This is a genomic window from Nitrosospira sp. Nsp11, from assembly GCF_900142705.1.
Classification (GTDB): Bacteria; Pseudomonadota; Gammaproteobacteria; order Burkholderiales; family Nitrosomonadaceae; genus Nitrosospira.
The window spans coordinates 1-57,671 of the sequence record NZ_FRBV01000001.1; the positions used below are offsets into that span (position 1 = coordinate 1).

The 57,671-nt window shown below is 52.2% G+C and carries 51 protein-coding genes; 12 read left to right on the forward strand and 39 right to left on the reverse strand.

Features of this window, described 5'->3' with window-relative positions; all coding sequences use genetic code 11:
* The 6 genes from BUA28_RS15385 to rimP all read right to left on the reverse strand — a co-directional run.
* Window positions 1-627 (reverse strand): transposase (locus BUA28_RS15385; RefSeq protein ID WP_143148395.1); only part of this gene is annotated, 627 nt, incomplete at its 3' end.
* Window positions 628-927: 300 nt separating this feature from the next.
* Window positions 928-1,878, reverse strand: coding sequence for a tRNA pseudouridine(55) synthase TruB (gene truB, locus BUA28_RS00015; RefSeq protein ID WP_256598178.1), 951 nt, complete (start codon window positions 1,876-1,878; stop codon window positions 928-930).
* Window positions 1,879-1,909: 31 nt separating this feature from the next.
* Window positions 1,910-2,290 (reverse strand): 30S ribosome-binding factor RbfA, encoded by a 381-nt coding sequence (gene rbfA / locus BUA28_RS00020; RefSeq protein WP_072766119.1) that lies wholly within the window; start codon window positions 2,288-2,290, stop codon window positions 1,910-1,912.
* A 23-nt stretch (window positions 2,291-2,313) separates the two neighbouring features.
* Complete coding sequence (infB, locus tag BUA28_RS00025) at window positions 2,314-4,929, reverse strand: translation initiation factor IF-2 (protein ID WP_072766120.1); 2,616 nt, start codon at window positions 4,927-4,929, stop codon at window positions 2,314-2,316.
* A gap of 17 nt (window positions 4,930-4,946) precedes the next feature.
* Window positions 4,947-6,434 carry a transcription termination factor NusA gene (gene nusA / locus BUA28_RS00030; protein WP_072766121.1) on the reverse strand — a complete coding sequence of 496 codons (1,488 nt, stop codon included), beginning with the start codon at window positions 6,432-6,434 and terminating at the stop codon, window positions 4,947-4,949.
* Window positions 6,435-6,463: 29 nt separating this feature from the next.
* Window positions 6,464-6,892, reverse strand: coding sequence for a ribosome maturation factor RimP (gene rimP, locus BUA28_RS00035; protein ID WP_072766122.1), 429 nt, complete (start codon window positions 6,890-6,892; stop codon window positions 6,464-6,466).
* Between the two features lie 222 nt (window positions 6,893-7,114).
* Between rimP and acs the strand changes: the two genes are divergently transcribed.
* Both acs and BUA28_RS00045 read left to right on the forward strand, forming a co-directional pair.
* Entirely contained in the window at window positions 7,115-9,079 is a 1,965-nt protein-coding gene (gene acs, locus BUA28_RS00040; RefSeq protein ID WP_072766123.1) for an acetate--CoA ligase, read from the forward strand.
* Window positions 9,080-9,184: 105 nt separating this feature from the next.
* Window positions 9,185-10,132, forward strand: coding sequence for an MBL fold metallo-hydrolase (locus BUA28_RS00045; RefSeq protein WP_256598180.1), 948 nt, complete (start codon window positions 9,185-9,187; stop codon window positions 10,130-10,132).
* A 75-nt stretch (window positions 10,133-10,207) separates the two neighbouring features.
* On the opposite strand, the gene BUA28_RS00050 is transcribed toward BUA28_RS00045, so the two are convergent.
* Both BUA28_RS00050 and greB read right to left on the reverse strand, forming a co-directional pair.
* A complete protein-coding gene (locus tag BUA28_RS00050; RefSeq protein ID WP_072766124.1) occupies window positions 10,208-11,038 on the reverse strand; it encodes a TrmH family RNA methyltransferase in 831 nt (276 codons plus the stop codon).
* 18 nt (window positions 11,039-11,056) lie between these two features.
* The gene (gene greB, locus BUA28_RS00055; protein ID WP_072766633.1) at window positions 11,057-11,686 is read right to left on the reverse strand and encodes a transcription elongation factor GreB; all 630 of its coding nucleotides are present in this window, start codon (window positions 11,684-11,686) and stop codon (window positions 11,057-11,059) included.
* A 151-nt stretch (window positions 11,687-11,837) separates the two neighbouring features.
* Between greB and BUA28_RS00060 the strand changes: the two genes are divergently transcribed.
* Entirely contained in the window at window positions 11,838-13,082 is a 1,245-nt protein-coding gene (locus tag BUA28_RS00060) for an NnrS family protein (RefSeq protein WP_072766125.1), read from the forward strand.
* A gap of 56 nt (window positions 13,083-13,138) precedes the next feature.
* On the opposite strand, the gene glk is transcribed toward BUA28_RS00060, so the two are convergent.
* From glk to cysS, 13 genes are all read right to left on the reverse strand, one after another.
* Window positions 13,139-14,143 (reverse strand): glucokinase, encoded by a 1,005-nt coding sequence (gene glk / locus BUA28_RS00065; protein ID WP_072766126.1) that lies wholly within the window; start codon window positions 14,141-14,143, stop codon window positions 13,139-13,141.
* A complete protein-coding gene (locus tag BUA28_RS00070; protein WP_072766127.1) occupies window positions 14,140-14,913 on the reverse strand; it encodes a M90 family metallopeptidase in 774 nt (257 codons plus the stop codon). The genes glk and BUA28_RS00070 overlap by 4 nt, the downstream gene beginning before the upstream one ends.
* Before the next feature lie 12 nt (window positions 14,914-14,925).
* Window positions 14,926-16,050 carry a DNA recombination protein RmuC gene (locus BUA28_RS00075; protein ID WP_072766634.1) on the reverse strand — a complete coding sequence of 375 codons (1,125 nt, stop codon included), beginning with the start codon at window positions 16,048-16,050 and terminating at the stop codon, window positions 14,926-14,928.
* Between the two features lie 174 nt (window positions 16,051-16,224).
* Window positions 16,225-17,337 carry a lysine-epsilon-oxidase maturase LodB gene (gene lodB / locus BUA28_RS00080; RefSeq protein WP_072766635.1) on the reverse strand — a complete coding sequence of 371 codons (1,113 nt, stop codon included), beginning with the start codon at window positions 17,335-17,337 and terminating at the stop codon, window positions 16,225-16,227.
* Window positions 17,338-17,343: 6 nt separating this feature from the next.
* Window positions 17,344-19,383, reverse strand: coding sequence for a CTQ-dependent lysine 6-oxidase LodA (gene lodA, locus BUA28_RS00085; RefSeq protein WP_072766128.1), 2,040 nt, complete (start codon window positions 19,381-19,383; stop codon window positions 17,344-17,346).
* Window positions 19,384-20,427: 1,044 nt separating this feature from the next.
* Complete coding sequence (locus tag BUA28_RS16360; RefSeq protein WP_143148396.1) at window positions 20,428-20,577, reverse strand: PEP-CTERM sorting domain-containing protein; 150 nt, start codon at window positions 20,575-20,577, stop codon at window positions 20,428-20,430.
* Between the two features lie 31 nt (window positions 20,578-20,608).
* On the reverse strand, window positions 20,609-21,055 hold the full coding sequence (locus BUA28_RS00100; RefSeq protein ID WP_072766131.1) for a hypothetical protein: 447 nt from the start codon (window positions 21,053-21,055) through the stop codon (window positions 20,609-20,611).
* Window positions 21,056-21,126: 71 nt separating this feature from the next.
* The gene (locus BUA28_RS00105) at window positions 21,127-21,702 is read right to left on the reverse strand and encodes a DUF488 domain-containing protein (RefSeq protein WP_072766132.1); all 576 of its coding nucleotides are present in this window, start codon (window positions 21,700-21,702) and stop codon (window positions 21,127-21,129) included.
* Window positions 21,703-21,898: 196 nt separating this feature from the next.
* A complete protein-coding gene (locus BUA28_RS00110) occupies window positions 21,899-23,650 on the reverse strand; it encodes a tetratricopeptide repeat protein (protein ID WP_072766133.1) in 1,752 nt (583 codons plus the stop codon).
* A 194-nt stretch (window positions 23,651-23,844) separates the two neighbouring features.
* Window positions 23,845-24,561 (reverse strand): EI24 domain-containing protein, encoded by a 717-nt coding sequence (locus tag BUA28_RS00115; RefSeq protein WP_072766134.1) that lies wholly within the window; start codon window positions 24,559-24,561, stop codon window positions 23,845-23,847.
* Window positions 24,562-24,784: 223 nt separating this feature from the next.
* On the reverse strand, window positions 24,785-25,333 hold the full coding sequence (locus BUA28_RS00120) for a hypothetical protein (RefSeq protein WP_143148397.1): 549 nt from the start codon (window positions 25,331-25,333) through the stop codon (window positions 24,785-24,787).
* Between the two features lie 180 nt (window positions 25,334-25,513).
* Entirely contained in the window at window positions 25,514-25,906 is a 393-nt protein-coding gene (locus tag BUA28_RS00125; protein ID WP_072766136.1) for a DUF5675 family protein, read from the reverse strand.
* A gap of 108 nt (window positions 25,907-26,014) precedes the next feature.
* Window positions 26,015-27,415: a cysteine--tRNA ligase gene (cysS, locus tag BUA28_RS00130; protein WP_072766137.1), complete on the reverse strand. Its 1,401-nt coding sequence runs from the start codon at window positions 27,413-27,415 to the stop codon at window positions 26,015-26,017.
* Window positions 27,416-27,502: 87 nt separating this feature from the next.
* On the opposite strand from cysS, the gene BUA28_RS00135 reads away from it, so the two are divergent.
* The 5 genes from BUA28_RS00135 to BUA28_RS00155 all read left to right on the forward strand — a co-directional run bounded on the left by BUA28_RS00135 (window position 27,503) and on the right by BUA28_RS00155 (window position 32,135).
* Complete coding sequence (locus tag BUA28_RS00135; RefSeq protein ID WP_256598181.1) at window positions 27,503-28,480, forward strand: tetratricopeptide repeat protein; 978 nt, start codon at window positions 27,503-27,505, stop codon at window positions 28,478-28,480.
* Window positions 28,481-28,549: 69 nt separating this feature from the next.
* Entirely contained in the window at window positions 28,550-29,794 is a 1,245-nt protein-coding gene (locus tag BUA28_RS00140) for a L,D-transpeptidase family protein (protein WP_072766138.1), read from the forward strand.
* Window positions 29,795-29,988: 194 nt separating this feature from the next.
* Window positions 29,989-30,591: a peptidylprolyl isomerase gene (locus BUA28_RS00145; protein ID WP_072766139.1), complete on the forward strand. Its 603-nt coding sequence runs from the start codon at window positions 29,989-29,991 to the stop codon at window positions 30,589-30,591.
* Between the two features lie 8 nt (window positions 30,592-30,599).
* Window positions 30,600-31,100, forward strand: a complete 501-nt coding sequence (locus BUA28_RS00150) for a peptidylprolyl isomerase (RefSeq protein WP_072766140.1) — start codon at window positions 30,600-30,602, stop codon at window positions 31,098-31,100.
* Between the two features lie 219 nt (window positions 31,101-31,319).
* Window positions 31,320-32,135, forward strand: a complete 816-nt coding sequence (locus BUA28_RS00155; RefSeq protein ID WP_072766636.1) for a M48 family metallopeptidase — start codon at window positions 31,320-31,322, stop codon at window positions 32,133-32,135.
* A gap of 30 nt (window positions 32,136-32,165) precedes the next feature.
* On the opposite strand, the gene BUA28_RS00160 is transcribed toward BUA28_RS00155, so the two are convergent.
* The 17 genes from BUA28_RS00160 to BUA28_RS00240 form a co-directional block, all read right to left on the reverse strand.
* Entirely contained in the window at window positions 32,166-33,344 is a 1,179-nt protein-coding gene (locus BUA28_RS00160; RefSeq protein WP_072766141.1) for an O-succinylhomoserine sulfhydrylase, read from the reverse strand.
* Between the two features lie 144 nt (window positions 33,345-33,488).
* Window positions 33,489-35,009, reverse strand: coding sequence for an amidophosphoribosyltransferase (gene purF, locus BUA28_RS00165; RefSeq protein ID WP_072766142.1), 1,521 nt, complete (start codon window positions 35,007-35,009; stop codon window positions 33,489-33,491).
* A 275-nt stretch (window positions 35,010-35,284) separates the two neighbouring features.
* Window positions 35,285-35,794, reverse strand: coding sequence for a CvpA family protein (locus BUA28_RS00170; RefSeq protein WP_072766143.1), 510 nt, complete (start codon window positions 35,792-35,794; stop codon window positions 35,285-35,287).
* 61 nt (window positions 35,795-35,855) lie between these two features.
* Entirely contained in the window at window positions 35,856-36,500 is a 645-nt protein-coding gene (locus BUA28_RS00175; RefSeq protein WP_072766144.1) for an SPOR domain-containing protein, read from the reverse strand.
* A gap of 16 nt (window positions 36,501-36,516) precedes the next feature.
* On the reverse strand, window positions 36,517-37,815 hold the full coding sequence (gene folC, locus BUA28_RS00180) for a bifunctional tetrahydrofolate synthase/dihydrofolate synthase (protein ID WP_072766145.1): 1,299 nt from the start codon (window positions 37,813-37,815) through the stop codon (window positions 36,517-36,519).
* Window positions 37,816-37,873: 58 nt separating this feature from the next.
* Window positions 37,874-38,743, reverse strand: a complete 870-nt coding sequence (gene accD / locus BUA28_RS00185; protein ID WP_072766146.1) for an acetyl-CoA carboxylase, carboxyltransferase subunit beta — start codon at window positions 38,741-38,743, stop codon at window positions 37,874-37,876.
* 8 nt (window positions 38,744-38,751) lie between these two features.
* A complete protein-coding gene (gene trpA, locus BUA28_RS00190) occupies window positions 38,752-39,579 on the reverse strand; it encodes a tryptophan synthase subunit alpha (RefSeq protein ID WP_072766147.1) in 828 nt (275 codons plus the stop codon).
* An 11-nt stretch (window positions 39,580-39,590) separates the two neighbouring features.
* Entirely contained in the window at window positions 39,591-40,787 is a 1,197-nt protein-coding gene (gene trpB / locus BUA28_RS00195; protein ID WP_072766148.1) for a tryptophan synthase subunit beta, read from the reverse strand.
* Window positions 40,774-41,400 (reverse strand): phosphoribosylanthranilate isomerase, encoded by a 627-nt coding sequence (locus BUA28_RS00200; protein WP_072766149.1) that lies wholly within the window; start codon window positions 41,398-41,400, stop codon window positions 40,774-40,776. Before BUA28_RS00200 ends, trpB begins: the two co-directional genes overlap by 14 nt.
* Window positions 41,401-41,471: 71 nt before the next feature.
* The gene (gene truA / locus BUA28_RS00205; protein ID WP_072766150.1) at window positions 41,472-42,278 is read right to left on the reverse strand and encodes a tRNA pseudouridine(38-40) synthase TruA; all 807 of its coding nucleotides are present in this window, start codon (window positions 42,276-42,278) and stop codon (window positions 41,472-41,474) included.
* A 138-nt stretch (window positions 42,279-42,416) separates the two neighbouring features.
* Window positions 42,417-43,490 carry a type IV pilus assembly protein FimV gene (locus BUA28_RS00210; protein ID WP_143148398.1) on the reverse strand — a complete coding sequence of 358 codons (1,074 nt, stop codon included), beginning with the start codon at window positions 43,488-43,490 and terminating at the stop codon, window positions 42,417-42,419.
* A gap of 335 nt (window positions 43,491-43,825) precedes the next feature.
* On the reverse strand, window positions 43,826-44,938 hold the full coding sequence (asd, locus tag BUA28_RS00215) for an aspartate-semialdehyde dehydrogenase (RefSeq protein ID WP_072766152.1): 1,113 nt from the start codon (window positions 44,936-44,938) through the stop codon (window positions 43,826-43,828).
* 49 nt (window positions 44,939-44,987) lie between these two features.
* Window positions 44,988-46,049 carry a 3-isopropylmalate dehydrogenase gene (gene leuB / locus BUA28_RS00220; RefSeq protein WP_072766153.1) on the reverse strand — a complete coding sequence of 354 codons (1,062 nt, stop codon included), beginning with the start codon at window positions 46,047-46,049 and terminating at the stop codon, window positions 44,988-44,990.
* A gap of 30 nt (window positions 46,050-46,079) precedes the next feature.
* The gene (leuD, locus tag BUA28_RS00225) at window positions 46,080-46,718 is read right to left on the reverse strand and encodes a 3-isopropylmalate dehydratase small subunit (protein ID WP_072766154.1); all 639 of its coding nucleotides are present in this window, start codon (window positions 46,716-46,718) and stop codon (window positions 46,080-46,082) included.
* A gap of 25 nt (window positions 46,719-46,743) precedes the next feature.
* On the reverse strand, window positions 46,744-46,869 hold the full coding sequence (locus tag BUA28_RS00230; protein ID WP_072766155.1) for an entericidin A/B family lipoprotein: 126 nt from the start codon (window positions 46,867-46,869) through the stop codon (window positions 46,744-46,746).
* Between the two features lie 55 nt (window positions 46,870-46,924).
* Window positions 46,925-48,334, reverse strand: coding sequence for a 3-isopropylmalate dehydratase large subunit (gene leuC / locus BUA28_RS00235; RefSeq protein WP_072766156.1), 1,410 nt, complete (start codon window positions 48,332-48,334; stop codon window positions 46,925-46,927).
* A gap of 106 nt (window positions 48,335-48,440) precedes the next feature.
* On the reverse strand, window positions 48,441-49,583 hold the full coding sequence (locus BUA28_RS00240; RefSeq protein WP_072766157.1) for an MFS transporter: 1,143 nt from the start codon (window positions 49,581-49,583) through the stop codon (window positions 48,441-48,443).
* A gap of 200 nt (window positions 49,584-49,783) precedes the next feature.
* Between BUA28_RS00240 and BUA28_RS00245 the strand changes: the two genes are divergently transcribed.
* Window positions 49,784-52,258, forward strand: a complete 2,475-nt coding sequence (locus BUA28_RS00245; protein WP_256598182.1) for an ATP-dependent DNA helicase — start codon at window positions 49,784-49,786, stop codon at window positions 52,256-52,258.
* A 56-nt stretch (window positions 52,259-52,314) separates the two neighbouring features.
* Here the strand turns inward: BUA28_RS00245 and BUA28_RS00250 are convergent, their stop codons facing one another.
* Window positions 52,315-52,872, reverse strand: coding sequence for a PRC-barrel domain-containing protein (locus BUA28_RS00250; protein ID WP_072766158.1), 558 nt, complete (start codon window positions 52,870-52,872; stop codon window positions 52,315-52,317).
* Between the two features lie 707 nt (window positions 52,873-53,579).
* Here BUA28_RS00250 and egtD point away from each other — a divergent pair.
* From egtD to mnmC, 3 genes are all read left to right on the forward strand, one after another.
* Window positions 53,580-54,566: an L-histidine N(alpha)-methyltransferase gene (gene egtD, locus BUA28_RS00260; protein ID WP_218587206.1), complete on the forward strand. Its 987-nt coding sequence runs from the start codon at window positions 53,580-53,582 to the stop codon at window positions 54,564-54,566.
* Window positions 54,567-54,747: 181 nt separating this feature from the next.
* Entirely contained in the window at window positions 54,748-55,497 is a 750-nt protein-coding gene (locus tag BUA28_RS00265) for a TerC family protein (protein ID WP_072766161.1), read from the forward strand.
* A 184-nt stretch (window positions 55,498-55,681) separates the two neighbouring features.
* Window positions 55,682-57,571, forward strand: a complete 1,890-nt coding sequence (mnmC, locus tag BUA28_RS00270; RefSeq protein WP_083569808.1) for a bifunctional tRNA (5-methylaminomethyl-2-thiouridine)(34)-methyltransferase MnmC2/FAD-dependent 5-carboxymethylaminomethyl-2-thiouridine(34) oxidoreductase MnmC1 — start codon at window positions 55,682-55,684, stop codon at window positions 57,569-57,571.
* The last annotated feature ends 100 nt before the right edge of the window (window positions 57,572-57,671 follow it).

Here is a 57,671-nt window from a genome sequence, read left to right on the forward strand (position 1 = left end):
TTGCATCTGTCTGGCATGGGCATAGCGTCCATGCTTGGCCAGGGCAACTTTGGATAAGCGTCGATAGCTTTGACGAAGCTCGATACCCATGCCTTGGGCCATTCTCACCAGTGCACTTCGGGCTTTGTGGTAGAGCCTGGCATCTGTCGGAAATGCGATGGCTTTGTCTTGTACGGTGGTGTCTACATTCACCACTGCAAACGAGGTGAGGGATACGGCTTGGGTGGCAAGTCCTGTCCGGACGGTGAGGCCAAGCATGAATTCGCAACCCGCCTCGCCAATCCGATGCCGAAACCGGGTCATTTGGCTGGGGTCTATCGGCAGGGTGTGGCGGAAGTATTCTTCCCCGCAGAGGTGTTGCCAGTAGGGGTTCTCTACCCAGCGTGCCACAACGGTTTCGTCCGATTCGTTGAAGGTGTGTTTGAGATAGTGCAATCCAACCATGAGCCGGATGGGGATGCCGGGGCGGCCTTCCTCTGCGTACAGCCCACCAAAGCGGGTTTCTACTGTATTCCAGTCAATCTTGTCCGCTAACCGGTACAAGGCGTGACGTTGGTCCAGTATCTGCTCCAACCGCAGGCGAAACAGGTCGTCGCAGGTACTCGTCTCTTGCTTTTTAGGCTTCATGAATTCACCAGAAATCAGAGGGAAATAACGCCAATTCTGGCAATTTCCTCAGACCTTGTATACCCCTCAACGTTAATATCTGCAAGGCTTACGGACGTATTTCAGGGACGACTACTTAACGTGTTTCAATACTAGATCGGTGGGGTCAGTGCAGCGTAATCAACCGTTATCAGGTCAGCCAATTATTATCAGATCAGATTAGGCCGCCAAAGCACCACTTCTGGATGAGTGATCCGGCAAAAATATACCGGTATCAGGGAAGCAGCGAAAACGTCTTTGCTCTACCTCCAACGGGCTGGTTTAAACGTTCCCTATAAGTCTACTGGGGGCGATTTCGCCCCCCGCGGTTATTTTCCCCAATCCTAGAAAACGTTTAGCTTGGTCGTATAATCGAATCTTTTGTCCCTCAGATAAAAGATCCTGCGAGAAATAGTTGCAGATCACCCGTCCTTGAAGCAAGGATGCCGCCGCCGCAGCATCCAGTGTAGCGGTCGCCAAGTCCCGCATGAAAATATCGACCGGAAGCAGACAACAGTCTCGCTGCGGCAGCGGCATAGCTTCAAGCGCATCCAGCGTATAAGCTTGCGATAAGTCAAAATTATCAACAATGCTTCGGCGCAAGCGGGTGAGATATGCCCCACCGCATCCGAGCGCCTTGCCTATATCTTCAGCCAGTGTGCGGATGTAAGTACCCGAACCGCATTTGACCAGGATGCGTAAATCATTCCCCTCGATGGCCTCGATATGCAAATCATGAATGATGGCTTCACGTGGTTGCCGCTCGATTTCCAATCCTTCCCTTGCGTAAGCATACATGGGTTTCCCTTGATGTTTCAGGGCACTATACATCGGCGGCACCTGCATGATCGTGCCGGTAAACCTTTTCAGCACTGCCTCGATCTGCTGCGGCGCCAACTGCAAATCCCCGGGTTCTATTTCGCTTGCAACTGAAATTTCACCTTCGGCATCGCCGGTTGTACTGATATAGCCCAGCCTCAGCGTCGCGTCGTAGGTCTTGTTCGCCCCAAGCAATGCCGACGAAAACTTTGTAGCCTCCCCGAAGCAAATGGGCAACAGCCCGGTTGCCATCGGATCAAGCGTGCCTGTGTGACCGGCCTTACGCGCTGCAAAGATGCGTTTGGCTATCTGCAACGCTTGATTGGACGAAATGTGCGCTGGCTTGTCGAGCAGCAGGACGCCGCTGATGTGACGTTTGACGCGTATGGGCTTTAGAACACGATTTAGTATCAATAGAAGTGACCTAAACCTGATCGGGCACAGATCAGGTATCGTCCGGTTCGTTTGCCGGCGCTTCTTGCGCTACGGCTTCATCTATCAGTTGGGATAAACGCACACCGCGCTCGACCGACTCATCATAAATGAAATGGAGTTGCGGGATTACTCTAAGCTTTAATCGATGCATCAGATGGTTGCGTAAAAATCCAGTTGCGTTCTCCAATCCTTTACCGGTTAGAAAATTGTCACTTTCGCTACGCAACGTGGTGTAAAAGACTTTGGCATGCGCGTAATCCTGACTCACCTCGACACCGGTCAAGGTGATCATGCCAATACGCGGATCGTTGAGGTCATTGCGAATCAAGTCGGCGAGTTCACGCTGAATCTGGTCGGCTATCCGCAGCGAGCGGGAATAATCTTTAGGCATGATGATCCCATCCGGTGCGGCAGTTACAAGCTACGCGCAACTTCGACGATTTCGTATGTTTCCAGTTGATCCCCCACCTGGATGTCATTAAAGTTTTTCAGTGATAAACCGCATTCAAAACCCGCTCTCACCTCTTTCACGTCGTCCTTGAAACGCTTCAGCGAGTCGAGCTCGCCGGTGTGGATGAGTTCGCCATTGCGTATCAGCCTGGTTAGCGACCCGCGCTTGATGACGCCTTCCAGCACCAGGCAGCCGGCCACCGCGCCCACTTTAGAGATGCGAAATACTTGGCGTATCTCTACCAGACCCGTAACGTTCTCCTTGCGGTCGGGGGTCATCATGCCCGATAACGCTGCCCTGATTTCGTCAACAGCTTCGTAAATAATACCGTAGTAACGCACATCTACTCCGGTAGAACCGATGAGCTTGCGCGCAACTGTATCCGCGCGGCTATTGAAGCCAATCACAACGGCTTTGGACGCGAGCGCCAGATTGATGTCGGATTCGGTAATCGCCCCCACCCCGCTGTGGATAATATTAACTCTGACCTCGTCGGTGGAAAGCCCTTGCAGTGCATGCGTCAGCGCTTCGTAAGAACCCTGCACATCGGCTTTGATGATAAGCGCGAGTACTTTGACCTCACCCTTCTGCTCAAATACATTTTCCAGCTTGGCCGCCTGTTGTCTGGCAAGCTTTACGTCGCGGAATTTGCCTTGGCGGAAAAGCGCGATTTCGCGAGCTTTGCGCTCATCCGTTAACACCACTACGGTTTCGCCAGCAACAGGAACTTCTGACAAGCCTTGAATTTCCACCGGAATGGAAGGTCCGGCCTGGTCCACCGGCCGGCCGTTTTCGTCGAGCATTGCGCGCACTCGGCCAAACACTGCGCCTGCCAGCAATATATCACCACGCTTTAAAGTTCCCGATTGAACGAGTATTGTCGCCACCGGGCCACGGCCTTTATCCAGGCGCGACTCGATGACGATACCTTTCGCAGGCCCATCCGTTACGGCCCTGAGTTCCAGGACTTCAGCCTGGAGCAGTACGCTTTCGAGCAATGAATCGATGCCTTGGCCAGTCTTGGCGGAAACTTCAACGAACATCGTATCGCCACCCCAATCTTCCGGTACGACCCCCTGCGTTACCAGTTCTTGCCTGATACGTTCAGGATTGGCATCAGGTTTATCTACTTTTGTTATTCCTACCACGATCGGCACTTTGGCGGCCTTGGCATGATGTACCGCCTCGATTGTTTGAGGCATTACGCCATCATCAGCCGCCACGACCAATATAACCAGATCGGTAACTTTTGCGCCCCGGGCGCGCATCGCGGTAAAAGCTTCATGGCCGGGCGTATCCAGAAACGTGACCATGCCTCTTTGAGTTTCCACATGATAGGCGCCAATGTGCTGAGTAATGCCGCCAGCTTCTCCGCTTGCCACACGTGTACGACGTATGTAATCAAGAAGCGAAGTCTTGCCGTGATCAACGTGGCCCATAACGGTAACTACCGGCGCACGTGGCTCTGTCTTCATTCCCGCTCCGGGTAGTTCCGTGTCCGCAAGAAAGGCTTCAGGGCTATCCAGGGCCGCATATTTGGCGACATGGCCCAGTTCTTCCACCACGATCATGGCAGTTTCCTGGTCTAGCATCTGATTGATAGTTACCATGTTCCCCATTTTCATCAAGGTCTTGATAACTTCGGCGGCTTTAATTGACATCTTCTGTGCGAGCGCCCCGACGGAAATGGTCTCAGGCACCATTACCTCATGGACAATCGGTTCGGTGGGTACGGAGAAGCTATGAGCGCCCTGATCTTCCGTAGTAGCTTTACCGTGTCTATCTCTGCGCGTACGCCAACCCTTGACGCTGGACAAATCGCTTCGCGTCTTGAGTCCTCCACGTTTCTCGACCCTGTCATCTTTCCAGACCACTTGCTTGGTCTGCTTCTTTTTCTTCTCGGCCTTCGCCGCCTTCTCTTCCGGCTTGACTACCGGCTTATGCAATGTTCCCTCGGTTGGAGCAGGCTGGGCCGCCTCAACCGTAGGCGCCACAGTTGGGGTACCGACAGACGCAGCGGGTACGGGTTCAGGAGTAGCCGCGGGTTCGCCCGGGGTTGCGGCTGCCGGCTCAACTTCCTCGATGCTAGCTGCCGGCTTTTGCCGTTGTTTTTTTTCCCTCAGTTCCGCAGTCTGCCGTGCAATCAATTCAGCCTGTGTTCTTGCTTCCTCTTGCCGCAACGCCTGCTGTGCCGCATCAACCACCGGCGTGAGAATCGGCGCAGTAGTCGCAGGCGGAACGAAAGTTGCGGCTGGCTCCGCCGCCTTTGTCTCGGTCGTTAAGTCGCCCTTTACGAATACACGCTTCTTGCGCACCTCCACCTGGATGCTCCGGGCCTTGCCGGTGCTATCCGACTTCTTGATCTCGGAAGTCTGCCGACGCGGAAGAGAAATCTTGCCCTTTTCCTCGTTGGCACCGTGGATTTTGCGCAAATAGTCGAGAAGCTGGGTTTTATCGCTTTCGGTCAGACTATCTTCAGTCAGATGCTTGCGGATACCAGCGGCCCGGAGTTGCTCCAGCAGCACTGCAGGAAGCACACCCAGTTCACTAGCGAATTGTTCTACGTTCATTTGAGACATTGATAACCTTTAATAACCTATGCCCTATCTGCCGAGGCAAACCACGGCGCGCGCGCCGCCATAATCAACTGCCTGGCTCGTTCAGCATCCATCTCGACCATTTCAATCAGGTCATCCACAGCCAGATCGGCAAGATCCTCTTGAGTATTCACTCCTTTGGCCGCCAATTCACGCGCTGTCTGGCTATCCATACCTTCCAGCGAAAGCAGGTCTTCTGCTATATTCTCCACTTTTTCCTCGCTGAAGATCGCCTCCGTCAAAAGAGCGTTACGAGCTCGAGTGCGGAGCTCATTGACCGTCTGCTCGTCAAATGCCTCGATTTCCAGCATTTCGTTGAGCGGCACATAAGCGACCTCTTCCAGCGTGGTAAAACCTTCCTGCACGAGAATATCAGCCACTTCCTCATCCACATCAAGTTTTTCCATGAAGAGGTGCCGGAGTACGGAAAATTCCTCTTCATTTTTTGCCTGTGACTCTTCCATCGTCATGATGTTGAGTTCCCAGCCCGTCAACTCAGACGCAAGCCGCACATTCTGACCTCCACGTCCAATAGCCTGGGCAAGGTTATCCTCATCCACCACAATGTCCATGCTGTGCTTTTCCTCATCCACCAGAATGCTGCTGATTTCGGCGGGCGCCAGCGCATTGATCACGAAGGTAGCGGGATCGTCGGACCATAAAATGATGTCCACCCTTTCTCCCGCCAACTCTCCTGTCACCGCCTGCACCCTCGAACCCCGCATACCTACGCAGGTACCGATCGGGTCAACGCGCTGATCGTGAGATTTGACCGCAATCTTGGCACGTGAACCTGGGTCCCTGGCTGCAACTTTGATCTCTAGCAGACCTTCCTCAATTTCCGGCACTTCCAGTTCAAACAGTTTTACAAGAAACTCCGGTGCAATCCGTGACAATATCAACTGCGGACCGCGAGCGGTCCGGTCTATCTTGTATAAATAGGCACGCACTCTATCGCCGACACGCAGATTTTCCTTCGGGATCATCTGATCGCGGGGCAGCGCCGCCTCAACCCTGCCGGACTCGATGATCGCGTTGCCGCGTTCCATCCGCTTGATGGTCCCGGTAACCATGTATTCTTTACGTTCCAGAAAATCGCTCAGGATCTGCTCGCGCTCGGCGTCGCGAATTTTCTGGAATATCACCTGCTTCGCAGCTTGAGCGCCGATACGACCAAACTCCACCGGCTCCAATACTTCCTCGACGAATTCATCCAATTGGATTTCAGGATTGCGCTGCAATGCTTCGCTCAACGGAATTTGACGGGCAGGCTCTTCCACGGCATCGTCCGCCACTACCTGCCAGCGGCGTAATGACTGATAATCGCCTGTCTGGTGATCAATCGACACGCGCACATCAGCGTCTTCGTGAAAACGCTTTTTTGTCGCGGATGCCAGCGCCAATTCAAGCGCGATAAAAACAATGTCTTTCTCGACATTCTTTTCGCGCGCCAGCGCATCCACCAAAAGTAAAACTTCGCGCGTCATGTTACCTCCAGCCAATCTCTCTCGAATAATTACAATTTTGGAACCAGACGAACCTTCTCAAGATTGTTTAGATCCAGATCAAGCATTTTTCCGTCCACTTCCAGCTTTAATACCCCGTCGTTCACTTCACGCAAAATTCCGACGAAATTTCTTTGACCCTGTAACGCCACACGTAGCCTCAGTTTAACCGACTCACCCGCAAAGCGGATGAAATCAGCGGCCTTTTTCAGCGGCCTGTCCAAGCCGGGCGATGAAATTTCCAGCCGATCGTAATCGATGTTCTCAACCGCGAGCAAGCGGCTCAGATGATTGCTGACGGCCCCGCAATCATCTACGGTAATACCGTCGGGTTTGTCAATAAACACACGCAACATCTTCCCTCGCGCAGACCGCTCCACGTCGACGAGCTCATAGCCCAGCCCGGTCAAGGTCGATTCGAGCAATTCATACAGATCCATAGTGCCGGCACAAACAAAAAATGGGCTAGAAAGAGCCCATAGTCATTGCTATTTTAGCAAAATTTTATACTTAATGAAATAGACCCCTGTTGAATTATAACTGGTTGCCCAGGGAATATCTGTTTCCGTTTAGCGCTAATTCAGCGGTTCGGTACATATTATGAATTTATGAATGATACAATTTCACCGATCTCCCAAATAAAAACTCATCGGAGGCGTCCCGTGGCCGCAATCAAATCCATTCTGCATGAAACGCGCATTTTTCCACCGGACCCGGTGTTTGTTAAACAAGCTAATGTGGCGGGCATTGAAGCTTATCACGCCCTCTGCGCCGAAGCTGAAAAAGACCTTCCTGCATTTTGGGGCAAACTGGCACGCGAACACATATTGTGGCACAAACCGTTCACCCGCGTATTGGATGAAACGAACCATCCTTTCTTCAAATGGTTTGATGACGGCGAGCTGAACGTTTCGTTCAACTGCCTGGACCGGCACTTGGCAACCCAGCCAGACAAAATCGCGATTATTTTCGAAGCGGATGACGGCTCAATCACCCGTTCCACATACCGTGATCTTCATCGTCGCGTTTGCCGGTTTGCCAATGGTCTGCGATCTCTTGGCATCAGGAAAGGCGATCGTGTCATTATCTACATGCCGATGAGTATCGAAGCCGTAGTGGCGATGCAGGGCTGTGCCCGCATTGGTGCGACTCATTCGGTGGTATTTGGCGGCTTCTCCTCCAAAAGCATTCATGAGCGTATTCTTGATGCAGGTGCAGTGGCTGTCATTACCGCCGACGAGCAACGGCGAGGCGGCAAAGTCAACCATTTGAAAGCCGCAGTGGACGCAGCGCTCGCCATGGGTAAAACCGAGTCCGTGAAATCAGTCATTGTATATAAGCGCAGTGACGACAACCTGCAATTGCAGGCACGCGACATCTGGTGGCACGAATTGATCAGGGACCAGAGCGACACCTGCGAGCCCGAATGGGTCAATGCCGAGCACGCGCTATTCACGCTCTATACCTCTGGCTCCACCGGCAAACCAAAAGGTGTGCAGCACTCTTCAGCGGGTTACCTGCTGGGCGCGATCACAAGCATGGAATGGATTTTCGATTACAAACCCACCGATATTTTCTGGTGTACCGCCGATGTGGGCTGGGTTACAGGACATAGCTACGTTACCTACGGTCCGCTGGCAGTGGGCGCCACCCAGGTCATCTTCGAGGGAGTTCCCACTTATCCCGACGCCGGTCGCTTCTGGAAAATAATTCAGGACCATAAAGTCACCTCATTTTATACGGCGCCCACTGCGATCCGGTCGCTTATCAAACTGGGGCCCGAGTTGCCCGGAAAATATGATCTTTCCTCTTTGCGCCTGCTCGGTTCGGTAGGTGAGCCGATCAACCCGGAAGCGTGGATGTGGTATTACACTGTTGTCGGCCAGTCCCGCTGCCCGGTTGTGGACACTTGGTGGCAGACCGAAACGGGCTGCCATATGATTGCCCCCATGCCCGGCGCGGTGTCGCTCAAGCCCGGCTCCTGCACGCTGCCCTTGCCCGGCATCATGGCAGCCATTGTGGACGAGGCAGGTCACGACCTGCCTAACGGCAAGGGCGGTTTTCTTGTCATCAAACGCCCGTTTCCGCCGCAGGCACGTACTTTATGGGGCGACCCGGAGCGCTTCAAGCAAACCTATTTTCCCGAAGAACTTGGCGGTAAGTACTATTTGGCGGGCGATTCCGCCAACCGTGACATGGATGGCTATTTCTGGATAATGGGGCGCACTGACGATGTGTTGAACGTTGCCGGTCACCGTTTAGGCACTATGGAAATCGAATCCGCACTGGTGGCCAGCCCCCTTGTCGCAGAAGCTGCGGTGGTGGGGAAACCCGATGAAATCAGGGGCGAAGCCATTGTCGCATTCGTGGTGCTCAAGGGCGAGCGCCCGGAGGGCGAGAATGCCCGCAATATTGCAATGGAATTGCGTGACTGGGTATCGAAAGAAATCGGTCCTATTGCCAAACCCGATGAAATCCGCTTCGGCGATAATCTCCCGAAAACCCGTTCAGGCAAAATCATGCGGCGTTTGCTGCGCACGCTGGCTATAGGTGAGGAAATAACCCAGGATGTTTCTACGCTGGAAAACCCCGCGATACTTGAACAATTGAAACAACCCATAGCATAGCAAGGGTTTGGTTTTGGATAGCTTACCGATACAATTAACTTGACGAATAATCGCCTTCATACCCAAGCAGAAGCATCAACTGATACTCCGACGCTGCCCGTCCGCGTGCCTCAGTTCATCGACTACGCTAATGGTATTAGCGCTATCGACGCGGGCTATCTCCGCACGGGACTGGCTGCGATTCACCTGATTGTCGAAGCAGGAAAAGCGGCGCTGGTGGATACGGGAACATCATCTTCCGTAGCCGGCCTGATGGAAATCCTGCACAAAAAGAATATCGACCCTGCGGACGTAGCGTACGTTTTCCTGACCCATATACATCTGGATCACGCTGGGGGCGCGGGCGAATTCATGCATCGCTTTCCCAATGCGAAACTGGTGGTGCATCCCCGCGGTGCGCGACACATGGCCGACCCCGCCAGGCTGGTTGCAAGCGCAACGGAAGTGTATGGCGAAGCGGAATTCAAACGTGTCTATGGGGTTATCCGTCCAGTGGAGGCAAATCGCATCATTGAGGCACCCGATGGATTCAGCCTGGATTTCAACGGCAGGCCATTACTTTTTCTTGACACGCCAGGCCACGCACGTCATCACTACTCCATCTTCGATAAGCAAAGCCAGTCTTTTTTTACCGGCGACACGTTCGGCATCTCCTATCGCGAATTCGACGTGGACGGCATGGAGTTCGTATTTCCGACCACTACGCCGGTGCAGTTCGATCCGATAGCCGCGCATGCCTCGTTGCACCGGATCATGAGTTACCACCCTTCTTATGCTTTTCTTACACACTACGGCCGCATCGGCCATTTGCCGCGCCATGCGGCCGAGATGCACGATTTGATCGATGCCCACGTGTCGATAGGCAGGAAACTGCACAGCGCTCCCAACAGGCATTCCGCACTAGTAGAGGAACTTGGAGAGTTGCTGTTGCAGCGAGTTATCGCACACGGCTGCAGATTGCCGGGGGAAGAAATTCGCTCTCTGTTAAGCCTGGATGTCGGGCTTAATGCACAGGGGCTGGAACACTGGCTGGATCATGCCGGAGGAAGTTGAAGCCGATACAGTATCGCAAGCAAAGCCATAGGGATGCCAAGGCAAAGGAAATCCGGAAATCTGAAGCTGAACATTTCATCGAACCGATTCCATCTGTCTTACTCTCTCAAAAAAACATATTGCCGCCGCTGCCGCCACGTTCAGTGATTCCGTTCCACCGGGCATAGGAATGCTGATTTCGTCAGTGATTACTTGCAGCACCGCATCAGACAAGCCCACGCCCTCGTTACCGAACACCAACGCGATCGGCCCGGTCAATTCGGTCTGGTAGAGACTGTTTTTCGCTCTCAGGTTAGTGGCGATTACTTTACCGCCAAACGCACGCGCCACTTCCGCCAGATTGGATTGTTCGTGAATATGCAGTAAAAAGTGCGCGCCCATCGCGGCGCGCAGCGTCTTGGGCGACCACGCATCCGTACAATCATTGGATAAGTAAATATCCGTTGCTCCCGCGGCAGCGGCAGACCGCAGTATGGAACCAACGTTTCCAGCGTCTTGCATGGCTTCGAGCAACACGCAAAAACTTTCATTTCCTCCGCCCTCGTTTTCATCCCTTACAGGTTTATGTATGAGGATGGTTTCGGCCGAGGGGATGCGTGCCAGCGCCATGATACCGGTCGGAGTCTTGACTGGAGAAATCTCGCGAAACAGCGAATCGCTCAGCATAACAAGGCTCAAACCTTCCCTGGGTTTCCATTTCTCCAGCAAGCGTTTTATTTCCGCGCTTTTCCTGCCTGACTCGCTCATGATGAGGGCTTCCGGCTGCCCCAGTGCGATATGATAGGCGGCGACCAGATGTATGCCATCGAGCAGTGTCAAGCCGGTTGCTCTGCGCTGTTGCGCAGACCCGGCCAGCTTGATCATTTTTTTAAAGAATGGATTGTCGCGGGAACTGATAAATTTCATGGCTGGACGCAAGTAACTTCAGCGGCTATCTGTATCAGCTGCCCTTATCTCAGCCTCATCCGCTTGTCCGAATGGTTCCATCGGAATCATCTGGTATCTGACTTCCAGAATTTCCAGTTCTTCAGTCCCACCCGGCGCGTGCAATGTCACCACGTCCCCTTCCCGCGCCTTGATCAATGCGCGTGCCATGGGTGAAATCCAGCTGATGTAGGCTTTGGACGTATCGATCTCATCAACACCTACGATAGCAACTGTTTTTTCGTCGCCTTTCTCATTGGCGAATGTAACGGTTGCGCCGAAAAAAATACGGGTTTCGTCATCTCTGGGGGCGGCCGGATCCACAATTTCTGCCATATCCAGGCGTTTGGTCAGAAAACGTATACGCCGGTCGATTTCGCGCAGGCGCTTTTTTCCATAGATATAGTCGGCATTCTCCGAACGGTCGCCATTGCTGGCAGCCCATGATACTGTAGCGGTCACATGGGGACGCTCTTTATTCATCAGCCATTGAAACTCGTCCATCAGCCGTGCATGGCCTCCGGGGGTGATGTAGTTTCTGCTGCCGGCCGGTAAAGAGGATGTGGTGTGGATAACCTCCTCTTCAAGGTCATCAGCGGGTTCTGTTTCCTTGGTAAACGCTTTGCTCATATGCTGATGTTGCGCCAGAAAATATTGAAATTCAGATATTGATATTTTAAAAAAGCTGACCTTCAGGTTCAGGCCCACTATTATTAGATCGTTACAGCGCCGTAATGATATCCGCTCTCAAGTAAACCAGCTTATCCTGGCTACTCAATATATGAATAACAGCGCGTCTGTCTGGCACCGTCTTGCTGCAGCGCCGCATCATGCCATGTTTCTGGCGGGAGCTCTGCAAGGTGTGTTCACATTGTTGTGGTGGGTACTCGATCTCATGGGGCGTCACGATATTGCCGGGGCTCCATTGGAATGGAGTATAGCGCCGATCTGGGCTCACGCCTTTTTGATGATCTACGGTTTTTTCTCGTTCTTTATCCTGGGTTTTTTATTTACCACTTTTCCCAGTTGGATGAATGGAGAAAAAATTCAGCCACGGCACTTTGTCACCTCCTGCTTGCTGATGGTTGCGGGCGTCACACTCTTTTATCTCGGCCTGGCGACTGAAAAACTGATCGCTACCGCAGGCGTGGCGGCGTTGCTGGCAGGATTCAGTATAGCGATTTACGCGCTGCTGCGTGTTCTCCTCAAAGCAAAGGATAAGGATAGGCGCCATGCAAACGCAGCCAGCGCAGCACTCATATCCGGATGGCTGGGGATAGCCGCTTACCTGCTATGGTTGCTGACCGAAAATTCCCTAATGCTGGATTTCTCACGCAATGCCGGAATCTGGTTTTTTCTGCTGCCGGTTGTCATGACGGTGAGCCACCGCATGATCCCGTTTTTCTCGAGCCGGGTGCTGGAGGATTATGTCCTGGTAAGACCCTACTGGATACTCTGGCTGATGCTCACGTTTTCCGCTGCGCACGGCATATTGCAATTATGGAAAAACGCATTTCCCTATCTGTGGCTGTTCGACTTGCCCTTGGCCGCTTGCGCCGTATACTTGTCTTTTACCTGGGGGTTATTGCGCAGCTTCAGGGTCCACCTTCTCGCTGTGCTGCATATCGCTTTTGCGTGGCTCGGGCTTTCCATGCTGCTATATGGAACGCAAAGTCTGGTGTTTTTTATGAGCGGCGGCGAATTATTGGTATTTGGCCTCGCACCGCTGCATGCGCTGGCAATCGGATACTTCGCCAATATGGTGCTGGGCATGGCTTCGCGCGTCACGCTAGGGCATTCGGGAAACGCGCTGGTGCTGGATAAATTTACCCGGCTGCTGTTTATCGGGTTTCAAATCGCGGTTTTGCTGCGGATATTTCCCGATCTTTTGCCTGACGCTTTCGGTACGGCCACCATGACCCTATACCTGTTGGCAGGTCTGTCCTGGCTGATCTGCTTCACACTCTGGGCCGTTCGCTATGCTCCCCTCTACTGGCGACCGAGGATTGACGGCAAACCGGACTGACCGTTATTTTCATGGCAACGACTCATGACAACCACGTCAGCGGGGCAACGCAGTCATTAATTGTTTCTGGCAATACGCTGCGCTTCTTGCGTAGCACCCAGCAGTCCGATTTTTGGATTCATCACCACATGCACAGGGATATCCTCCATCAATGAGGAAAAACGTCCTTTGTCACGAAACGCTTTCATGAAACGGCCTTCTCTCAGCTTATCGATAATTCTGGGGGCAATGCCGCCCGCCACATACACACCATTACGACACAGCCCCGCCAGCGCCAGATTCCCTGCATAAGCACCATAAATCTCAACAAATAAATCCATCGCCCTGATCGCAATGGGGTGCTTGTGGTTGAAAGCAAGGTCTGCCACTTGCGCGGCGCCATCAGGCTTCAGCCGCACCTGCACAAGCGCTGGCGTGTTATTACAGTCGGTTTGCAGAAAATTGAAAGTATTTGTCAATCCCGGTCCTGATAGTATCCGCTCGACCGATACATGGCCAAATTTCTTTCGCAAATATTGGAGCAAGCGATCCTGTAATTCATCCGCGGGAGCAAATTCCATGTGCCCTGCTTCACTGGACAGGGGTATATAGCGGCTGTCTTGCCAAATAAGCCACGCCACACCCATGCCTGTACCAGCGCCAAGCGTAACCCGAAGCTCCATGGCAGAGGGCTTCCCCGTCTGCAGCGTTACCAGGTCACTTTCGGGCAGGGTTTCAATACCCAATGCCACGGCCTTGAAATCGTTGATGAGTTTAACGACAGGAATGGAAAATTCTTTTGTGATAGCCGCGCTATCCATCACCCAGGGCAAGTTGGTGAGACTTGCCACCTGTTGCGTGATGGGCCCCGCCACCGCAAAGCAGGCGCTTGCGGGACTGGAGCCAATACCCAGCGTCATTGTCTCCCCCAAGAACTCCTTCAGCATATCGGAAAAACACGAGTATTCCTGACTGGCATAACGGCGTTCGCACCATACTTGGGCGTTGCCGTCCTTTAGTTCAGTTGCCTGTAGCAACACCTTGGTTCCGCCAATATCGCCGCTAATGTAATATCCGGTCACGATTTGCTCCAACGTGCGGCAGGGTCCTGACGATAAAACAGTGCCAACTGCTCATAAACCCGAGGAAAATGCAGTTTTACCTCCAAGGGTATTTCAAAGAATGCCTCGCTTATTACCGCGAAGAACTCTGCGGGATCTTCGGCCGCATAGGGATCCACTTCCATCGCCTCATCCGCATCGACGCGTCTGCAAAAAGCCGCATAAGCTTCACTGAAAGCTTCGCTCCATGCTTGCCGGCTCATGTCCGCATGCAATGGCGGAAATCCGTTGGCATCGCCATTCAGCATGTCGAGTTTATGCGCAAACTCGTGTATTACGACGTTATACCCCACCTCGGCGTCAGTAGTGGAAGCATCTTCCCAGGAAAGTATCAGGGGCCCGCCGAGCCAGGATTCTCCCGATACGGCCTCGGCCGCATGATGCACTACGCCATCTTCGTCCACATACTCATAATTGCGTATGAATTCGCCGGGATAAACGATAATTTCGACCCAGCCGTCGTAATAATCGAGGTCGAGATTCAGGATCAGAATGCAAGCCTGCGCTGCGATCAGCACGTGCATTTCATCGGTGACGATCAGCCCGTGCGCGCCACTTATCTGCTTTGCATGAAGAAACAGCGTGGCGTTTTCACGCAATCGCTCTAACTCATCCGCATCAAGGCCACGCAAAAATCTTAGATGCGTAACGGCCTGTTGCCAGATATCATCAGGTATAGATTCATTTTTAAGGATGCGGCGACGATACCAGGCTCTAAAGTTCGAAAGCATAGAGATTCGGAATCAACCATCGCCAGGTTCCAGCACAGGGGTTTCAACTTGGGGGACTTCCAATTCCACCGCGTCGATCCGGGCAAAGCGCTGGCTGATCTTGCGGCTCGAAACGTGTACCTCTTCCACATCCTGATTAGCCTGGCGGATATGATCGGCAAGCTTCTTCATGCGCTCGTCGAATCGCGCAAAATCCTTACCAAGCCTGGAGAGCTCGTCCTTGATGATATGCACCTGTTCGCGGGTTTCAATATCCTTAAGCACTGCGCGCGCAGTATTCAGCACCGCCATCAAGGTTGTCGGTGAGACTATCCATACCTGCTTCTGCATGGCGTAATCGACCACATCGTAGTGATAAGCATGGATTTCGGCAAAAACGGCCTCCGCCGGAACGAACATCACCGCGCCGTCACAGGTTTCCGGCGGCAGAATATATTTACTGGCGATATCGTCCACGTGCTTCTTCACGTCTGCCTTGAATTGCTTTTGAGCCAAGGCCCGACTGGCTTCATCCGCATGGCGGTCAAACATGCGATGAAAGTTTTCAAGGGGAAATTTTGAGTCCACCGCCACCATGCCGGTCGGGGGAGGAAGCCGCAACACGCAGTCGGCACGGCTACCGTTGGAAAGCGTGTGCTGCATTGTATAGGCAGCGGCAGGCAGAATATTGCGAACCAGCGCTTCCAGTTGCACCTCGCCGAATGCGCCGCGGGAACGCTTGTCACCCAAAAGTTCCTGCAGACTCACCATATTGGTGGTGAGGCTATCTATTTTTTTCTGCGCCTCATCAATAGTCGCAAGCCGCGTCATGACGCTGGTAAAAGTCTCGTTTGTCTTTTTGAACCCTTCGTCAAGACGCTCGGTAACATGGCCGCTGATCTGGTCCAATCGCGACTCTACCGTGCCGCGCAACTGCTCGGAAGTTTTACCGAGCGCCTCCGATAATCGGTCCCCCTGCTTCGCCAACCCCTCGTGCAGGTCCTTGAGCATGTCGCGGTGTTTGTCTTCCATCGACTTCGCCTGATGCCCCAACAGTTCGCGCACCATCGTCGAAAGCATGCTGAGCCTGATCACCAGAAAAGCCATGGTGACAAGCAATATGGCGGCGGAAGCAATAATCAGCAGGGTTCCGGGCATGATGTTGTAGAGTATACCGGAGAAAACAGGACAACTGGACATATGGAAAATACGACCAGGGCGCCACAGGAGAAATTCGCCTCATTGAAAGGCAATTCGGCATCTACAGCGCTTAATCAATCAGATCAGGGGCGCAGTTCTGGTTTGTCCTTTTTTGCAACAGAGCCAAATTTCTTAATGTCTCCGGCTCCAGAAGTCTGACTTAGGCCAACGGCATTCGTGCTGATAAAATTTATTGCGTGTTTCAAGGTAACTGTTGAAATGATTTGTTATATCAAGCTGGTAGGATGCAAATGCATCTATCGTATTTCGAGTCAAGTTATTTGCAATAAGACTAGCCGCTTGACACGCGGTGGAAATTGCAAAACCAATACCCATTGATGATATCGGGTCAAACGCGCTGACCGCATCGCCAACCGCGATAAAATTTTTGCACGATGAAAAATCCGTTATCTGTGACGCAGCATTGCGAACCCAAGGCTTATTTGAGCATATTGACGCGCCCTTAACCCGCATCTTGACGTGATTCGTTTGCTGTAACAGAGCTGCCCAGTTATCGCCTTGATGCAGTTGATGATGCGATACGATATCGGCATCGGAGAAAAAAGTTACCACAATCGTATTATTGGGTAATAAAGCACTATACCACCACCCCAGTTCGACTGCCTCAATTAAATATTCATGGGCAAGCATGGTTTGCGGGTCATGGTTAAAAAAAGTTCCTACGCCCACCAAATTATCCAGCTTCCTTGGGGCAGCGCCTAACCGTTTACATATGCTTGCGTTTCGGCCGGTTGCATCTACTAAAAACTTTGCCTCGACATAAAATACACCTTGCGTAGGATGCTTGAGTTGGATTCGCCAACCCCCATTATCAAGTCTATCAATTAATATACACCTGGTTCGTGGAAATATGCGTCCTCCTCGATGAACAACCTGTTCAACCAATTTAAAATCGAATCGTTCACGATCCAATTGAAAACTAGCCTGCTCGGTCGTGAATATTGAATCACGGCAATTGGGTCTATCACTGCCCCAATACGATGTACCACTGTAAGAGGGAATAAAACTTCCCTCGTCAAATTCGTCTTTGTCAATTATCAAATAATCCATCAGGCTGAAAATGCTCGCCGAAACCTGCTCTCCCACGCGAACCTGGTTGAAATCAGACTGCTCAACCAATATAACGTCAGAGCTTGAGTAATTAAGGAGAGCAAGTGCGACGGAGGCCCCAGCAGGGCCTCCGCCGAATATCAGCGCATCGGTTTGATGAACAGCGCTGTCCACCACCCGTTAACGCCTGCTGCGCGTACCGGAGCGAGGCATGCCTAAACCACCACTGGCAACTTCAATGGGTTTAAATGCGCGTTGTTCGAAAAACTCCACCATTTTTGCAGCACGCAGGCTCTTGGCTTTAATTACCTCTTTCTTTTTTTCGATATAAAAAACAGGAATCTGGGTCTCGTTGTCTTCTGGATTTCCGCTTATAAGGCCCACACCCACGTCTTTATAAGCGAACACCTCATGGTTGCGCTCTGTTTCTGTGAAGTATGGGAAGCCCGTATCTTGCGGGTTAGAATCCCGAATAAATGCCAATGCTGACCAATGCTCCACCATTTGCACAAACGTATTAATGCCGCGCGCGTAATTCATTTGCTGCCCTGCAGGCATATGAGATTTAGCCTGGCCTTCGGCGGTAAGATCGCCGGTTAATACATCCCAGGGGCTTTGTGGTGGCCACCAATACGTATAGTAGGTTGGTGGCATTGGTACTTTCTGCTCTGATTTATTCACGTTGGGGTCTGTAAAATTTACGTACTGAACCGTACACTGAAAAAAATCAGCTTGCCATGGGCACGCCATTCTTTTAGTTAAATCACCGGGCTCACAGCCATCCCCTTCGCACTCATCCCGCGAAGGTGACAGACCCGTTTGGTTGTATCCATTTTTACCTTTTTGATCCTCGATAACATAAGGCGCAGAGTAGATATTCTTGTTTTGTAAGCTCCAGGTCACTTCTATACCCGGGCACATCGGCAGCCCAACGCAATTACCCACGCCGGCTTCATCCATTACATCAACGTTGTAAGGCTTAAAAACAGGATCGCTTACAAAATTTCCATTGGCCCATTGGTTCAGTAAAAAATACTGGGTTTCGTTAAGCGCTAAAAATTTTTCTATGATGTCATTACTCACCGAATTACTGCCGGAGTTCAATGGCATTTGTGGAAAATGCCCTCCCACAGTTTCCTTAAACAATATTTGCTGCGGTTGATCGGAAGACGGGTTCTGCTTGTCGTCTGGCTGCCGAAAAAACGAGAAATAGTGGTGGCGATTGGCTTTATTCGCATCGCCGCTGTCAGAAAAGTCAAAAACATTGGATGAAAACGCCATCATGGATTGAACATTAGCCACCCATTGATAGCGCCCAATGCGTTGGATAATCGGCAATATGTCGCGCTGATAATTCGCGTGGAACGATTCACAAAAAGCGCCGTTGATGTACATCTCTGGAACCAGGTTAAAGTACCGAACGCCTACATCAAACATGGTGTCGCTCAGCGTAGAAATATTTACAATCTCCGGCGCGAAATCTGGTGAACCAACAATTACCCACGCCTGTAATTCTTGTGCGGGCGAACCGTCGTTAAAGGTGATTTTGCAATAAACCGGTCCATCCGCGATATCGTCGTGCCATGTGTCTGATCCACCATAACTGGTAAGAGGCGCATTGCCACCGGCGTTGCCGTATGCGCCTAAAACGATCAGGCGGCCTACATCGTCTGTGACCAAGTTGCCCAGTGTGGTTACGTGAGTACCGTAAAGAACGACTTCTGACGGGTACGTCGCCGGATAGCCGTCTGGTACAGAGCTTTTATCAAAACCAATCGTTTGACGCGCCCCCGACACGCTTCGCGGTCCTGGGTCCACAATCAGCTTTCTGCGATCATCATCTTTCACATTAGGGTTACGTAATGCGACGCCACGACTTTGATAACTATTATTTTCACCATAAAGCAAGTTTCCTTTTAATTCTGCATATTGGTACCAGGCGGCTTTTTTATTGGCCAAATGTACCGTCCACTCGATGGATTCGACATTAGCGGAATTCAATGTCAATTCGCTGCCATCAGCCTGATACACTTTAAAAGGCTGACCTTGCCTGCGTACCTGACCAACGTCATCTTTAAAATGGACAATAGTGCCTTGCTTATTGCCATATTGATCCGCTTCAAAAGGTAAACCACCGATCGATTCTGGTGATAGACAAAACTGACCTTTGCTACTCCCTAAACGTGCTACCCCAATCGAGGGGTGGATCTTGCATTGCATGACAGCATCTCCATTTTGTAATAAATGAATAAAACCACTCCATCAATAAAACCCCACTAGCTAGATCCAGCTAACGTGCCATTAGCCCAATTATGCTTTTCAACTTGCCCTGCTCTATGGTTGAATTTATTGGACGCTTCCCGAAGTGTTGAGGCTGGAGAGTGCTGTATTTGCCTCTGCCCCGATGCGGATTGAGATTCCCATGTTCGTTTCCTTTTGTCTTTTTGTTAATGTTCTTTATCTCCTGTCGCGGACGCTTGATCATTTTTTGACCTCAAGAGTTGATCGAGTCTAGTTGCTTTCCTTGAGCGCCAAATCGAGAATAAGAAGCAATAAACAGCTTCTGTTTGACCATTTGACCTGCTCACGGGAATTAAATAGAGAAGGCATTCGGATCGATCCTGGCCTGCGTGATGCACGCAGAAGCGGGCTTCATGGGCAAGCTTTGGAAAACGTTGTTGACTCAACAGATGACGAGCGGAGGGGTATGGGCAAAAAATAACGACAAGTGGCGATCGCATTGGATGCCGCAAAGGGTATCCAGAATGTGGTGCACCAATCAGGAACGAGACCGGAGTAACACCCTCTCCGAATGACTCGGCAAAGGATCAGATTTCACTTGAGAACACGGACATGGCTGCCTCATCGCGCCGGGATCTCGGCGAGCTTAAACCCCTCCGTAAGCGAATAATCCACTTATCAAAGGTGCTTATGCAAATTAGACCCCCACACTCCATTGTTATATAGGCCGTTGATAAAATGGAGGATTGGCGGGAACTCGAAAATTATCTCGCACGCGGCTTGAAGGATCGGATTATCGCGGCGGTGCTAGAAGCGGCGTCGGCTGACGGTTCGAACGGTATTCCGCAAAAAGACTGGCCATACGCTCGGGCCTATTATCCGGTATCCTGCCAAACGTCGCAGCATGTCTCTATTCAATTGCTTAGCTTCCATGAGCAGAGCAGATCCGATAAGGGACAGTGGCTTGGCTGAAAATGAGAAAGTCGCAAAGGGAGTCCGTTTCCTTGCGACTCAGGATCAGGCCTACACAAACACTCTTGCGGCATGCGACATGAATCCGAGCAAACCCAAACCGGTTAGCAGCGTTGCATAGGTCTCGGGCTCCGGCACAGCGGTGAGCAATTGGTCGCAGTCCTCGGATTTTGGACACGAGCAACCCCACCCCAATCTCATCAAATTAACGGGCAATTATTGCGCCGACTTGTTACCTCATGCCTGTGGGATAATACCGCTCGCTTTCCATCTGGTGCCTTTGCCATTTGTTCTGACGTTGCTTGACGCGATCCTGATAACTGCTGACTTCTTCCGTATTTTCCTTTTTTTCAGACCGCTCCTTCCTGGCTTTTCTACCTACGCGACGCCTCTCGTCGGCAGCTTTCCGCTCCTCACCCGACCTCAAATCCTTTGGCCTCACCTCGTCCGAAGCAGAGTCCCACGGTCTTGATTCCCATGGTTTCGATGCCGACGGCTTTGGATCCCATGGTCTCGCCTCCCACGGTTTCAGCTCGGGATTTTGCTGCCCTCGCTGTTTTACCTGATTCTTGTCTGGCTCCTGCTGTCCCAACCGGGTGTCTTCAAATGCTGTGGCAGACTGGGGAACCAGCATCATGAAGGCAATAAGCGCTGTGCACTGAACACACAAAATTTTCATAATTGAGCTACTCCCCTGCTATTGGTTCACTTCGTTATTTATGGCCCGCATTATGAACGCGGCAACCATCCTTATCTATCAAATTCTTCCTGCAACGGCAGATTCTCTTGCGGAGGATAAAAAATTCTCAAACCATCCGTTTGCGCCCAGGGAGTTATCAAATGTACCTTCCGTCCCTGTGTATTGATGATATCTTCAACCCGCACTCCACGCATGGTAAGCGCATCGGCGATCAACGAACGATGGCACCGCCATGGAACAGCTTCAGCACACATCAGCGCACACCGTTGGTTCCCGGCAAGCTCCATCACATCCTGCACGTTCGCGGCGAATTCAGGCGTTTGCATGTAATCCGCATATCCGCGAAAAGACGCGTTGCGCCAGGCACCGTTGATCGAATCCTTATGCGCATGCCGCAATCCGCCAAGCCCTGGCATATGCGTGTATTTGATGCCCGCCAGTTCCAGAGAGCCGGGCAGCGTTTCCTTATTGAACTGCGGATTATGCCGGGACCGCGGCACAGTGCGCACATCAAGCACGTGCACGACCTCGTTTGTCTTTAACAGATTGACAAATTCATCCAATGGGTGTGTTGAGTGCCCGATTGTGCATATCAAAGGTTCGGACGCCCGCTGCTTTTTACTCATGGCGTTAGCTTCTTCCCCGCTCGCTGTTATCCTCTATCGGCACGTTAAGCACCGGAAACACTCTTATCATGGAAAACATCGAAGAACAACGAAAGTAAGTCCAGCACTTACGTTAACATTCTCTTCTTATCCTCGAAACAATTGCAGAGAGCGGACGAGGCTGCCTACAGGTATCCCCGCATGCGTCAGCCACACGCTACTGCAACGCCTTTCCTGCCGGCGGTGCTGAAATGCACCCGAAGCGGGATGCGTTGAGTTCCACGTCGGCGCGCTCCCACGCCTTTTTGAAACGCGCCTCAATGAGCGCTGCCTGATCATCCTTGTTTTGCAAGCGCAGCGCTTGCAACAGGCCATAAAATGCCCACCCGTTGTTACGATTGCGCCTAAGGTCTTCCCAATACACCGTTTCCGCTTCGGCTGGACGCTCCGATTCGAGCAGGATAGCGCCCAGCGCCAGCCTTGGCGGAGACTGCCATTCCGACGGTTCCGTATAAGCCAGGCTATCCTCAAGGCGGATTGCCCGTTCAAGATGCGCGATAGCGGTATCGAACTGCCCGCGAGCGGAGGCGATTTCGCCTGCTAGCACTTCGGGACCAATACTCAGTACGGCGCGCGCGGAATTGAGCGAGAAGAGCGGCCAATCCAGTGACCCGCTCTTCATGATCTCACGCAACGCGTCCAACTCCTGCTCGGCTTGCTGCAACTGCCTCGTCGCGACAAACGCAAGGCCACGTGCGTAATGCCAACCGCCCTTCAAAAACGCATTCGTCGACGGTGGCGCGGGCTCCTGGAGAATCTCATTCCATTTTCCGAACCTCGCATACGCCCAGTACGGCACAATCCGGAACACCGCTGTCGCCGGCACCCCCGCCAAAGCCGTGTCGTTGACGATTCCCGCTACCTTCCGTGCCGATTCGATCGCCAACCGGCTTTGCCCATCCGCCGTTGCTGCAAACCAGAGAAAGTGAATATTATGGGGGGTGTACATTATCGGGTACATCCCTTGTGCATGGCGATGGGCCAGATACGCCTCATCGGCTGCCATCGCGAGCTGATTGCTCTTGATCGAGTCAGCGTATCGGCCCACCCTCTGATAGATGTGTGATGGCATGTGCACCACGTGCCCGGCCGCCGGCATCAGTGTAAGCAGCCTATCCGCCGCTTTTTCCGCCCGCTCGGGCGTGCTGGTCGATTCGACGAGATGGATGTAAAAATGTGCCGCGCCTGGGTGGTTTGGATTTCGTTGCAAGACAGATTCGGTCAGTGCCACGATTTCAGCGGTTCCCTCTAGCGGATAACCGTCGCGCATCCAGTAACCCCAGGAGTTGAGATCCATCATCGACTCGACATAGAGCACTGCAATATCGAGGTCGTTTGTAAATTGCTCATGCACATCCCGCATCGCATCCGCATAAGCTTTATCGTTCGCCTTTCGCTGCTCGGGTTTGCCGCTATAGCGCTTCTCGATCGCGCTGATAAGCGCCCGCTCGCGGGGCGACGCTTTCGAACCAAGCAAGGCGGCTTTCCGCACGAGCTCCAGGGCGAGCGCCTCGTTCTCCGGCGCCATTGCTGCATTGATGTTGGGGCCGAGCACGAGTGCCTGCCCCCAATACGCCATCGCCAGGGAAGGGTCAAGCCGCGCCGCTTCCCGGAAAGAGCGGCCCGCCTCGGCATGGTTGAATGCGTAGGACAGGTTCAATCCCTGGTTGATATACTTTTGCGCCAGCTTGTTTCGTGTGCTGACGGGAAAGGTGTGCGAGCCAAGGTTCAGCAGCCTCGGCACGGCTTTATCGTCAGTGTCTGGCTGATCCCGCTGTTCGTGATGCTTATGAACGGATCCGGGGGGCATGGATGAACCTGACTCTTCCGCCTGTGCAAACGTGGTAATGCCTGCAGTCGTCGCCACCAATCCCAGCGTGATTAAACGAAGAATAAAATGAACTTGCATAAACGTTCCCCCCTGATAATCGTTGGTCCAGCAATCGGCGGCGCAGCGTCGGTTATTTAAGACATTATGTACCGGTAATAAAAACTATAGACGAAAAACAGGGCTGCTCAAGGGACAGACGGTGTCCGAGATAAGTTTGACATAAAATGTAAGGCAAGCTGCCGCTGCTGTAGACCCGCGCTCTCTGATCGCGATCACGGAAGTGAACGCAAGTTTTTCAGGCATTCCAGACCGAAATGAATGAAGGCCAGTGCCGTCAGCACTGGTGCGAACAAGTTTAGAATAGGGATAAATTGTACCAGACCGGTCAGGAGCCCCAAGCCCCACAGTAACGACCGCTGGGAGGAAAATATCGCGCGCATTTCGTCCTGGCTAGCGTGCTCCGCCAAGGCGTCATAACGGAACAGGCGCTGGTTCAAATACGCCGTAGCAATAAATGGTATGACCAGGCCTGCGCCGATTAACCACAAAGGAAGCGTGATCAGCCAAATAGCGACAAATATTCCGAGGGCAATCAGCGCATTGAGCAGGCTGCCAGCGAAACCGCCACCGTTTTCGCGCTCAAGATGCGGGTAGTCACGGTCAGACACCAGATGAATCAAGGCAGGCATCGCGAATAAGGCGGTGATCACCAGCGCGGTAACGAAAACAAGCGGCACAAACAGAATCAGATGTGTGATTGCCTGAATTCCGTACGCAACCCATCTGGGTTCGACGCCTTCGAGCCAGGTTTGAATGCCGATCGCCGTGAGGCCGCTCGCAATCCATCCCGAGAAAGTACTCCAGAACGCGATGCCTAACAGGAGCCACAACAGGCTAGCCGCCAGGATGGGCCAAATGACGATCCATAAAACCTGAAACTGAAATAAATCACGGAACGCACGCGAAAGCGCTTCGAATACCGAGGTCACGCGTTCTCCTTCTCAGGTCTTGTTTGATATCAATGCATCCGTTAATTTTCGCCGAACCTTTACAGTGGGTTGGAAGTTACACGGGGCAATCGCTTATCGCCTCGATGTCATGTCCAGGCTACCTCGGCCCCGCGCCCATCAATCTGTAAATTCCAAAATGTAACATCGCCGAGACACCCCAACCTGAGACACCGCAACAAGTATCCGCGATAACGTACACTATTCATTGAATCCCACTTTCGCAACCCGGGTCCAACTCGTATGCAAACGAGTTGTACCAGGTGGTGCGCTCCCAGATTTCCTCGCACACCTCGCCGCAGATTTTTCGCTCGAACCCGCACATACCGCCCAATTTAAAGCGTGCCGAATATGCACCGGCAGCATCGCCTCCCTTGAGTTCGAGGATAACCTGCCCGTTCAGCTCAGAAACGTCCAGAGAGCGCGTATTGGTAATATCCTTATAGAATTTTTCGGGGATGACAAATTGTTTACTGTCTATGAAGACGAGAAATGTTTCAGTAACAAACTTTGGGATACCACCATCCACGCCCCATGTGCCCGCGTCAACTTCGTGGCATTCTCCGCTTTTGCATTGACGCTCACGGAATGTGACAGCAACCTTTTGGCCCGAGGGCAGCAGATACGTTTTCTCCTGCGCAAACGGCATGGCCTCGGTTTGTGCAAGCGCACAAAAAGACCATATAGCGGAGCCGAGGAGCAGCATTTTAAAGAAACCCAACATGGGAAGACGACCATTAATTCTTGTTTTCAACTGGGCTCCGTTCGCGCTTCCAGCAGCCGTCGGACTTGAAGAATCACAGCGAAAAAGTGAATGGGTAAGGACAGATTTTGAATATTTGAAGGCCCATAGTTATTCTACTGGCCGAAAAAGCCACGAATATGACTCGCCAGACCGCTTTTGCAGGCGATTCCCTTCAAGTCCGGCACGCTACTACGCTATTTCCAGGAATATTTTTTCGCTTTCCGCCGCAACCTTCAGTTTTTCAAATAGTCGATTGAAGGCCCATCGGCTTTCGCCGACGAAATTATCAGTTTTGGTCTCACCGACCAATATGCATCCCTCGGTGTTCGCGGCCGTATTTCCGCTATGTATCCTGACGCCTTCATAATTCGGCACATTAAGAAGAAGCGGAAGCTGTTTTTGAAACCGCTGTGAGAAATTGATAATCACTTCATAGCGGCCGGATGGTATGGCTGTCTTTCCGGCAATTTTGACGGGTCTGACTTTATCCTCCAGGGTGTAGCACTCAAATACGCCATTTACCGATAACTCGCCAATCGTGCTCTCTTCAGAAAAATCTGTCCTTTTAATTTGCAACTCCATTTTTGACTATCCTTATATTCTGGAATATAACGGAATGGAACGATCAAGTGTAACGGACGACTCTGATGATCGAGGCTGAAATTTTATAAAAATTTCTTTCGTGTAATATTAAAGGATAGAAGAACTTGTTTCCCTGCGCCAGGTAGTGCCCTGAGGTCCATCCTCCAGCATAATGCCAGCCTCCAGTAATTCCCTGCGAATACTATCGGCCTCACTATAATTTCTGTTTGCCCGGGCAATGAGGCGTTGCTGAATCAGTTGCTCGATACGTTCCGGTGTGAATGCAGGATCACCTGCGAGTCCGGCGTCCTGAAAATATTGCTGCGAATTCTGTTGCAATAATCCCAACACTCCGCCCAACGCTCTCATTAGCGCCGTTTCCCGTGATGATCCGGTTTTGTTGACCTCATTCGCGAGATCAAACAGCACCGCTATAGCATCGGACGTATTGAAGTCATCATTCATCGCTTCCCTGAAACGGCGTGCATGAGGCTCTTGCCAGTCTATGGCGGCCACAGCCTCGCCGGCTTCATTTCCTCTCAGTGCAGTGTAAAGCCGATCAAGCGCACGCTTGGCATCTTCAAGATGTTGATCTGAATAGTTCAGCGGGCTGCGATAATGCGCCCGAAGAATGAAAAAGCGCACCACTTCCGGTTGATAGCGAGCAAGAATCTCGCGTACGGTAAAAAAATTGCCCAGCGACTTTGACATCTTTTCATCATTGACGCGCACAAAGCCGTTATGCATCCAGTAATTCACGAAAGGATGGTCATGCGCGCCTTCGCTTTGCGCAATCTCGTTTTCATGATGAGGAAACTGCAAATCCTGTCCGCCCCCATGTATGTCGAAGTGTTCGCCGAGATAACGCTCAGCCATTGCGGAGCATTCAATATGCCACCCGGGACGCCCCCTGCCCCAGGGCGAATCCCATTGCGGCTCATCGGGTTTGGCGGCTTTCCATAATACGAAATCCAGCGGGTCCTCTTTGTATGGATCGATTATTACGCGTTCCCCCGCACGTAAATCATCGAGCGATTTTCCGGAAAGTTTTCCGTAGCCAGGAAATTTATGCACCGCATAATACACATCGCCGTTGGGCGCCGCGTATGCAAGGTTTTTTTCCATCAGAATCTGAATCATGCCAATCATATCCTCCACATGGCGAGTCGCTCGTGGTTCACATGTAGGCGGCGCGACGCCGAGCGCGGCGGCGTCTTCTTCCATAGCCCGAATAAAACGATCGGTCAGCGCGTCGATGGATTCGTTATTTTCCTGGGCCCGTTTGATAATTTTATCGTCAACATCGGTTATATTGCGTACGTACGTCACATCGAAACCGCTCGCTCGAAGCCAGCGCTGTACCATATCGAATACCACCATCATGCGAGCGTGACCAAGATGGCAATAGTCGTAGACCGTCATGCCACAAACATATATTTTGACCTTGCCGGGAACGAGGGGAATAAAATCCTGTTTTTCCCTGGCGAGCGAGTTATGAATTTTGAGCATCTGGCAAGATTGTGAATTAGACAGGCTTCTTGGTAGAATCCCGAGGATTCCGGGACAACCCAACAAAAATCGGAGCAGTATAGCACAATGAAAATGCTGGATTTTCCCCTCATAAGCGCATTAATGGCAGCTGCCGCGCTGCTGCTGTCGAATCCCGCCGCGCTTGCCGATGAGAACGATACAGTTGCCAAACTCTACAAGCAGGGCAATTTCGCCAAGGCGCTGGAGCAAGCAGATGCTTACCTCGCCCTCAAGCCAAAGGATGCCCAGATGCGCTTCCAGAAAGGCTTGATACTGACTGAACAAAATAAGATCGCGGACGCCATCGGTATATTTTCTTCACTCGCCGAAGAATACCCGGATCTGCCGGAGCCACACAATAATCTCGCGGTGCTCTATGCAAGCCAGGGCCAATATGACAAAGCCAAGGGTGCGCTCGAAGCGGCGATACGGACCCACCCCAGCTATGCGACTGCGTATGAGAATCTGGGGGACGTATATGCAAAGATGGCAAGTCAGGCATATGGCAAGGCATTGCAACTGGACAAGGGTAACGCCGCTGCGCAAACCAAGCTTGCAATGATCAAGGACTTGTTCACAGGGAAACCTAAAGAAATACAAACCGCATCTTCCCCATCTGTTTCCGCTGCGCCGGCAATTGATGCCCCCGTAATAGCCATGGAGAAAGTTCCGGAAAAAAGAGGGGGAAAGGCTGTAGAAAAAGCGGAAAAACCGACAACCGGGAAGACCGCCGCTGCGGAATCAGGGCCTGAAACACAACCCGCTGTTCCGGACGAATCGGATGAGGTTATCAAGACGATAGAGGCCTGGGCCAAAGCCTGGTCCGATAAGAATGTCGCGGCCTATCTGGCATTCTACGCGAGCAGTTTTCGTCCTCAGGGCGGTTCGGCGCGCGCGGCATGGGAAAAAAGCCGGCGAGAGCGCATCGGGAAACCAAAATCTATCCAGGTTGCCATTACCAACCCCAAAGTAAACTTGACCGACACCTACGCACGCAAGAGTGAGTTTCAAGCAATCGTACCACTCCGACGCAATCAGGAGTAATACAACCAAGACACTTGAGATGGTCAAAACAGGGGAAAAATGGCTGATACAGCAGGAACAAGCCGGGCGATGAGATCAGCCGATCCGGCTTTCCCCAAGCGCATTCAATCAAGTACAGCCACGATTACCACCGGCGTAATAGTCGCATTTGGTTTTGTAGCCTTTGGCGCATGGGCGGGTGACCGCCCGGTCTCGGCGGAACTATCGGTGGCCGGCCCCGAAACCATGCTGGTCAAAAGCATGCAGGAAATTGTGGAGAGTCGCATGGATGCCGCTTTAACCGGAGTCGAGCAGGTGCTCAAGACCAATCCGAATTTTCGGCTTGCTCACCTGATTAAAGGCGACCTGCTACTGGCTCGTTCTCGTCCGATCAGTAATATGGGTGATACTGCCGGGGTTTCGCAGCAGCATATTGCCGATTTACGCGACGAAGCGCGAGCCCGACTGCTGCGGCACCGGGAACCCGTTCCACGCAACATGGCGCCGAAGTATCTTGTGCAAATGCCGCCGGAACAAAAATACGCAATTATTGCCGACACCGGGAAATCTCGGCTGTATATATATCAGAATGTGGATGGCCAACCTCGTTACCTTGCCGATTACTACATCAGCAGCGGCAAGAACGGAACGCAGAAACTGAAGGAAGGAGACAAGAAAACGCCGATTGGCGTATATTTTGTTACCGCTAATGTACCCCGTGAAAAACTTACCGATTTTTATGGAGGGGGCGCATTTCCCATCAATTACCCCAACGAATGGGACAAGCTGCATGGACGCAGTGGTTTCGGCATCTGGCTCCACGGCACACCCTCGGATACTTATAGCCGGCCACCCCGTGCCAGCGATGGTTGCGTCGTGCTGGCCAATCAGGATTTACATAGCGTAGGTGCGGCGCTGCAAGTCGGGATTACGCCCGTGATTATCAGCAACGAAGTAGAATGGGTAAAATCCGGCACCGAAGCTACACTGCGCACCAGGCTGGCACAACATCTGGAAAAGTGGCGGCGCGATTGGGAAAGCGGAAACACTGAGGCCTACATCGGCCACTACGGTCGAGATTTTTTCAGCGGTAGCCAGAACCTGGCCGAATGGTCTCGGCACAAACGCCAGGTTAATACTGCCAAGAATTGGATTAAGGTGAGAATCAGCAACATTGGCATCTTTCTCTATCCTGGAAGAGATGATCTGGTGGTAGTGAATTTCGATCAGGAATATTCCAGCAGCAACCTTTCCAACAAAATGAAAAAACGTCAGTATTGGCTGAGGGAGCAAAAAAATGGTCCCTGGAAGATCATTTATGAAGGCACGGCCTAACAGCCTGCCGGACTTGAAGAATCACAGCGAAAAATTGACATATCTTGAGGATTTTGAAGACTTTTGAACACTAATCGAAAAAGCAGCGAAATAGGAACCGGCCAGACGCTTTTGCAGCCGATTTCCTTTAAGTCCGAAGGCTGCCAGTTCCAAACCGATCAACCATTTTATTGACTACCTTTACTTTTACACCTATGCATATTATCAAGCTTCTCGCGGCTTTCTCGCTTCTATTCAGCACTGCGGCACACGCAGCTAATCCCCAGGTTGAAATAAAGACCAATTTTGGTAATATAATGCTGGAGCTTTACCCGGATAAGGCGCCTAAAACGGTAGAGAATTTTCTACGTTACGTAAAGGACGGCCATTATAAAGGCACTATATTTCATCGCGTTATTCCCGGATTCATGATTCAGGGCGGTGGATTCGACAAGGCCCTCAAGCAGAAGCCGGCAAGGCAACCCATCGAGAACGAGGCGGCTAACGGCCTGAAAAATGAGATTGGAACGATTGCCATGGCTCGCACCTCGGACCCGCACTCAGCCTCTACCCAATTCTTCATTAATATAGCCAGTAACGAGTTCCTCAATTACACTGCACCTACTCAGCAAGGCTATGGTTACACCGTGTTCGGCAAAGTTATCCAGGGAATGGAGGTGGCCAATAAGATTGCTGGTACGCCGACAGGTTCCGGAGGACCATTCCCAAGCGACGTACCTGAAAAAACAGTAGTCATTGACGAAATCAAACTTGTCACAGAGGGGCCGGCTACCGGCGCCACTTTGCCTGGAAAATAAGGATAAACATGATAAAACTCCACACCAATCACGGCGATATTACTCTTGAACTGGACAGCGAAAAAGCTCCGTTGACCGTTCAGAATTTTATAGACTATGTGAACAGTGGCTTTTACGATAATACGATATTTCATCGGGTGATTGACGGTTTCATGATTCAGGGAGGCGGATTCGAGCCGGGCATGCACCAGAAGCAGGTTCGCGCCCCAATTCAGAACGAGGCCGCCAACGGCCTCAAGAACGATAAATATACCGTTGCCATGGCACGCACATCCGACGTGCATTCCGCTACTGCACAGTTTTTTATCAATGCCAAGGACAATGGTTTTCTTAATTACAAGTCCTCTACTTCACAGGGTTTCGGCTATTGTGTGTTTGGGAAGGTAGTGGAAGGCCAGGATGTGGTGGACAGGATCGAGAAGGTAAAGACAGGCACCCGAAATGGTCATCAGGATGTGCCATTGGAAGATGTAATATTGCTGAAAGCGGAAGTGGTTGAAAACAAGTAGCCGCTATTTATATCCCGGGCGTCCGCTAAGACTTCTAAAATTCAATACGCTGGCTATCAGTATGGCGGTAACGAGTGTTATTAAACTTTTTGAGCAGGAATAGCGTTTTTTATCCATGCTCGGGCACGCCAAGTAATATTGCTGTGAGGCATGTACCACCCGTGCCGTGAGAGGCTGTTTGGGTAGGGAAAATAAAATATTTCATCAATGGGAAAAATCATGTCCGCTTTTCGAATTCTTACAGCAATATCGATCAGTCTTTGGTTAGCTGCGCTAACGGGATGTGCAACCACCACCTCAGGCGGCGCGGTCGGCGCGAACCGCTCTCAACTGATGCTTATATCTTCAGAGCAACTGGAGCAAACGGCCGCCCAAGGTTATACCAAGCTGAAATCAGACGCAACGCAACAGGGTGCATTGAACAAGGATCCGAAACTGCTGCAGCGAGTGCAGGCAATAGCCCGCCGCATCGAACCCCAGACCGGCGTATTCCGCAAGGATGCCCCCGGGTGGAAGTGGGAGGTTAATGTCATAGACAGCAAGGAACTCAATGCCTTTTGCATGCCTGGCGGCAAGATCATGTTTTACTCCGGGCTGATCAATCAGCTTCAACTCAATGATGCAGAAATTGCGGTGGTAATGGGACATGAAATCGCCCACGCCTTGCGCGAACATTCACGCGAGCAGGTATCGCAGGCAATCGCGGCGCAGACCGCGCTGGGGTTGGGCTCCGCGGCATTTGGCCTCAGCCAGAATGCCACCACTCTCGCCAACGTCGGTTATCAGGCCCTGATCGCAACGCATTTTAGTCGTACCGACGAGGCCGAGGCAGATCGCATTGGGCTGGAATTAACCGCACGCGCGGGCTACAACCCTCGTGCCGGCGTAACGTTGTGGCAAAAAATGATGAATGCCAATAGTAGCGGCCAGCTTCCCGAATTCCTGAGCAGCCATCCCGCGGATTCAAGCCGGGTCCAGCAGATTGAATCGTTGTTGCCACGTGTTATGCCTCTCTATGAAGCCACGCTTCGTTGAGCCGAACCGTCTCTTTGGATCAGTAGAAGATTATGCGTTTAATCCTCTTGCCAGATCAGCCTGGATATCCTTTACCGCTTCGAGCCCCACCGCGATGCGCAATAAACCTTCGGTGATCCCGGCGGCATCCCGGCTTTCCTGGCTGATACGGGCATGAGTAGTGGTGGCAGGATGGGTGAGCGTACTCTTGGCATCACCCAGGTTGGCGGTGATCGAAATCAATCGAACGGAATCCACTACCCGCCATGCCGCTTCTCTCCCATTCTTCAACTCGAATGAAACGATTCCACCGCCGGTTTTCTGTTGGCGCCTGGCAAGCTCGTGCTGGGGATGCGAGGACAAACCGGGGTAGTGAACCCGCGCCACGCTGGGCTGCGCTTCCAGCCAGCGAGCGATTTGCATGGCATTTGCAGAATGCGCATCCATGCGCAGCTTCAGAGTTTCCATTCCCTTTAAAATAACCCAGGCGTTAAAAGGGCTCAAACTGGGACCTGCGGTGCGCAAAAAACCAAAAATGCCGCGTTCCATTACCAAGTCACGCTTCCCCAGCACTGCGCCACCTAAAACCCTACCCTGGCCTTCGAGATACTTGGTGGCAGAGTGAATTACAAGATCGGCGCCCAAATCCAGCGGTCGCTGCAGCGCTGGCGAACAAAAGCAATTATCGACTGCAAGCCATGCACCGGCTTTTTTTGCCACATGCGAGAGTGCGGCGATGTCCGATATTTCAGTCAACGGGTTTGATGGAGTTTCGATAAACAGCAGCTTGGTGTTGGGCTTTACCGCCGCCTCCCATGCCGCGACATCGGTGGCGGAAACAAACGTTGTATCGATATTGAAGCGCCTGAGGATATTATTGAACAGGCTTACGGTTGCGCCGAAAAGACTGCGGGACGCGATGACATGATCGCCGGCGGAGAGTAGCCCCATCACGCAAGCAAGTATGGCCGACATCCCCGAAGAAGTGGCCACACAGGCTTCTGCGCCTTCGAGGGCGGCAAGCCGCTCTTCGAAAGCCGTAACCGTTGGGTTGGTGAATCGCGAATAAATATTTCCGGATTCCGCACCGGAAAAGCGCGCCGCAGCCTGGGCCGCGCTATCAAATACAAAACTCGAGGTCAGGTACAAGGCTTCCGAGTGTTCGTTGAATTGACTACGGTGAATACCGGTGTGTAACGCCAGGGTTTCCAGCTCAAAATCATCAGACATGCTTAACTCCCAAAAAAAACCCGTTCAGCATTCGCTAAAACGGGTTTCCCGCTTTAGCCGAATTTATAATGCGCCCGCAAGCTGAATATCAAATCGGCGCTACAGTCAAAATTACGCCCGATAACTGTTTTTGTCAAATCCCCATCAATCGATCGCTACCAAGTTCAAATCCAACTGCGTACTGGACCGCGCGCGAGACAAGGGTATGCCGCCATCGCGTTGCGCCTCCAGTAAAGCGAGATACTCCGGCGTAACATCACCGGTGATGTAGCGCCCATCGAAACAAGAGGTTTCGTAATGGGTGATTGATGGATTGACGCGGCAAACATCTTTAACAAGCGAATCGAGATCTTGATAAACGAGATGGTCGGCACCGATCTCGCGGCAGATTTCGTCTTCATTCCGTCCCGTAGCGATGAGCTCGCGGCGTGTCGGCATATCGATGCCATAAACATTGGGGAACCTCACCGGTGGCGCGGCCGAAGCAAAAAATACCTTGTGGGCGCCGGCCTCCTGCGCCATTTGCACAATTTCAAGACTGGTGGTGCCGCGAACGATTGAATCGTCTACCAGCAGTACGTTTTTACCGCGAAATTCCACGCTCATTGCATTGAGCTTTTGGCGAACTGATTTGCGCCTCTGCTGCTGTCCCGGCATGATAAAAGTACGTCCAATATAGCGGTTCTTTACGAAGCCTTCACGAAAGCTGACTCCCAGGCGGTTAGCAAGCTGCAAGGCGCTTGGGCGGCTGGAATCCGGGATTGGAATCACCACATCTATGTCCAGATGACGCATCGTTGTGGCGATCTTGTCAGCTAGGCTCTCCCCCATGTTAAGGCGCGTTTCATATACCGAAATACCGTCCATTACGGAATCCGGGCGCGCCATGTAGACATATTCGAAGATACAAGGATTCTGCGTGGAATTGGCGGCACATTGCTTATTATGGAAATTACCGTTCTCGTCAATAAAAACTGCCTCGCCCGGGGCGACATCACGCACTAGCTTAAACCCCAAAGTATCAAGCGCCACGCTTTCGGATGCCACCAGATATTCCATCCCCTGCTCGGTTTCAGCAGAGCCGAACACTAAGGGACGGATGCCGTAAGGATCTCGAAAAGCGAGCAATCCATAACCCGCAATCATCGCCACCACTGCATAAGCACCTCGACAGCGCCGGTGTACACCGGACACTGCGTCGAAAATAGCGGCAAGGTCGAGTTGGTGGTTTTTCGTGCTTCTTTGCAACTCATGGGCGAGTACGTTGAGAAGCACTTCCGAGTCGGAACTGGTATTGACGTGGCGCAAATCCTCACGAAACAACTCGTCATTGAGTTGCGCCGCATTCGTGAGATTACCGTTGTGCCCGAGTACGATTCCGAACGGCGAGTTGACATAGAACGGCTGTGCCTCAGCTGATGATTCGGCGGAGCCAGCGGTGGGATATCTCACATGGCCAATACCCATGTTACCAAGCAAAGCACGCATGTTGCGGGTACGGAACACATCCCGGACCAGGCCGCCACCCTTGTGCATGTGGAAAGTGTTACCTTGGGCAGTAACGATGCCGGCCGCGTCCTGTCCGCGGTGCTGGAGCACCAGCAAGCCGTCGTACAGCAACTGGTTGACGGCAGTTCGTGCGACTAAGCCCAGAATTCCACACATGACCGCACTCCGCAAAGATGGCTTTGATTTTGATTGAAGCTGTACAAAAGGTTTATCCGGATATGGACGAATGGGATACCGAGCGCTGTATTATACCGGCACAAGCGCTAGCAGCCTGTCGGACTTAAAGAATCGCAACGAAAAAGTGACTGGGTGAGGACAGATTTTGCGGATTTTGAAGGCCAATAGTTATTCTATTGGCCGAAAAATCGGCGAAATATGAACCAGCCAAATGCTTTTGCAGCCGACTTCCTTTAAGTCCGCCAGGCTGCTAGTCACTGTCCGCGCTTTAATTTCACATAATTAATACGCGTGGACAGATCTGGCGGCAACCATGGTATTACAAACATTGCCGCTGTCTCCAGTGGTTTGCTCAGCAAGGCCTTTTGCCAGAATGGCTCTTGCGGCAGCGCCGTGAATCCCGCTCCCAACACAACCAATAACACTACCAGCAACCCTCGTATAAAACCGAACAACGAGCCAAAAAAACGATCCGCGAATCCCAATCCCACACTTTTTACCAAGGCTGAGATGAGCATGGCGATCAGGCTCATTGCCAGCAGAGCCGACAGGAATAACGCAGCGAATGCCAGCAACACACGCAATGTTTCGCCGACAATACCGGATGGCAGCATGGGCGCAAACCCCGCTGAAAATGAATTGGCCACCATGAAAGCGACGATCCAGCCCGCCAGCGACAATAATTCGCGCACCACGCCGCGTGCCACACTGAGCAAAATGGATACAACAAGTATGGCAAGAACGCAGTAATCGAAAATAGTCATTCGTAAACAGGAATAAAATTACAGACGTGCAATTTTCCTGTGCGGTAATGGTTCCATAATCCTACTTCTCTGCCACTACGCCATCGAATCCAAGTTTCTTCAGTTTCTCACGCGTGCGCTCCGCTTCCTCGCGCGTATCAAATGGCCCTACCCGAACACGCGTTATCTCGCCCTTATCGGCACCGCTGTCAACCTTCAGTGTTTCCGTATAGGCCTTGGACTTGCTATCCTTCGATGTCACGCTTTGTAGCTGTTGCCTGGCTTTGCCCGGATCGGAAAAAGCGCCCAATTGCACTACAAATACATTGGCCCCGGTGGCAGGAACGGTAGCTTTTCCCGTTCCCGATTCACCCTTGGAATCCATGCCGTTCGCTGCCGGCTTCTCTATCGATTCATTCGCGGGCTTGGCAGGTTTTACTGATGGCTCGGAGGCCACCAGTTCTTCCTGATTTATTCCGGTTTCCAATTTTTCTGGAATAGTCCTGGCGGGTGCTTCTGATCGAAGGGCGGCCTCGGGTGCGAGCTCTTCTACCGAGTCTTCAGACGGTATGCGAATGTCAATTTCGTGACTTCTCTGCTCCGGTTTGCTATCGAGTACCATCGGCAGAATTACAACCGCTGCGACCACCAGTGTAATTGCGCCGACGAGACGTCTTCTGGCGCGTTTCCTTAGCTGAATTTCTTCTTCGCTGACGGTCTTTGCCATTCGCCTTTGCTTGATTCTAACCGTGCTCAACCACGTTCCGGCATCGCAACACTTCGGCCACGGTATGGAATGAGCCAAAGACACAGATTCTATCATTTCCGGTTGCTTGCTCACAGGCAAATGCATATGCCGCGGCCGGGTCCGGAAAACTCTGAATTGCCTCCTCAACCACACCTGCCTCTTTCAGTGCCCGAGCCACCTCGCCAGCCGCAGCGCCACGCGGCAAATTGATGCTCGCCGTCAGCCATACATCGATTTTTGCCGCAAGTGCCCGCGCCACTCCTGCGATGTCCTTATCTTTGAGCATCGCAAATACCGCATAAGTCTTTTGATAGCGGCCCATGCTGTCGAGGCCGGTAGCCAAGGCGCGTGCAGCACTCGGATTGTGCGCCACATCCAGCACCGTCGCGGGACGGCCGGGTAACACCTGAAATCGCCCTGGCCAGACAACTTCCAATAGTCCCTGGCGTACATCGCCCATGGTAATCGGCAAGCTATCCTTTACCGCATCCAGTGCGGCAAGACAGGCACTGGCGTTGCGCAACTGATAAGCACCCCGCAATGCCGGATAGGGCAGCGAATGGCGCTTTCCACCATTTCCCCAGAAACTCCATCCGGTTGCGCTGGTTGAATAACCGAAGTGCTCTCCGATGTGCATCAAATTCGCGCCGATCGCTTCTGCATGAAGCCGTACGGACTCGGGAATATCCGGCTCCGAGCAAATGGCAGCCTTCCCGTTTCTGAAAATTCCGGCCTTCTCAAATCCAATTTCCTCTCGTGTGTTGCCGAGATAATCCATATGATCGAAGTCAACACTGGTGATAACCGCACAATCCGTGTCAAAAATATTGACTGCGTCCAACCGGCCGCCCAGTCCCACTTCCAGAATTGCAACCTCCACTTCGGCCTGTCTGAATAGTTGCATCGCTGCCAGTGTGCCAAACTCAAAGTAGGTCAGGGGAATGTCGCTATAAAGCCGGGCCGACTCTACCATTTGAAAAGCATCACATAACTCGTCATCGGCGGCTTCCTTTCGGTTTACCCGCACGCGCTCGTTATAACGCAGCAAATGCGGAGAAGTGTAACAGCCAACGCGATATCCGGCGCGGCTCAAAATCGCCTCCATCATGGCACACGTCGACCCTTTGCCGTTAGTGCCACCGACCGTGATGATGGGAAAGGAGCAGGCAAGGTTCAAGTCGGCCTTCACCCGATTTATCCTGTCCAGCCCCATCTCGATGGTCTTCGGATGGATGCGCTCAAGCCAGCTCAGCCAATCGGAAAGCGTTCCGGATTTTGTATCCGGTTCGCTCATTACCATCTGATGCCACGCAGCATGAGTATCATGACGATATGATCAGATGAGCCAAAGATCAAGCTGCCGGTGGTGAAACGCGCATCAGGAGCGAGCATAGGTTGGCAACCTTATCGCGCATGCGCCGGCGATCTACAATCATGTCTATAGCACCGTGTTCCAGTAGGAATTCGGCACGTTGAAACCCCTCCGGCAGGGTTTGCCGCACTGTCTGCTCGATAACGCGTGGCCCTGCGAATCCAATCAATGCCCCGGGCTCGGCGATTACCACGTCACCGATGAAGGCAAAACTGGCCGATACCCCACCCATGGTGGGGTCTGTCAATACCGAGATAAAAGGTAGCCGCTCCTGGCTCAGTTGGGTAAGCACCGCAGTTGTTTTAGCCATCTGCATCAATGACAGCAAGCCTTCCTGCATGCGCGCGCCGCCACTGGCGGCGAAACATACAAAAGCCACGTGTTGTTCAACGCATGTTTGCACCGCGCGCACGAAGCGCTCACCTACCGCTGAGCCCATCGAGCCACCCATGAAGCCGAATTCGAATGCCGCTGCAACCAGGGGTACGGTTTTGACGCTCCCCTGCATGACCACGAGAGCGTCATTTTCATCCGTATCTCTTTTCGCTTCCGACAACCTGTCGATATAGCGCTTGTTATCCTTGAATTTAAGCGGGTCAAGGGATTGCACTTCCCCGCCGATCTCATGACGACCTTCGGCGTCCAGGAATAAATCAAGGCGCACTCGGGCAGAAATGCGATTGTGATGATTGCACTTGGGGCAGACGTTTAGATTGTTACCCAGATCAGAGTAATAAAGCACTGCTTCGCAAGATGCGCACTTGCTCCACAGTCCCTCGGGCACGGCCTTTTTTTCGCCGCTTTCCTTGCGTTTGATTTTTGGGGGAAGAAGTTTCTGGAACCAGCTCATAGATTGGTTTAAACGATGGACAACGAGTGTTCAGGACTGGCTTCGTCGATGGCGGTACGGAGATTTTTTACCAAGCTGTATACGTTCGTTAATAAATTCTCTCTGGTTGAATTTTCTATTTCTTCAATAATGCGGCTACCTATCACGACTGCATCGGCGAGCCCTGCCACGGCTTTGGCAGTCGCACCATCGCGTATGCCGAAACCGACGCCAATGGGAATGGAGATACAGGCACGCAACTGAACCAGTTTGTTGGCGACGTCGGGTAGGTCGAGACTTAACGCACCGGTTACGCCTTTTAGGGAAACATAATATATATATCCCCGCGCCAGCTCCGCTACCCGTTCGACGCGCCTTTGCGGAGTAGTAGGCGAAAGCAGAAAAATCGCGTCTATTTGCTGGCAATCAAGATTTCTTACCCAATCCCGGGACTCTTCCGGTGGATAGTCCACTACCAGCACTCCATCTATTCCGCATTTTTTTGCGCGCGCCGCGAATTTTTCATAGCCCATCGATTCTATCGGATTGGCATAACCCATCAGCACAACCGGCGTATATGTGTCGGTTTTCCTGAATTCCTCCACCATTGTCAGTACGTCCTTCAGACCTACACCATGCTTGAGCGCGCGTTCCGAAGATCGCTGTATGGTCGGTCCGTCAGCCATGGGATCCGAAAACGGGACCCCCAGCTCAATGATGTCGGCGCCTGCCTTAACCAGCTCATGCATCAGCGGAACCATCATCGCGGGCTCCGGGTCGCCGGCAGTGATGAAAGGAATCAGTGCTTTTCTTTTTTTCTGGAGCAGGTTGCCGAATACGGTAGCGATACGAGACATGTATGATGATTTCAGAAGGTTATATTGGATGCCTGTGCCACAGTGGTCATATCTTTATCCCCACGTCCTGAGAGGTTCACCAGCAGCAGCTTATCCTTGCCAAGCGAGGGGGCGAGCTGGGCGGCATAGGCCAGCGCATGGCTGGATTCCAGAGCCGGTATGATACCTTCGTAATGGCACAGTGAATGGAACGCCTCCAGTGCCTGGTCGTCGGTAATGGCGATATATTCAGCACGATTGCTGTCCTTGAGCCAGGCGTGTTCGGGGCCGACGCCAGGATAATCCAGCCCGGCTGAAATAGAGTGGGTCTCGACAATCTGACCGTTCTCATCCTGGATCAGATAGGTGCGATTTCCGTGCAATACGCCGGATCTTCCCATCGTCAGGGAGGCGGCATGCTGCCCACTCTCAATTCCGCGTCCCGCCGCTTCCACGCCTACCATCCTTACATTACTTTCTATATAGGGATAAAAAAGGCCAATAGCATTTGACCCACCGCCCACACAGGCAATCAATGCATCCGGTTGCCGCCCATATTCCTCCTGCATCTGCACGATTGCTTCCCGTCCGATAATCGCCTGGAAGTCGCGTACCATCATCGGATAGGGATGGGGTCCCGCTACTGTGCCAATAATATAGAACGTATCTTCGACGTTGGTTACCCAGTCGCGCATAGCTTCATTCAAGGCGTCTTTCAGTGTTCGCGAACCTGATTCAACCGGAATTACCGTTGCTCCCAGGAGCTTCATCCGATAAACGTTGGCGGCTTGGCGTTCCACGTCGACGGAGCCCATGTAAACGACACATTCCATGCCATAGCGCGCGGCGACTGTAGCGCTGGCTACGCCGTGCTGGCCCGCGCCGGTCTCGGCGATCACACGCGATTTCCCCATGCGCCTGGCCAGGAGTGCCTGCCCGATAGCATTGTTGATCTTGTGCGCCCCGGTATGATTCAGGTCTTCACGCTTCAGCAGAATCTGCGCACCCCCCAAATGTGCCGACCATCTTCTGGCATGATAGATGGGGCTGGGACGTCCGACATAGTGCTTTAACTCGTAAGCAAATTCCGCCTGAAAATCGGCGTCACTGCGATAGTGCTCGTACTGAACGCGTAAATCTTCCAGTGCTGCAATAAGTGTTTCCGCGACAAAAATACCGCCATATGGGCCAAAGTGCCCATGGCGATCGGGAAGATCATAAACTTTCACTGGTTCGAACTCCTCGCATGAAAGCGGCAATTTTTTCCACGTCCTTGATACCTTTGGCGCTTTCCACGCCGCTTGATACATCTACCGCCCAAGGCTGTGCCTGCTGGATCGCATTGGTAATATTGCCCGGGTGCAGTCCTCCCGAAAGAATCAGGGGCAGCGGTAATTCTTTAGGAATCAGATTCCAGTCAAACGCGTGGCCTGTGCCGCCCGGCTCGCCTTCAACATAGGTATCCAGCAACAATCCGCTGGCCCCGGTATATTGGGTGGCGTATTGTAGCAAATCTACGCTCGCCCTGACTCGCATCGCCTTTATATAAGGCCGCAAAAATTGCCGGCAAAATCCGGGGTCTTCATTACCATGAAATTGCAGCAAATTGAGGCCGGCTACAGAAAACGTTTTTTCCACCCAATCCGGATCAGGATCGACATAGACACCCACCGCGGTAATGAATGGCGGTAGCGCGGCAATAATTTCCTGCGCTTTTGCCGGCGTCACATAACGCGCACTTTTCTTCCAGAATACAAGCCCGATGGCGTTTGCGCCCAAACGCACTGCTGCCAGCGCATCCTCCACACGCGTTATACCGCAAATTTTTACTCTGATAGACATACTTGCAATTTCTTCTTTCCCTTTTTCTTAATTTTGTTCGCGCCCCTTTGGCTTATCCGCGATCGAGACGGCTAGCGGGGCCTGCTCGTCCTCGGCAATACGGCGGCAAGCGGTGGCTCGACAAAAGAGGGTAACTTCCATTTGGAATCATAAGTGATACCCGCCAAATATAATCCTGCAGCGGAAAAAGTCGGCGCCGCATCACTACGCTTACCGCTTTCAAGCAGTTCGCCTATCCATTCAGGTGGATATTTGCGTTTTCCCACATATATCAGGCAACCGATGATATTGCGCACCATGTGATGCAAAAACGCATTTGCGCGCAGTTCGAACGCGATGGTGTCTCCCAGCCGGATAATTTCCAGCTTCGTCAGATTGCGTACGGGAGATTTTGCCTGGCACTCGGCAGCCCTGAAAGCGCTGAAATCGTGCTCTCCCAGCAGCATCTGTGCGGCAGCTTGCATGGGTTCAATGTCAAGAGCCTGATGAAACCACCCGATATTGCCCTGGTAAAGCCCCGGGCGCGCAGGATGATTCAATAGCAAATAGAGGTAGCAGCGCTCGATGGCGCAGTAGCGCGCATGGAAATCATCCGCAATCTCGGATGCCCATAGTATCGCAATGCTATCCGGTAGCAACGCATTAGCCCCTCGAACCCAGGCTCCCATGGGCCGCTCAGCCTGAGTATCGAAATGCACTACCTGATACGCGGCGTGAACGCCGGCGTCAGTTCGCCCAGCGGTTACTACTCGAACATTCTTGCATGCAATTCTGGATAACGCAGCCTCCACCGCATCCTGCACCGAGCCACCTGACCGTTGGCTTTGCCAGCCACAAAAACTACTGCCATCGTACTCCAGCACCAATGCAATTCTCACAGCACCGACGCCTGCACGCCTATCTTTATCGTAGCACCCACATACCCCTTGAGCAGAGATTCATTAAGCAAATGTTGCGCAAGAAACAGAAGAATTCAACATATGATAAAAAGCGCCGTCCGATGTCATCCAGTTTGCTTATGCGATATCCTGAAACCACGGCTGGAGATTTGCCAACAGCAATCTTGGCTCTCCCGGTGCCAAGCATCCCCTTCTCGCATCACTTCCTGAAGAACCTGAATTGCAAAATCCTTGTGACCGCATGATCCCGCCCATGTTGTTGCTGATGTACGTGCTCTCATTCCCGCTTTCTTCACCTTTTGAAAGCTTTAAAATCTGACGAGGAAGCGCTTGAACTGGAGTGGCATCTACCTCAACAGCGGATTCAATCCTCCCACTGACCGTTTGCTTCAGTACCTCGGTCGCCCCTTCTATATCCGCAAACCTCCGCCGGTACCAATCCGCCAACTGTGCTTTCACTTCCCGATTGGCTTCCGCTGGGGTTATCGCACCGACTTCATCATTATCCGGTATTCTTAAAATAGGCCCTGTCTTGAGCTGATTCATATTATTGCCGAAGAAAGCATCGCGATTTGCGCGATGCAACGCGACAAGCATCTGATTCAAGCTCGCCCCAGCGGGAAGAACGATATTTTTCGCTATCCTGACTAAAGTATCGCCGTGTTTTACCGGACCATAGGCAGTATGAGTCTTGCTGGCGGAATCGGGCTCATTCTGTATTGGCAACTTCTCATCCTGTTTGACTGACGCATCTGATTTACCAATCACCGATTCAACGGGCAGATGCGTATCATTTTCGGATGAGCTGGGCAGCACGGTATATTCGCGCAACAATCGTCCCGATGACCAATTCAGCTCAACCAGCATATTAAGAAACGGTTCGGCAATCGGTTGCAGGGAAATAATTTTGACGTAAGGCTGCCCATCGGAACGGGTTTCAATACTCGTTTTAAATGTCGATAGGACAGATGAATAATCGATGTTGGCCTGGCGAAACGTTTCTTGTGAGGCAAGACGCACCATCAAAGAAGATTTCTCTTCTTTTTTTACCGAAACCAGTTCAATTTCTGCTTTAAAGGGGTGTCCCTGAGCCGAACTGACGGTCAGCCTGCCCAAGCCAACTGCATATCCCGCCACCGGCAACAAAATTGTAAATAAAAACAAACATGCTTTAGAAGTAAACTTCCGCACAGCCGTACACTCTCAAGGAGGACATATGGATTAATCTCACAGGGGCCGGCATTAACATTTGGCTGAAATTTTGTCTATTGCTGGTCTACTACTAACCCTCCCGCCAAGTTATACCCGAACCTCGTTTATAGGTAAGAAAACAAGTATTGCTGCGAAACGTATAAGCAACAACCCGCCGAGCGAATACGGCGAACCAGGATTGTTGAGATGACGTTCTATCGGAAAAACAAGGAAACCGTTTAAAGATGGAATTGATACAAACCCCATTTTGCACGACTCACATAAATCCAATTTTTCTGTGTGATGCAGTGATGCAGAAATCGGCTCCGCCGACTTCAGGCTTCAACCAAAATTCTCAACATTCTACGCAAAGGTTCCGCCGCTCCCCACAACAATTGATCTCCCACAGTGAATGCTGAAAGATACTCCCCTCCCATCGCGAGCTTGCGCAGCCTCCCCACTGGAATCGTCAGCCTTCCGGTAACCGCAGCCGGTGTCAACTCTTGCAACGTGCTCTCGCGCTCGTTCGGAATAACCCGTACCCAACTGTTGGATGCAGCAAGAATATCCTCTATCTCATCCAGTGGAACGTCCTTCCTGAGCTTGATGGTCAGTGCCTGGCTATGACATCTCATTGCACCGACGCGAACACAAATGCCATCGACAGGTATCACCTGATCATTCCGGCCCAGGATCTTGTTCGTCTCGGACTGGCCTTTCCATTCTTCTCTGGTTTGTCCGTTGCCCAGATCCTTATCTATCCAGGGAATGAGGCTGCCTGCCAGCGGCACACCGAAATTCGCGGTTGGAAAATTTCCATTGCGCAACGTACCCGCAACCTCCCGGTCAATGTCAAGTATGCCCGCAGCCGGGTCATCCAGCAAATTTTTCGCCACACGATGCGCTTCACCCATCTGCAGCAATAATTCCCGCATGTTCTGGGCGCCCGCACCAGACGCAGCCTGATAAGTCATCGCGCTCATCCATTCCACCAGGTCTTCTTCGAACAATGCGCCCACAGCCATCAGCATCAAGCTAACGGTGCAATTGCCACCGATGTAATTTTTGACATCGTCGTGCAACGCTTGTTCGATAACCGGCAGATTGACGGGGTCGAGTATGATGATTGCGTCGTCTACCATGCGCAATGTGGAGGCCGCATCGATCCAATAACCCTGCCAGCCCGCTTCACGCAGTTTTGGGAAGATCGCGCTGGTGTAATCTCCGCCCTGGCAGGAAACAAGGATGTCCATCGACTTAAGCTGGTCTATATCATGCGCATCCTCAAGCAACGGCGTTTCCTGGCCGATATCCGGACCTCTGCCGCCTTTCTGGGAGGTGGAAAAGAAAGTCGGCTCCACCAATGCAAAATCATTTTCTTCCCGCATCCGCTGCACGAGCACCGACCCTACCATGCCCCGCCACCCAATAAACCCAACTCGTTTCATCGATCGCCTCTCTCCAGGAAACTAAACCTGGTCTTTTTCAACCATTTACCTATATGTTTGCCAGGACCGCATCGCCCATTGCCGCTGTACCAACCTTTTTCGTTCCCGTCTCGTAGATATCTTCAGTACGATACCCTTGAGCCAGGACTTTCTTTACCGCATTCTCGATGCGGGAGGCTTCAGCTTCCTTGTCGAACGTATAGCGCAACATCATCGCCACTGACAATATCGTCGCCAGGGGATTAGCTACGTCTTTGCCGGCAATGTCGGGAGCGGAACCATGTATTGGCTCATAAAGGCCCTTGTTTCGGTCGTCCAGCGAGGCCGATGGCAGCATGCCGATCGAACCGGTCAGCATGGAAGCTTCATCCGACAGGATATCGCCGAACATGTTGCCCGTCACCATCACATCGAACTGCCGAGGATTGCGCACCAACTGCATAGCGGCATTATCCACCAGCATGTGCGAGAGTTCCACATCCGGATAATCTTTCGCTGTCTCGATCACCACATCACGCCACAGTTGAGTGCATTCGAGCACATTCATCTTGTCCACCGAGCAAAGCCTGCGATTACGCTTACGCGCCGCCTGGAAAGCCACCCGGGCAATTCTGCGAATCTCGGTTTCGCTGTAGATCATGGTATTGTAACCAACACGTTGGCCGTCGCGACATTCAATGCCCCGCGGCTCGCCAAAATAGATGTCCCCCGTCAGTTCACGCACGATGAGAATATCCAGGCCAGCCACCACTTCGGGTTTTAGCGTCGAAGCATTGGCAAGCTCAGGATAAAGTACCGCCGGCCGCAGATTGGCAAACAGATTCAGCGCTTTTCGAATGCTGAGCAAACCCCGTTCCGGCCGCAGGTGACGCGGCAGCGTGTCAAATCGTGGACCCCCTACGGCGCCCAGGATAACGGCATCCGCACCGGCCACAAGATTGCGCGTCGCTTCCGGAAATGGCTCACCAACCGCTTCTACGGCACAACCACCCAGCAAGCCCGGCTCCAGCTCAAACTTTAACCCGTCGCTTCTTAATGCTTCCAGCACTCGCACAGCCTGGGCGACAATTTCCGGGCCGATACCGTCTCCGGCCAGGATTGCAATTTTCATAAAATCCTTGGTTTTAAACCGGAAGAAAAATCATGTAAACAACCAGGGCTGCGCAGCCCGATGCTTCTCTTCAAAGGCCTTGATCTTATCCATATGTTGCAAAGTCAGGCCAATTTCATCCAGGCCGTTCAATAAAGTATGTTTACGGAAGGGATCGATATCGAAAGAGAAAGACTTACCGCTGGGCGTCGTTACCGATTGATCCTGCAAGTCGACCAGCAACCGATAGCCCGCAGTGGCCTCCACCTCCGTGAATAACTGATCCACGTCAGCCACATCCAGCACAATGGGAAGCAGGCCGATCTTGAAACAGTTGTTGAAAAAAATATCAGCGAAACTGGGCGCGATGACTACCTGAAAGCCATAATCCTGAAGCGCCCAAGGCGCGTGTTCGCGGCTCGAACCACAGCCGAAATTTGAGCGCGCAAGCAGTATTTGCGCACCCTGGTAACGCGCCAGATTGAGTATGAAATCCGGGTTGGGCTTGCGCCGGGCGGCATCCATGCCCGGTTCGCCGTGATCCAGATAACGCCACTCGTCAAACAGGTTCTGCCCGAAACCAGACCGTTTGATGGATTTCAGAAATTGCTTGGGAATGATGGCGTCGGTATCGACATTAGCGCGATCAAGCGGCGCCATCAATCCGTCGCAGAAATCAAATTTTTTCACTATCTGATTTTATCTAATACTTATTTTATTTTGCCTGTTTTTCCAACGCTTCCCCGCCGCTCTGAACATCCTTGCCCAGGCCTTGCATGGTATGACAGGCGGACAAACCAAAAACAGCGATCAAGGAAACCATTACCGTTAGCATTCTCATTACAAACCCCTTTTTATAGTAAAAAAACAGAACTCACTTTTGTTGCCTTCAAATTTTAATATATTTCCCGTACATCCACAAAATGTCCCGCTACCGCTGCCGCCGCGGCCATCCCCGGGCTTACGAGATGAGTGCGTCCCCCCGGCCCCTGCCTGCCTTCGAAGTTACGGTTGGAAGTAGAAGCACAGCGTTCCCCCGATTCCAGTCGGTCATCATTCATCGCCAGACACATAGAGCAGCCCGGCTCACGCCATTCAAATCCTGCCTCGCGAAATATCTTGTCGAGTCCCTCCTGCTCCGCCTGATGTTTGACTAGACCGGAACCCGGCACAACCATCGCAAGCTTGATGTTCGAGGCAATATGCCTGCCTTTGACTACTTTCGCGGCGATCCGCAAGTCTTCTATGCGCGCGTTAGTACAGGAACCAATGAAAATCTTGTCCGGGCGAATTTCACTGATCGGGGTGTTAGGAGCAAGCCCCATATACTTCAAAGCGCGCTCCATGTCATGGCGCTTCACGATATCGGTAATTTGCGACGGATCAGGCACCTTTCCGTCGATTGCCGCCACCATTTCGGGAGACGTTCCCCAGGTTATCTGGGGTTTGATCTGTGCCGCATCCAGCGATATCGTCTTGTCGAAGCTTGCACCCTCGTCGCTTTTCAGCGTGCGCCAGTAAACTACCGCTTTGTCCCACAGATCACCTTTTGGTGCAAAAGGGCGTCCCCTGAGATAGTCGACAGTAGTATCGTCCACCCCTACCATGCCTGCCCGCGCGCCCGCCTCGATGGCCATGTTACAAAGCGTCATCCTTGCCTCCATGGAAAGCTCGCGTATGGCGCTGCCGGCGAATTCAATGGCATAGCCAGTGCCGCCCGCTGTACCGATCTCACCAATAAGGGCGAGTGCGATATCCTTGGCGGTGATGCCATGACCAAGGTGGCCCTCGATCGCTACCCGCATCGTTTTTGCTTTTTTCAAAAGCAGACACTGTGTCGCGAGCACATGCTCCACCTCCGAAGTGCCGATACCAAAAGCAAGACAGGCAAACGCACCATGCGTACTGGTATGCGAATCACCGCATACTACTGTCATGCCGGGCAACGTGGCGCCCTGCTCCGGGCCTATTACGTGAACAATACCCTGGCGCAGATCATTCATCCTGAATTCGGTGATGCCCAGTTCCTCGCAATTCTGGTCAAGGGTCTCTACCTGGAGACGCGATATCGGGTCGCTGATGCCGTAGTCACGCCGGGTGGTGGGCACGTTATGATCGGCTACAGCCAGGATCGAATCCAGCCGCCACGGCTTGCGTCCAGCCAGCTTCAACCCTTCGAATGCCTGGGGGCTGGTGACTTCGTGCACAAGGTGGCGGTCAATATAGAGCAGCGTCATGCCATCCGGTTTATTGGATTCCTCATGTACCACATGGCTTTGCCAGAGTTTGTCGTATAACGTATGCATTTCTCAGAATTCGAATTTAATCGAACCTCGATTCCGATGGAATTTGAAATTATCCCATAACGGGACCGCAAGAAACAGTGACATGAGCGTAGCACCTCGTTTTCCGTTACCGCTCAATGTCCATCTTCCACATCACCAATGTTAACCCAAGCAAAACAGCAACCGCGCTCACGGTAAATGTAAGGCCCGGCCCGAGCGATTCCCAGGCATAGCCGCTGAATATCCCGCCAATAGTGCCGCCGATACCGAATGTAAGGCTGGTGTAGAGCGCCTGTCCCTTGCCCTGATGACGCCCGCGAAAGAATCGGTGCACCAACATCATGGCCGTAGCGTGATGAGCACCGTAGGTCGCAGCGTGAAGTAGTTGCGCCAATAATATGATGACCGGCCAGTCCACTCCCCAACCGATCATCAAAAAACGCACTATCGCGCAGCTCAGGCTGAAAACCATGATCTGCTTGAGGCGGAAACGATGCATCAACTGGGGCATCAGGAAAAAAATGCCTATTTCACAAATTACGCCGATAGCCCATAGCCAACCGACCATGCTCTTGCTATAACCGTGCTCTACGAGATAAATAGAATAGAAAGTGTAATAGGGACCGTGGGCAAGCGCCATTAACAAACAGGCAGCGAAAAACGCCAGCACTTCCGGACGCTTGAATATTTGCCGAATGGACTGACTATCGGCAGCATGGACCACTATCTCGCCCTCTGGAATCTGGCGCGAAAAGATGACGATGCCCAGTTTGAATCCAAGCACAGCCCACAACAGCGAGGCAATATCGGTTGAATCAAGCAGATAGCCGACGCTTGTCACCGCGAAAATAAATCCTATTGAACCCCATACTCGAATACGCCCGTATTTTGCGGTGCTCTCACCAAGATAAGAAAGCGTGGTTGCCTCAATCAAAGGCAAAGATGCGCTCCAGAAGAAACTCATCAGGGCCATGGTTACGAATAGCCATGTAAACGATTGGCCAAAAAAAACCGCGCAATAACTTATCAATCCGATAATTGCGGCGGATCGTACAATCAGCAACCGCTTGCCGGTGTAATCGGCAAGCCACCCCCAGGCGGCCGGAGCAAAAATACGTGTCACATGCAACAGGGACATGAGCACGCCAATCTGAAAGGCCCCGAACGAAAGGGACTTCAGATAGAGGCTCCAGTAAGGAGCAAAAGCGCCGATGAAAGCGAAATGGAAGAAATAAAAGCCGGAAAGGCGCCAGTAAGGGATCGGTTGCATCTGGCAGAGTTTAACAGCCTATAACGGGCAACATACTACACGCCAGGACCCAGGTGATCTGGTAACTATGAGAATTTTTACCCATATATAATGGCGTTCGAATTTATTAATGATGGAACTGAAGTAGCTGAAGATGAAGCATTTGGAGCTATATCAGGTTTTTATAGCAGCAGGGTATCTCCACCAGACACAGCGAGACAGTGAATAACCATTTAATTGCGCATTCAACTGCAGGGAAGGCTGATTCCACGGATAAATTGGGCATTGAGGTTACCTCAGAGGTCGCCTATGAGCTCGACCTTGACCGGTCGCATCCCACGAAATACGCGGTGTCGGTGCGTGCGTTGTGCGAATTTACTGCTAAACAAGGTGACCTCGACCTGCGCTTTACCCCCGCACCTTCAGCGCAGGAGGGCATCGCCGGGCATGGGATAGTCACATCGCGACGACCACCGCATTATCAGACAGAAGTGAGCCTGTCCGGTGGATTCCGGCATCTACTCGTTCGAGGACGGGCCGACGGTTTTGACCCGGCTCAGAACCAGCTTGAAGAAATCAAAACTTTCCGGGGTGACCTCAGCACCATGCCCGACAATCATCGGCAGTTGCACTGGGCACAGGTCAAAATTTACGGATGGCTGCTCTGCCAGAAGCTGGGCTTTTCAAGCATTCGCCTGGCGCTGGTGTACTTTGATATCATCAGCAGGAAAGAAACGCTGTTGAGTGAAACATACGATGCCGGTTCACTCAAGCAGTACTTCGAAGACAAATGCGGCTGCTTTCTCGGTTGGGCTGAGCAGGAACTGGCTCACCGCGCCTCACGTGACCGGGCGTTGACATCCCTGCGCTTTCCGCATTCATCCTTTCGACAGGGCCAGCGCCAATTGGCTGAGGCTGTGTACAAAGCAACCCTTCATGGCCGTTGCCTCATTGCCCAGGCGCCGACCGGCATAGGCAAGACAATCGGAACGATATTCCCCCTTCTGAAAGCCTGCCCGGAACAGAACCTGGACAAAGTTTTTTACCTGACCGCTAAAACGTCCGGCCGCCAACTTGCGCTCGATGCACTCACGCTCATAAAAAATAACGAGCAGGCGTTACCGCTGAGGACGCTCGAACTCATCGCACGGGAGAAGGCATGCGAACATCCCGACAAGGCATGTCACGGGGAATCATGCCCGCTTGCCAGCGGGTTTTACGACCGCCTGCCACAAGCACGAAATGCCGCTTTGGCAACCGGCACTGAGGGCATGGCCGTGCTGGACAGGAGTGCGCTGCGTGCCATTGCCCGCGAGCACCAGGTTTGTCCTTATTATCTCAGCCAGGATCTGATCCATTGGTGCGACGTGATCGTGGGCGACTATAATCACTACTTCGACCTGAGCGCCATGCTGTACGGCTTAGCGACTACCAACCAGTGGCGTATCACCGTATTGGTGGACGAAGCGCATAACCTGCTCGAGCGCGCCCGCAAGATGTATACGGCAGAGCTGGATCAGGCCAGCTTCAGAATCGCGCGGCGCTTCGCACCGTTAGCACTCAAGAAGGTCCTGGATAGGCTCAATCGCTGCTGGAATGAATTGCACAAGAATCAGGTACACGATTATCAGGTCCACGCTGCCTTGCCGGATAAATTCATAACCGCATTGGAGCAGGCCATTACCACGATCACGGATTATCTGGCTGAAAACCCAACAGGCATTGATGGGGAAGGAAAACTGCAACGCTTCTACTTCGATGCGTTGCACTTCTCTCGGGTAAGTGAGCTATTTGACGGGCACTCGTTATTCGATATCACAAAGGATGTCACAAAGGTAGCGAGGATTACAGGGAATCGTGAAAAAAGCGTTTCAAGAAATACTCGGGCTAACGGACTGCTCTGTCTCAGGAACATCATCCCGGCGGTTTTTTTGGCACAGCGGTTTGCAGCCGCACAGTCCACCGCGTTATTCTCCGCCACGTTGACCCCACGGCATTTCTATAGCGACACACTGGGCTTGCCTGAAAACGCTGCGTGGATCGACGTGCAGTCGCCCTTCACCGCCGAGCAGCTCACGGTTCAGATCGTCAGCGACATTTCTACCCGCTATCAACATCGCGACGATTCCGTTTCGCCTATCGTTGATTTGATATCCAGGCAATACAAGACAAAACCCGGCAACTATCTGGCATTCTTCAGCAGCTTCGAGTATTTGCAAAAGATAGCTCTCTCATTAAAAACAAGGTATCCTGACATCCCCGTCTGGGAGCAAACGCGCAGGATGGAAGAAGCTGAACAGGATCAATTTCTCGCACGTTTCACCCTTACGGGGCAAGGTATAGGATTTGCCGTACTGGGCGGGTCTTTTGCCGAAGGCATCGATCTCCCCGGCAAGCGCCTCACAGGTGCCTTTATCGCTACACTGGGCCTACCGCAGGTCAATCCGGTCAACGAGCAGATAAAGCAGCGCATGAGTGCAATCTTTGGCGCCGGCCAAGATTATACTTACCTCTTTCCAGGTATACAGAAGGTGGTGCAAGCTGCGGGACGTGTGATTCGCACCCACCTGGATCAAGGCATCATTTACCTTATTGACGACAGGTTTACACGGCCTGATGTTCTTCGTCTATTACCGGATTGGTGGAAAGTCGAGCAATATAAAACAAAAAGAGGCAAGATAAACTTGCCTCTTTGACTTCAACTCAAAGGATCAAGCCGCGCGACCTATCCGGCCGCATTCGGCTTTGCATCTTATTTATGCGTATAGTCACCATCGGTCTCGTTTTTTACGTGATCAGTGCCGCTCGGCGCCACAGGTATTATTCTTTCGTTGTTTTTATGGGCTGACGTGGTGTAATCCTTGGTGGATTTTGTGTCCGCGTAGCTTGTGTCAGTGTATGATTTTGTTCCGTAGTAGGAGTTAATTGTATTCTGCCAGCTCGGATCCGCCATATCGGGCCAGTTGTCCTTATCGAATCCGGGAGCGGAGTCTAGGCGTTTCTTATCCACATTGAGTATGAAGCGCTTGTTCTCCGTATCCAGCTTCAGCGCACTCCAGGGCACAGCAAAAAGCTTGTCGCCCATACCCAGAAACCCGCCAAAGGACAGTACCGCGTAAGCGATTTTGCCATTGTTCATATCCAGCATGATTTCCTTGATGTCGCCGAGGTCCTCGTCTTTCTGATTGTAAACGTCCTCTCCAATGAGCGTGTCGGCACCCATCAAGCGGGGTCCGGGACCCTCGTTTCCGCTATAGCTTTTGTCATAGCTTTTGTACATGCCGTAGGTATCACGATCTTCATAACTCATGGTTATCTCCTGAAAAGTGGTTTAATTTCAAGGTTCCGGTTTCATTTTGCTTCTTACTGAGAACTTCCCTGATTTCATCCCTGGCCGCTTCGGTTAGCTTCAAAAGCGACTCAGACGGGTACAGGATGCTTGAACTCCTAAAACAGGTCAGTGCGGTAACGTACAAAGACAATCTTTTCTGGCACATCCATAAATATTCATCAGCTGCGATCAGTGCTTCCGCCAGCGATCGCCCCTCTATGTCTGGCAGCGCACAGAATGCATACGGGTGTTTATAGAAAATGCACAGCAGAGTTAACAAGAACCGATGAGAATTTGTATGGGCAGCAAATTTTTATGAAAAATTCGCGAACGCTATCCTTCATAAACAAACGATAAGGGAATAGCACATCGGTTTTTTTGTTGTAGCGGTTTTCAAACCATGCCGATAATGACTTCAAAAAGACGAGATAGCCCATGCTCGGAACTTTTAGCCAATACAAAAGACACACCAGCTCTTCGTTCTCGCTCACGCGTCGCGGGCGGTATAACGCGACGCACAATCAGACCTTGAGGATTGCCGGAATGCTTACCATAAATGAACCGATCCAGTCCCTGCCTGACTTTAGCGCATTTATTTTAACGGCGTTCTATGGGTTTAGTTCGCACTCATCCAGGTTCCCTGGCATTTCTCCGCGTATCCGGTTTACTGATGTTGGAGCGGGCACATGATCACGCCTGAGCATAGGAATCGAATCTCGACCCCCACCTCCATGCCCAGTCCGGCTCCGGTAATAGCAGGGGACGTGCTTCTGGGCCTTACACGTATGCCTAAGAGCCTGCCGCCTAAGCTGCTCTACGATGCCGAGGGCTCAGCCCTATTCGAAAAAATTACCTGTTTGCCTGAGTATTACCCCACGCGAACGGAAGCCTCCATATTGATGACCCATGCCGACGACATATGCGGCCGGCTCGGCCCGGACGTCTCCGTCAGCGAACTCGGCGCAGGGACCGCGACCAAAACGCGTATTTTGTTGCGTTCACTGTTACGACAGCAATGCAGCGTGAATTACTTTCCACTCGATGTATCCGACGCAGCCCTGCAGTTGGCCAAAGATGAAGTGGAAAGAGAAATGGGCGCAGTGAATGTGCATCCCCAAATTGGAGATTTCGAAGACCTCGGGTTTCTGAAACTACAGCCCTCGCCGCGTCTGGTCTTGTATATCGGCTCGAGTATCGGCAATCTGGAACATGGCGAAGCCATTGCGCTGCTCCGAAATGTAGCACAGCACTTATCAAGCGGGGATCAGCTACTGCTTGGGGTAGATCTCGTCAAGGACGCGAATGTCATGCACGCGGCGTATAATGACAGCGCTGGAATAACTGCTTCGTTCAACAAGAATCTTCTCGTGAGAATCAACCGCGAACTTGGCGGTCAATTCGAACCGGATTCTTTTAACCATGTGTCTTTTTGGAACCACAAGGCGTCCCGCATGGAATTGCACCTGGAAAGCATGCGCCCCCAATCAGTCAGAGTCGACGCGCTGGATACCACGTTGCAGTTCTACCAAGGGGAGCGCATCCACACGGAAAACAGCTATAAATATACGGTTGAGCGCCTGAAAGACCTGCTCCAGCGCGGCGGCTTCGAGGTGGAACATACCTGGACGGACCCCCATTGCTGGTTCGCGGTGAGCTTGGGCATGATAATATAAGCGTCGTTTTTTTGGCTGGTTCCGGCTAGCGCTGTAATAGCGCTCCCACCATAGCGACCGCGACCGGCAAAATCAGCGTAATAAACCACCGATGAACTTCATGATGACACCCAGTAAAACGGGGCAGCTAAATGGTGCGCCCAATCAAGGCCAGCATTAACCATGACCATGAGAGAAATCGATGTTTGAGTGGGTGACCAGTCCGGAATCCTGGGTAGCATTGTTGACTTTAACGGCGCTGGAAATTGTGTTAGGCATCGACAACATTATTTTCATTTCGATTCTTGTCGGTCGTCTTCCAGAAGCTCAGCGTAATCTCGCAAGAAGAATGGGGCTCGGCCTGGCCATGCTTACCCGCCTTGGTTTACTGTTCTCCATTACCTGGGTAATGGGTTTGACCGAACCGTGGTTTACCGTATTCGGCAATTCAGTGTCCGGCCGGGATGTAGTGCTGATCGGGGGCGGGATGTTCCTGCTGTTCAAAGCAACCCATGAAATTCATAACAGCCTCGAGGGTGCGGGGGATAATGCCAAAAATATCGCCGTTACCAGTATGGGCATGGTACTGATACAGATTGCTATCCTGGACATCGTATTTTCGCTGGACTCAGTCATAACCGCTGTCGGGCTGGTGGAACATATCACGTTGATGGCCATTGCCATCATTATGGCAGTGCTGGTAATGTTGATGGCGGCGAAGCCCATCGGTGATTTTGTGGAGGATCACCCAACCATCAAGATTCTTGCTCTTTCGTTCCTGATACTCGTAGGAATGACGCTCATCGTCGAAGGTTTCGATGTCCATATCCCTAAGGGCTATATTTATTTTGCGATGGCATTTTCGGTCGGCGTGGAATTTCTTAACCTTCGAATGCGTAAAAAAACTGCGGAGACGGTCAAATTGCATAGGCAGATAAATAACATCGAGTGATTGCCGAGGCTGGTATGTAAGTGCCCACGTATCGTCTGGTCCTTATATTTTGAGTGTTTCCGTTACGCCATCCGTTGATGTAATAATTGACCTGGTCCGAATTATGTTGAACCCAGCTAATCATTCCCTTCAGCGCGCCCCGTTCAAGCTCGCTGCTTGACCGCATATTAAACCCCTTCCGGTGATGCTCGATTGGCAGAATGGCCAACCGTTTTCTTCCCGCTTCGGCGACGTCTATTTCTCAAGAAATTCCGGTATGGCGGAAAAACGCCATGTTTTCCTGGAAGGCAACGGCCTGGCTGAGCGTCTTGCATCATTGTCAAGCGGAGATGGATTTGCCGTCGGCGAGATGGGGTTCGGCACGGGATTGAGCTTTTTATGTACATGGAAGCTATTTGATGAAGTTGTCCCATTCCCCTCCAGATGTAGCCTGGATTTTTTTAGCGTCGAAAAATATCCACTTACGGAACCGGAGCTGAGCGCCGCGCTGGCGCAATGGCCAGCGTTGCAAGACTATGCCAAAGAACTCATCAAACGCTGGAAGCGCCGCGTACCTGGCTGGAACCGATGGAGCTTCGGCGAAGGCCGGTTACGCCTCACGCTGGTAGTAGACGATGTGGCCAGGGCACTGCCTGAAATTTGCGGCGGTATCGATGCATGGTTTCTGGATGGCTTTTCACCTGCCTGTAATCCCGAAATGTGGACTCAGCAGGTGTTCGAAGGTATCGTGCAGGCCTCCCGGCCGGGCGCGACGTTTGCCACCTATACCTGCGCCGGTCATGTACGGCGCGGTTTGGAGCAAGCCGGGTTCCAGGTAAGCAAATCGCCCGGTTTCGGGCTAAAACGTGAAATGCTGCAGGGCCGCCTTCCTGGGTCACCCCCTGCTCGATCCATTCCGGCAACAGCCGTCGTCATCGGCGGAGGTATGGCCGGTTGTGCCGCTGCTTCAGCGCTGGCGATGCGCGGTGTCTCCGTCAAGCTGATCGAGCGATCGCCTGCGCTGGCCACAGGGGCATCGGGCAACCCCAGCGGCATACTGCACACCCGTCTGGCCGCAGGCATGAGTTCACTGCAACGCTTTGTTCTGGCATCCTATGGACACGCTCTTGCCCTGCTCGATGAAAAGCTGCCCATAGATGGCATCGTCCGGGCCGAATGCGGAGAGCTGCAACTGGCATTTTCAGCGGAAGAAGCGAAACGTATCGACAAACTTGCGGCACTCGATTGGCCGCCACATGTATTGCGGCGCGTAGATGCGGCTGAAGCATCCGTGCTGGCAGGCATGGAAGTGGCATATGGGGGCTTGTGGTTTCCAGCCGGAGGCTGGCTGGTTCCGCCGCGGATGTGCGCGGCATTGGCGTCAAGTCCAGCCATTGCGCAGTTTACCTGCCATCGTGTCGAATCATTGACAGCAGTTGATGCTGGCTGGCGTGTCGAGGGGAAAAACCAGCGTGAACAGGCCTGGAGCTATGAGGCTCAGCTAGTGGTTGTTTGCACTGGATATGAGGTAAAATCGTTTGTCCCGTTGGCAAGCTTGCCGCTGACGCCGGTACGGGGGCAAATCACTGCGTTGCCCGCAACATCCCATAGCCGTAATCTGCGAACCATCGTTTGCACCAGCGGCTATCTTCTCCCCTCAATTGGCGGCGTACATATGATGGGTGCGACGCATAGCTTTAATGATGAAGCAGTTGATTTGCGCATAGCGGACCATGCTAAAAATTTATCTCGACTGGCAGAAATATCCGCAGTATTAGGCAGATCGATGAATATGGATTCGTTGGATATTGCGCAACTGGACGGCCGTGCATCGGTAAGAGCATCTCTCCCCGGCGCAATGCCGCTGGTGGGAAAACTATTGCCTGGGCTATATACCAGCCTGGGCCATGGGACGCGCGGCTTGATAAGCGCGGGACTTTCCGCCGAATTGATCGCGTCGGCGTCATGTGAACAATTGCTACCCCTGCCATTGGCTGTGGTTAATGCGCTTGCTCCTGTCGGGAAGCGTGCAGGAGAGACTTCAAGTTATATGGACAGCCCAACGATCGGGATACGCTCATCCGAACCTGAATAATCTATCTTGGGCTTGCGTCATGCGATAGCGTGAGGTGTACTTTGGTCCAATGGGCAACGCATCTTAAAACCCGTAGAATAAGCATATCTCTCCCGCACAG

Excerpts from the sequence above, each read along its gene's own strand:
- accD (WP_072766146.1), bottom strand. The coding sequence starts at position 38,743 with ATGAGCTGGTTCCAGAAACTTCTTCCCCCAAAAATCAAACGCAAGGAA.
- BUA28_RS00075 (WP_072766634.1), bottom strand. The coding sequence starts at position 16,050 with ATGCCCGGAACCCTGCTGATTATTGCTTCCGCCGCCATATTGCTTGTC.
- mnmC (WP_083569808.1), top strand. The coding sequence starts at position 55,682 with ATGCTCGATTGGCAGAATGGCCAACCGTTTTCTTCCCGCTTCGGCGAC.
- BUA28_RS16360 (WP_143148396.1), bottom strand. The coding sequence starts at position 20,577 with ATGAGATTGGGGTGGGGTTGCTCGTGTCCAAAATCCGAGGACTGCGAC.
- BUA28_RS00110 (WP_072766133.1), bottom strand. The coding sequence starts at position 23,650 with ATGCAAGTTCATTTTATTCTTCGTTTAATCACGCTGGGATTGGTGGCG.
- BUA28_RS00135 (WP_256598181.1), top strand. The coding sequence starts at position 27,503 with ATGAAAATGCTGGATTTTCCCCTCATAAGCGCATTAATGGCAGCTGCC.
- BUA28_RS00240 (WP_072766157.1), bottom strand. The coding sequence starts at position 49,583 with ATGCAACCGATCCCTTACTGGCGCCTTTCCGGCTTTTATTTCTTCCAT.
- BUA28_RS00060 (WP_072766125.1), top strand. The coding sequence starts at position 11,838 with ATGAATAACAGCGCGTCTGTCTGGCACCGTCTTGCTGCAGCGCCGCAT.
- trpA (WP_072766147.1), bottom strand. The coding sequence starts at position 39,579 with ATGTCTCGTATCGCTACCGTATTCGGCAACCTGCTCCAGAAAAAAAGA.
- BUA28_RS00145 (WP_072766139.1), top strand. The coding sequence starts at position 29,989 with ATGCATATTATCAAGCTTCTCGCGGCTTTCTCGCTTCTATTCAGCACT.
- BUA28_RS00100 (WP_072766131.1), bottom strand. The coding sequence starts at position 21,055 with ATGAAAATTTTGTGTGTTCAGTGCACAGCGCTTATTGCCTTCATGATG.
- purF (WP_072766142.1), bottom strand. The coding sequence starts at position 35,009 with ATGTGTGGAATTCTGGGCTTAGTCGCACGAACTGCCGTCAACCAGTTG.
- BUA28_RS00170 (WP_072766143.1), bottom strand. The coding sequence starts at position 35,794 with ATGACTATTTTCGATTACTGCGTTCTTGCCATACTTGTTGTATCCATT.
- BUA28_RS00200 (WP_072766149.1), bottom strand. The coding sequence starts at position 41,400 with ATGTCTATCAGAGTAAAAATTTGCGGTATAACGCGTGTGGAGGATGCG.
- rimP (WP_072766122.1), bottom strand. The coding sequence starts at position 6,892 with ATGGATCTGTATGAATTGCTCGAATCGACCTTGACCGGGCTGGGCTAT.
- BUA28_RS00155 (WP_072766636.1), top strand. The coding sequence starts at position 31,320 with ATGTCCGCTTTTCGAATTCTTACAGCAATATCGATCAGTCTTTGGTTA.
- lodA (WP_072766128.1), bottom strand. The coding sequence starts at position 19,383 with ATGCAATGCAAGATCCACCCCTCGATTGGGGTAGCACGTTTAGGGAGT.
- BUA28_RS00050 (WP_072766124.1), bottom strand. The coding sequence starts at position 11,038 with ATGAAATTTATCAGTTCCCGCGACAATCCATTCTTTAAAAAAATGATC.
- infB (WP_072766120.1), bottom strand. The coding sequence starts at position 4,929 with ATGTCTCAAATGAACGTAGAACAATTCGCTAGTGAACTGGGTGTGCTT.
- BUA28_RS00230 (WP_072766155.1), bottom strand. The coding sequence starts at position 46,869 with ATGAGAATGCTAACGGTAATGGTTTCCTTGATCGCTGTTTTTGGTTTG.
- BUA28_RS00175 (WP_072766144.1), bottom strand. The coding sequence starts at position 36,500 with ATGGCAAAGACCGTCAGCGAAGAAGAAATTCAGCTAAGGAAACGCGCC.
- BUA28_RS00125 (WP_072766136.1), bottom strand. The coding sequence starts at position 25,906 with ATGGAGTTGCAAATTAAAAGGACAGATTTTTCTGAAGAGAGCACGATT.
- BUA28_RS00265 (WP_072766161.1), top strand. The coding sequence starts at position 54,748 with ATGTTTGAGTGGGTGACCAGTCCGGAATCCTGGGTAGCATTGTTGACT.
- cysS (WP_072766137.1), bottom strand. The coding sequence starts at position 27,415 with ATGCTCAAAATTCATAACTCGCTCGCCAGGGAAAAACAGGATTTTATT.
- folC (WP_072766145.1), bottom strand. The coding sequence starts at position 37,815 with ATGAGCGAACCGGATACAAAATCCGGAACGCTTTCCGATTGGCTGAGC.
- leuC (WP_072766156.1), bottom strand. The coding sequence starts at position 48,334 with ATGCATACGTTATACGACAAACTCTGGCAAAGCCATGTGGTACATGAG.
- leuB (WP_072766153.1), bottom strand. The coding sequence starts at position 46,049 with ATGAAAATTGCAATCCTGGCCGGAGACGGTATCGGCCCGGAAATTGTC.
- asd (WP_072766152.1), bottom strand. The coding sequence starts at position 44,938 with ATGAAACGAGTTGGGTTTATTGGGTGGCGGGGCATGGTAGGGTCGGTG.
- BUA28_RS00160 (WP_072766141.1), bottom strand. The coding sequence starts at position 33,344 with ATGTCTGATGATTTTGAGCTGGAAACCCTGGCGTTACACACCGGTATT.
- BUA28_RS00250 (WP_072766158.1), bottom strand. The coding sequence starts at position 52,872 with ATGAGTTATGAAGATCGTGATACCTACGGCATGTACAAAAGCTATGAC.
- BUA28_RS00150 (WP_072766140.1), top strand. The coding sequence starts at position 30,600 with ATGATAAAACTCCACACCAATCACGGCGATATTACTCTTGAACTGGAC.
- BUA28_RS00105 (WP_072766132.1), bottom strand. The coding sequence starts at position 21,702 with ATGAGTAAAAAGCAGCGGGCGTCCGAACCTTTGATATGCACAATCGGG.
- greB (WP_072766633.1), bottom strand. The coding sequence starts at position 11,686 with ATGAGCAAAGCGTTTACCAAGGAAACAGAACCCGCTGATGACCTTGAA.
- egtD (WP_218587206.1), top strand. The coding sequence starts at position 53,580 with ATGATCACGCCTGAGCATAGGAATCGAATCTCGACCCCCACCTCCATG.
- rbfA (WP_072766119.1), bottom strand. The coding sequence starts at position 2,290 with ATGCCTAAAGATTATTCCCGCTCGCTGCGGATAGCCGACCAGATTCAG.
- nusA (WP_072766121.1), bottom strand. The coding sequence starts at position 6,434 with ATGACGCGCGAAGTTTTACTTTTGGTGGATGCGCTGGCGCGCGAAAAG.
- BUA28_RS00140 (WP_072766138.1), top strand. The coding sequence starts at position 28,550 with ATGAGATCAGCCGATCCGGCTTTCCCCAAGCGCATTCAATCAAGTACA.
- BUA28_RS00070 (WP_072766127.1), bottom strand. The coding sequence starts at position 14,913 with ATGCTTTCGAACTTTAGAGCCTGGTATCGTCGCCGCATCCTTAAAAAT.